This window comes from Psychrobacillus sp. FSL H8-0487, assembly GCF_038008385.1.
GTDB lineage: Bacteria > Bacillota > Bacilli > Bacillales_A > Planococcaceae > Psychrobacillus > Psychrobacillus psychrotolerans.
The window spans coordinates 3,085,344-3,143,014 of record NZ_JBBOZA010000001.1; the positions used below are offsets into that span (position 1 = coordinate 3,085,344).

A 57,671-nucleotide genomic window follows, 5' to 3' on the forward strand; every position below is an offset into this window, starting at 1 on the left:
TTCTCTTATTTCAATTATATTTGAAGTAAGGATAGAGGCGCAAAAACCATTAGTACACAATTAGAGGATAATGAGATCCTAGGACATTTGTGGAAAGGGGAATTTGCCGAAGTTGAAAGAATCTCATTTTTCTTGAAGCTGGTTCAGCTGTTGAACAAACACTGAATTGTCATATAGGAGACTATATGGAGGGCTATCTTACGCACAGAAATATTACTCTATTTCTACTGCAACAACGAGCCCTCGTTGTTGCTTTTTCGCGTTTACTTAACTTGACTACCAAACAAATCTCAAGTTAAGCCTCCGGTGGATGTCACAGACTTTGGAGTTAATTGCGCTAGCGCAATTCAAAATCTGGACACAATTACACCGAAGTGTAATTGATGAAGCCCTTCTCCCTGAATTTTTAATAATAAATTATAGGATGTGGAGAAGTTATGAATTTTGGACAAATATTAACGGCTATGGTTACTCCTTTTGATCATAATGAGGATATAGACTTTCCAGCTACAAGAAACTTAATAAATTACTTAATCTCCAATGGAACACAAGGTTTGGTTGTGTCTGGAACAACCGGAGAGTCTCCGACGTTAACTGATGAAGAAAAAGTACAGCTGTTTAAATTTACAGTTGAAGTTGTAAATGGTAGAGTGCCAGTTATTGCTGGAACCGGCTCATATAGCACAAAAGCTTCTATCAATTTAACAAAACAGGCTACTGATGCTGGTGTCGATGGTATTATGCTTGTTGTTCCTTATTATAACAAACCATCTCAAGAAGGCTTGTACCAACACTTCCAAACAATTGCTGCAACAACATCATTGCCGATTATGCTATACAATATTCCAGGTCGAAGCGTGGTCAACATGTCATTAGATACCATCATCCGACTTTCAGAGATTCCAAATATCGTTGCTATCAAAGAAGCTGGCGGCAATTTGGATACTATGTCTGAAATTATTAGTAATACTCGTGAGGACTTTTCGCTGTATAGTGGCGATGACGGTTTAACAATTCCGGTGCTATCAATTGGTGGAACGGGTGTTATTTCCGTAGCTTCGCATATTATAGGAAATGAAATGCAAGCAATGATCGCAAAGTTTAATAATGGCAATGTAAGAGAAGCTGCAATGGATCATCGCAGACTATTGCCTGTCATGAAAGCATTATTTGCAGCTCCAAATCCTACACCTGTTAAAACAGCATTGAATTTAAAAGGTGTTCCAGTGGGTGGAGTTCGCCTACCTATGGTTCCTTTAAATGCTGAGGAGCTTACTACTTTAAAGGAAGTATTAACTACACTACCAGAAGGCGTAAAGTCTTAAAAAGAGCGAATTCCAACTACTGGAATTCGCTCTTTTCCCTTTAATTCGTGGACATGAAAGATCATATACTCGCGGTCGATGGGTGAATACTCGCTATCGACCAATGCTTACTCGCGGAGAAGAATGGAATACTCGCGGAGAAGAATGGAATACTCGCGCTCCCTCTCTGATTACTCGCGGACTGCCATGATTTACTGCCGCAACAGGATATATTTCCACTTCTAATCATCCTTTCAGGATGTTGAGGAATGAAATGAATTGCACCATTTCTTATGACTAAACTAAAAAGACGAATTCCCATTACCAATGGAATTCGCTCTTTTTAATTTAACTTCTATATTTAACCGCTAAGCCTTTAAGGAATTTGCGCGCAAAATTGTCTCCGCATTCTTTATAATTACGATGACCTGGTTTTCGTAAAATAGCTCCAAGCTCACCTTTTGAAACTACAATACCACCATCATGCAACACATCTAGCATATCTTCTGTTGTTAATTGTAGAGCTACTTTAAGCTTTTTCAACAGCATATTATTCACGTGATCCTTCTGCTGTACAACTGGCTCCGTATCTGCTGGCTGTTCCGGTTTTGGATCCTGCTTGCCTCTTTTATGCGTGATTAGTCCATTCAAAAACGATTCTAACATTTTATTATTACACTTGATGTGGTTTTCATCCTCTACTACTTCTTCCTCTTCACTTTCCTCTTTTGCTTTGGTAAGAATTTTGAGAACTTCCTCTTTAGTTACTTCCACACCACCAAGTTTAAATACCTCTACCATATCCTTATTCTTTATATCAAGGGCATATCTCAATCTGATTAATATATCATTATTCTCCATTTATAAACCTCCCAATGTCCGCATAAGTAGATATCATACGGAACTAATCATTACTAGAATAGCACAATGTGAGCTAGTATAAAAAAAACTGGAAGAGAAATTTTTCATTTTCTCCACCAGTTCGATTTCATTTGCCTATGAATTGAAATCATATATTTGACCTTTTATCAAATAAGCTGTGCTTTCAGCGATATTCGTAATATGGTCTGCTGTTCTCTCTAAAAAGCGATTAACAAATAATAATTGTACAAGCTGACTTGTTTCTTCTGGATGTTCACTTAGATAAGCAGTAAGTTTTTTATATGTCTCTCTACTATATTGATCTACATTGTCCTCTAAATCTCCCACTTCTTTAGCAAGCAGGATATTTTCCTCTAAGAATGATTGTAATGCTTTTCGAAGCATTTCAATCGATATATCTTTCATCTTTTCTAGATGGGTAATATCTAGTAAAGATTCAGTATTGCCGATTTTAATCGTTGCTTTTGCAATATTTACAGCAAAATCTGCGACCCGTTCAATTTCAGATGAAATTTTAAGGACACCAATTATTTCACGCAAATCTCTGGAAACAGGTGATTCTTTCGCTATCATCCATATGGAGAACTGATTTACTTCTATTTCAAGATTATCAATCGCTGTATCTCCTTCAATTACTTTTAGAGCAATCTCCACATCCTGTGTTTTTAACGCCTTAAAAGATTTTTCTAGAGCGACAACTGAGAGTTCACCCATTTCGATAATCTTACTCTTTAGTTCTTCTAAATTATTTTCAAAGTTTACACGAATACCCATTGGTAACCTCCTATTATCCAAATCGACCTGTAACATAGTCTTCTGTTCTCTGATCCTGCGGGGTGGAGAAAATATTATCTGTATCATCGTATTCTACTACTTCTCCATTTAAGAAAAATGCGGTTTTATCGGAGATTCGAGCAGCCTGTTGCATGTTATGTGTCACAATAACAATTGTATAATCTTCTTTCATATTGGTGATTAGTTCTTCTATTTTTAGAGTAGAAATCGGGTCTAATGCGGAAGTAGGCTCGTCCATTAAAATAATATCAGGTTTCATCGCTATTGCACGAGCAATACATACACGTTGTTGCTGACCGCCTGACAATCCTAGGGCCGATGTTTTAAGACGATCTTTTACTTCATCCCAAATTGCTGCACTACGTAAACTTTCTTCTACAATTATATTTAATTCTTTTTTGTTTTTAATACCTTGCATTTTTGGTCCGTAAGCCACGTTGTCATAAATACTCATAGGAAATAGATTTGGTTTTTGAAATACCATTCCTACCTTCGTTCTGAGTTTGATAACATCATTAGATTTATAAATATCTTCATGATCAATGACAATTTCTCCTGTAATTTTCACACCATCGATTAAATCATTCATACGATTTAGTGTGCGTAAAAAAGTAGATTTCCCACAGCCAGATGGACCGATTAAAGCTGTAACCTCTTTTTCCTGAATAGCAAGATCGACTCCGAATAATGCTTGTTTCTCGCCATAAAATAAATTTAAATCTCTTACATTGATTATAGTTGCTTCTTTACTTTGCTCCATATGCTAAAATACCTTCCCTACGTAATTTATTTGGTCATTAGCTCTGCATGTTCAATTACTGTGGACTTAACATACTCTTATTTATTTGTAGCTCTGTTAAATTTTTTCGAAATATATGTTGCCGAAAGGTTAATTGCTAATATAATTACGATTAAAACTATACCTACAGCTGCAGCAAGTTCAATATCTCCAGATTCTTGTGTAACTAGATACGAATGAACAGTTAAGGTTCTAGCAGATGATAGAATGCTGTCTGGCATAGCTGCCACGGTTCCAGCAGTTAAGAAGATAGCAGCTGACTCACCAACAATTCTTCCGACTGAAAGGATAATACCAGATAGTATACCTGGCATTGAGCTTGGTAAAATTACTTTATACAGTGTTTGTAATTTTGTTGTCCCAAGCGCTAGTGAACCTTCTCGGTACGAACCTGGAACTGTTTTTAAAGCTTCTTCAGTTGTCCGTATAATTACAGGTAATACAATAATCGTTAGAGTTAATGAAGCTGCTAATATCGACATACCTAATTTTAATGTTGTAACAAAGAACACCGCTCCAAACAAACCGTAAATAATAGATGGTATTCCTGTTAAACTTTCCGTTGCAAATCGTATTAGTCTTACTAATCGGCCTTGTTTTGCATATTCCTGTAGATAAACGGCTGCCAATATTCCAATAGGTGTTGCGATGACTAACGAGATAAGGACTGTGTATATAGTCGTTACGATCATTGGCCAAATACCACCATCTCCATCTGGAGAATAATCACCAAAGATAAAGTCGAAGCTGATCAAACCAATTCCCTTATAAAAGATAAAACCTACAATCATAACAAGAACGGCAACTGATAAGAAAGCTGATAACCACAAAAGTCCTCGGAGTAAGTTATCTTTAAATTGTCTCATCTTAGTTGCCTCCTTTGGAACTTATTTTTGCTAAAACGAAATTTAGTATTAAGATAAACGAGAATAAAACAATTCCCGTAGCAAATAACATTTCTTGATGAGTTCCGAATGCATAACCCATTTCTAAAGCAATATTTGTCGTTAATGGACGCACACTATCTGTTAAGCTAGTTGGCACGATTAAGCTGTTCCCAGCTACTAAGATAACTGCCATTGTTTCTCCAATTGCACGACCAAGACCTAATACAATGGCAGTCATAATACCAGATTTTGCTGCTGGTACAATAACTTTAAAAATTGTCCCAATTTGCGATACCCCGAGAGCTAGTGATCCTTCACGATATGTTTGCGGCACTGCACGAATGGCAGTTTCAGCAACCGTTACAATGGTTGGTAACATCATGATTGCTAGCACTAGAATAACTGCGATTAGGCTTTGCCCTTTCACTAAACCGAAAGTATTTTGTAAAAATGGAACAATGATAGCAAGTCCAAACACACCATATAACACTGATGGAATACCTGCTAGTAATTGTACTGCTGGTGAAATAATCTTTGCTAATCGTTCTGAGGCAATTTCAGCTAAGAAAATAGCTGTAAATAGACCAATAGGAACTCCAATGATTAACGCTCCAATTGTCGCAAAAATAGATGCAACAATCATTGGGAATATACCGAATTTATCTTCACTCGGTACCCAATCACTACCAAATATAAAATCTATAAAGCTATAGCCCTCCGCTACAAATGGATGGGCACCTTTATAAAATACAAATCCAATGATTAACAATAAAGTGATTACGGAGAGAAGTGCACAAATTAAGAATAGTCTTTGCGACACCTTCTCTAACATATACTTTCTCTTGTTTGCTTTGCCGATTTCGACGGTCTGCTTGTTAGTTGTTGGGATAGACACTCTTATTCCTCCAAAAGTAAGTCAAAAGTTTATGTTGTTGTCTTCCTAATTCATCTATATCTACTTTATAGGGATAGCTCCTGCTTCTGCTGCAATGAGTTGTCCTTCTTCACTTAGTATAAAATCTATAAATTGCTGTCCTGCCTCAGTTAATTTTCCTTCTTTATAGACAAACAAGAATGGCCTAGACAAGCTGTATTTTTTTTGTAAAACATTTTCTGCTGTAGCTTCTACACCATTAATGTCAATTGTTGAAATGTTCTCATCAATATATTCAAAAGAGATAAAACCAACTGCATGTTTATTGTTAGCAACTGTTGTTTTAATATTTCCATTACCGCTTGCAATGATCGAGTTTCTGATTAACTCTCCAGAGCTATATTCTACTATTTCTTGAAAGGCATCCCGTGAACCTGATCCGTCCTCGCGAGAAACTACTACAATTTCTAAGTCATCTCCACCGAGTTCACTCCAGTTTGTTACTTCCCCAGTAAAAATCTGTTTAACCTGCTCCATCGTTAAATCTTTTACTTTATTACTTGGATGAGTTACTACTACAATTCCATCATAAGCAATAATTACTTCATTCAACCCACTTGCAACTTCTTCTTCTTTTAAATCACGCGAAGACATTCCTATCTCCGACACCCCACTAATAGCGTTTGTAATTCCCGCTGAGGAACCAATTTGATTTATCTCGATATTCGTGTTGTCTTTCTCTGTATATTTTGCTGCTAATTTTTCAGCTAGCGGTCCTACGGAAGTAGATCCGGAAATAGATACTGTTGCATTATTACCACTTGACTCTGTAGTATCCTTGTTATTGTTTGAACATGCTGTTAATACAGTAAGTATAGACAGCAGTAACAATCCTATTTTCACTTTATTCAAGCTAATCATTTCTTACCTCCAAGAAAATAAGTTATGTCTGTTCTATGACGTATTTTGTCTAATTATAGAATAAAGGCAAAGTGTAAATTTTTAATACTACAATTGTAAAGCTTTTGTAAATTTAATTAAAAACAAGTCAGTCTATTTTAAATATTTATAAAACTCACTTTAGAATTACTTAGGATGAGTCTAAATCAGTACTATATTACTTTCCATTTATTTCAAATTTATTCTATAGAGTACAATAATAAAATTGGAAATTACACTTTTAAATGTTTATACTTTACTTTCACCCATAGATTTTCGTTGCGTTGGGTGATAAATGGCTTATATGCTCTAGGTATGCAGTAACTTTGGCATCCTCTTCTCTGGAATATTCATAACCTAATCCTTCAGCTACAAATATAGCTGTGGTACGAAATAGAACTAACATTGCAAATAATGCTCTCCACATATCTTTATAACTTCCATCAGCATAAGTGGAGAGTAGTTCTTGCCAATTCTCTTCGGATAGGTACTTCTCCAAGTACTTACCAAATTTACCTATACTGACGGAGTAAGAGTGTTCAATACCAACCTTCCATTCGAGCATCTTTAACAGCATCGGTCTCATAATATTATTTAAATGCTCCGCTGCGTAAAGAATTTCACCTCTCCACAAGCCCTTCGCCACATATGTAGATACCCACCAAAACTCGTTACAGCAATCGGAGAAGAATTCTTCAGAAGGACGTTTTACCCAATAATCCTCGTCTGTTGGGGGCAGGAGTTCGGCAGAGTCGTTATCCTTGTCCATTAAAATAACCGTTAACTTATCCTCTTTGTAATATGTATCTTTTTCATCATTCGAAACTAGCGTAAGATCAATACGGTTTCCATCAGTAAACAACATTAGGTAGGAGAACCTACCACCTAAACCTGGCGGAAACATAGACATATTCTCGGGAGTTTGCATAATGATTCGTTCACCGAATACCTCTATCCAATGTGGATCTTCAATGAATGAATTCACATCAGTTACCACATAAACAATATCAAAATCCTGAAACAAGTCTTTTGGAGCATTGGGATTCGTCCTTGAACCATTTAGCCCTACTGCTCTAATCCTTTCATCATTTGCTGCGTAACCTAAAACTAATTCAAATATTTCATCTGAAGTTCTCATGTTTTTTCTCCTTTAGTAAAAGGTGCCTGTTTCCAAATACAAAATTGTATTAGAAACAGGCACCTTTTTATTTATTGTTGCTCCGCATATTTTTTGAAATTGTTTAAAATTGCCTGCCAACCTTCTTGTTGCATTTCAATTGGATTAGTTGTTTCAGTCTCAAAAACTTCTACCACTTTCGTTTCGTTTTGTTGAGGAATGAATGTAATTTCAACTTTTCTCCCATCCCCCAATGTATAAGAGATGAACTCATGAGAACGCACTTCATCATATAGGCCACCAAAATCAAAGCCAAAGCTTCCATCTTTTGCTTCCATTCTAGAAACAAATTTCCCCCCAGCTCTTAAATCATTTTCAGTGTATGGCGTATGCCATTCTTCCGAGGCATTATTCCAATTTGTTATATGAGCAGGTACTGTCCAATATTCCCATACTTGTTCCACAGGTGCATGTACAATTGCTTCTACTGTTATTAATGAGCGATTAGTATCCATTCTTCCAGCTCCCTTTTTAATACATTCTCTCTAAATTCGCTGAATCTATCCATTATTCCTTCTAAGTTTCCCCGAACTTAATTGGTTTAAAACAACTTAGCAGAGGCTACCATTAGAGGAATTACCTTATATAACACCATTCGCATCTTTTTAAAGTTTTATTGTTAAGTGATAATGATTTACACTACACTTTTAGATTTTTTGCTCATAATTTTTTATATTGCCAGATTGCATTTTATAGTTTCTTAAAACCATACCATTTGTTTTAGTCATTCCAAACGTATCATAATAAGGAACCAAGTCATCGTCACAACACAAATCAATCATATAAATGTCATTAAGTTCTTTAAGCATGCGATTTACTAATTCCTTGCCTATACCTCTCTTTTTGTATTCTGGTAAAACCTCCAGAAATGGAATATAGGCAGATAAAACCCCATCACTAATCGCAGTAATAAATCCAACTACTTGATTAGTACTTTCATCAATCGCCACAATTACTTTACTGCTTTTATTTAGCATTATTAAGTGGGTTTTAGGACTGGGCGGATTTGGCCAATCTACGAAAAAACCTTCTAACATATCGGTGGAAATATCACTGGTTGTATTTTTGTATTTCATAAATATCATCTCCTTAATGTTATTAACATACTAGAATAGATGATACTTATCAAAAGTAGAGTAACAATAATATGACCTCCCCGTCTATGTAATACTATTTGTTATAATTATACATATACACAAACAAATATTATAGACTCAACTTCATAAGAAAAACCGATCTACCACGCGGAAAGCGTCGACCTGCAACGGAAATATTCCCGGTGATTTTTATATACTTATCCTAAAACAAAAAAGACGTAGCCCCAGCTTTCCGGGTGAAGCAACGTCTTTTATCCTAATCAGTCATCTCTGTTCAATAAACGATTTCTATGTTTCTCTGCTTCATTTGCTTCCTTTTCCCGGGCTATCTGATCCTTCCGCAATTGTCCGTTTACGCGTGGGTCTTGTAATCGCATAGTACTCCATGCTGACGGCCCCATTTTTTTACTTACTTTCCGTATTTCATTTCCAAAAAACAACATGTCCATTCCTCCCCCCTATAAATTAATCAAAGAGGACGATATATAACTTTCCCCCTCTCTATAAAATATGCAACCAATTAAGGGACACGGAGGTTATGAGCACAGTGAAATATAATTTAGTTAGATTTTCTTTGTAGCCGAACAGTTTTAATAATTCAAGATTAAATTTATAACGTATCCTTTGTCACGAATGTTATTAACATAAAGTTTTAATAAAAAAACAACTACACTTTTGAGCAGTGTAGTTGTTTTTAAAGTGACATTGACTGACTGTGCCTTGCTAAATACTCTTCCTTCTCTTTATAATCTGGCATAATACTCCCCACACGTCGCCAAAATGATCGATCATGATTCATATGTGTAATATGACATAACTCATGAATTATTACATAATCGATTACTTCAATGGGAGCCATAGCAAGACGAAAATTAAAGGTAATCTTTTTACCTGAACTACAGCTACCCCATTTAACTTTAGATTCTACAATTTCAATAATTTTAGGTTTTACTTTCAGCTGTTTTTGATATATTTTTATACGTTCCTCGGTAATAGCCTTGCATCTAGTCATATAGAATTTCTTCAGATTTCTTTTAAGTACTTCTTCATTTAAATCACTACAATCTATTAATTCATGAAGAAATCTTTCTTCTCCCATGTATAAGAACTTGCCATTAGCATGATACTCTCTTGCCTGAGGTAATTCTCGAGCTTTTCTAATCTCCTCGAGTTTCTCTAGTATCCATGTGCCTTTACTTTCTATTGCTCCATTAATTACTTCTTTACTTGTGTCTTTTGGAGCTTTAACAGTAATGAAACCTGATGAATCTATATGAATAGATAGCTTCTTTCCATTTCCATACTGAACATTAAATTCAATTATCGTATTTTCAACTTTAACTTTCATAACTACCATTAACTTTGTACATTAATTTCCAACCTTTTTTTAATAATATTATTTATTTTTGTCAATTTTGTATTAGAATTTGGCAACTTATTTTCGTAGTCCAATTCAAAGTATAATTCTAAACCCTTAGAGAGCCTCGGAATCCCCTTGCGGCATAATAGGAATCTGCCCCATTATGGTACGTAAAGACAGTATCGTAGCGACTATCACAAAAGATAGCTCCTCCAAGTTTTCTTATATTGTCAGGAGTTTGCACCCAACTTGACGTTTTTAAATCGAAGTTTCCAAGATTCTGCAACTCCCGATATTGTTCCTCTGTTAAAAGTTCAATGCCCATCTCTGTTGCCATATCTATAGCGCAATTCTCTGGTTTATTTTTTTTCCTAGAATCCAATGCCTTACGGTCATAACAAATACTTCTGCGACCTTTAGGGCTTTCTGCTGAACAGTCCATGAAAATATATTCGTTATTCTCGTTATCATAGCCCACTACATCAGGTTCCCCTTCAGTTCTCTCCATTTCATAGAGCGTCCAGAGTTTATCATCATTCGCTTCTAGCTTTGATTGGACACTATTCCACTCAATCCCGTCATGACGGTTCATATTTTTCTCAAAACGGTTCTTCAATATGTCGAGTAATTCCTCACGTTGCTCGTGTGACAACTGCCTATTTTGTTTTGTCATATATATCTCCTCCTACTTTAACTCAAGTCTTATTTAATTTATCTTCACACAGTTTAAACTTCATTTCAAGCTCACGCTAAATGAAGGACACCTCATTTGAAGCAAGGAGATTTAGGTGTTCCCTTTGAAAACTTCATTAAATTCGATACTATATGAGTAGAGTCAAATAGTATTGGAGGAATTAGCATGAAACTTATTGTTTATTTAGCAGGTCAAATTCATGATGGTTGGAGAGAAGAAGTTGCACAAAAAGCAAACGCAAAAAATCTTCCTCTCGAATTTGTAGGGCCTCAAACAAACCATGATCGTTCAGACAATATCGGTGAAGAAATTCAAGGAAAACAGCCATCTAACCTTTATAAAGATGATGCTGCATCAGATATTAATAATTTTCGAACACAAGTCTTAATGCAAAAAGCGGATATCGTCATAGCTTTATTCGGGGAGAAATATAAACAATGGAATACTGCAATGGATGCTAGCACGGCTATTGCTATGAACAAGCCAACGATTATTATTAGACCTGAATCATTGACTCACCCACTAAAAGAGCTTTCAAACAAGGCGAATGTAACCGTAGAAACTGTTGATCAAGCGATAGATGTCATCCATTATATTTTTGATTGATATAAATACACATAAAAAACAGTGAGTACGAAATTCTACTCACTGTTTCTAATCATTCTACTGTTTTCTCCGTCTCTTCACTTTGTTCCTCGAATTTATCAAGCAAAGCACGCACTTCATCCGTTGACTTTGTATTCATCAATTGGTTTCTTAACTCCCCAGCTCCAGGGAATCCTTTGACATATATTTTGAAGAAGCGATGCAGTCCTGTGATTGATCGTGGTAATTCTTCTGCATATTGATCTTGTAAATCCAGTTGTAATCTTAGCAGATTCAGGTATTCAGTAGTGGAATGGTCCTTTGGTTCTTTTTCAAAAGCGAATGGATTTTTAAAAATACCTCGTCCAATCATCACTCCATCAATACCGTATTTTTCAGCAAGCTCCAAACCTTTTTTACGGTCAGGAATGTCCCCGTTAATTGTTAGTAGCGTATTTGGTGCTATAGAATCGCGTAATTTTTTTATTTCCGGAATGAGCTCCCAATGGGCATCTGCTTGGCTCATTTCCTTCCTTGTCCGTAGATGAATGGAAAGATTCGCAATGTCTTGTTTCAAAATATGTGTCAGCCAGTCATGCATCTCCTCTAGTTCCGTAAAACCAAGTCTTGTCTTCACACTGACTGGCAGTCCTCCTGCTTTTGCTGCTTGTATAAGTTCCGCTGCAACATCTGGACGAAGGATAAGTCCGCTTCCTTTTCCTCTAGTAGCCACATTCGGTACAGGGCATCCCATATTAATATCAATACCTTTAAATCCTAACTCTGCCATACCAATACTCATTTGACGAAAATACTCAGGATTATCTCCCCATATATGTGCCACCATTGGCTGTTCATCTTCAGTGAAAATTAAGCGACCACGGACACTTTTCATCCCTTCTGGATGACAATAGCTATCTGAGTTTGTAAACTCCGTAAAAAACACGTCTGGTCTACCAGCTTGACTTACAACTTGACGAAAAACAACATCCGTCACATCTTCCATTGGCGCAAGTACAAAAAATGGTCGTGGTAAATCTCGCCAAAAATTATCTATCATACTAAAATTCAAATCCTCTCACTATGGTGTTATCTGTTGGTTAAAATAATAAAGTCATTATTATAGTATAACCTAGCTTATATAATTTTTCTTCTACCATGTTTGATACTAAAAAATCTAAAACCAAACAGACGGTTGAGAAGTGCATTATCGCAATTCTCAACCGTCTGTTATTTTAATTATTATATTAATTGGATAATGCGATCTTTATATGAGCTAAGTGATGCTCTTCGTGCCAAGCCAGTTTTGCAACTTTTTTCGCCACTGTTATTTCGCCGTTTGTTTGATGAGTAAATACTCGTTTTAATTGGTCTTCAGTTAAATCCTGCCCTAAAGAAACAATACGCTCATTTATACCTTCTAGCATTTTGATAGAACTTTCTACAGGAAGTATTGTATCTGGTTGTATTGCCCACTTCTCCTCACTAAATCCTGGTACTACTGGATTCTCATCAGTTAAAGCTAGCTTCAAACGTTGGTACATGTTCAACTGTGAATCTGCAATGTGGTGAACAAGCTGACGAACTGTCCATGCACCTTCACGATACGTTTTGTTTAACTCTTCATCACTTAATGTGTCAACCGTTTCTCTAAGTCGCACCGTATACGTTCTAATTTCCTTTAACCATTCTTGAATATTTTCTAATGTTACTTTTTCAGGAACTTGTAATTCTCCAATTGGGTATCTAACATCCACTTTTCAAACCCCTTTTCCCTAATCTTTATTTTTGATATTAACACTTAATATATCAATCGGCTCAGATGTTGTAAAGACTAGTTAACTAAGGACTATCCACAATCTCAGCCAAAGTGAGTGAATCTCCCTGCTTAGATTTTACTCTCTTTTATTTATATACTAAATCCCTCTAAAATTTCTAACATTCCACTCCTGCAATCCCAAAACCACCTGGTCCAGCATGGGTAGAAATCATTGCACCTGCTTGCATCCATGTGATTTTCTCGAAACCTGCTTCCTTCGCGATTTCATCCATTCGTCTTTTAATACTCTCATCAAGTCCAATAGAGTAGATTAAATACAGCTGCTTTCTATCAATATCGTATTGGTTTAAGTAGTCTCGCATGAGCTTTTCCGCAACTATGCTCATACTTCCACGATATTTTCTAGTTGAAACAAGCTTTCCTTCTACTAATTCGATGCAGGGCTTTATTTTTAATAGTACTCCTCCAATATAAGCAACGTTACTTACCCTTCCACCAGACCTTAGAAAATCTAAACTGCCGGGAAGGAAAGCCAGTCTTGTTTTAGGAACTACAGATTCTATTTTTTCCATTAAGTGAACATGGCTAATGGAAGGTTCTTCCTCAAGCAAAGTTACAGCATACATCACGATTGCAGCTAATCCACCTGTTACATTTAGCGCATCAATTAGAAGAAGATCTTCAAAATCTTCCGCTGCGATTAATGCACTTTGAAAGGAAGCAGATGCTTTGGACGTATATCCAATATGAATAATGATGCTATCAGGAAAATCTTTTCTAATTTTCGTAAACAATTCATGGTACTCATGTATATTCGTTGCTGTTGTAGATGGTATTTTTTTCGTGCGACTATGATAATCAAAAACATCCTCTACCGGTAACTCACCATCTAAGTAATCCTTCCCATCCATGATGACATGCATCGGCACTACTTGGATTTGATGTTTCTCAACCAGGTCTTTCGGTAAATCAGCGCCACTCTCTGTCGAAAAAATAATCCTACTCATTGAACATTCCTTTCAACTAACGCAACCATTCCTGCGTAATTAGTTATTTTATTTATCCTTAATATACACTAGACCGGGATATTATTCAGTTTAATAATCAGAAAATTTACATAAGAAGTGGATTATCAATACTACCTAGGAGAAAAATCTAATTGATTTACTTGAATGTTACGAAGGTAGACATATAAAGTTATGAATTCTTCCGCCAACTAATTCTAATACTTACTCACCAACATTCATGACGAATTAAAGATAGGTGGAATGAAAAAGCAGACGGATTTGAAATGCATTCCTGCCCTTCTAAACCATCCACTTATTTAAAGAAACTTGCATGTTAATTTGCCTCTTACGTTCAATAAATTTTAACCAAAAACACCTATAATCCTTATTGGAACAACGTAAAAAAGAACGGACTCTACTATTAGAATCCGCCCAACAGTTCCAACCATTTCATAGGCTTGCTCCAATTTAGTGAGATCAGGACTTTTTACAACAATGAACGGATTAAACAAAAATTGGCGAGCATGAGCCGGTAAAAAACCGAACTCATACCAGCCAATTAGCTGCATTATTAAATGCTACCTTTTTAGGTATTACTCTTACCGCTTTGTTCCTTTTATACTAACTCCAACCACGAGACGACTTCACATTGTCATGATGCTGAGCGTGGAGTAAAAGTTCAGTTTTCGTCAAGCAGGTTAATCCAAATGTTGCCGCCGCTTACAGTAATATAGTAGTTTTGCTCACTACCGTCAGCATTTTCAAAGCGGATGAACGTATTGCCATCATGCTTTGCCGTAAGCACGACATGGTTCCCATCTTTAATCTCGACAACGACAACAGACTCATCCTCCATCGAGTATGCCCAATTTCCATCGTCAAGGAATATATCCTTGGACTTGTCTACTCCAGTGATGCTAACAAACGTAATAAGAACTGCAGCTATGACAGTAAGCGCTGCGATGCGGTGCTTTTTCTTATCTAGCAAAATAAAAACGAAGAAAATGGCCAGAGCAAGGCAGAAAATAGAGCTGAGTAAATGATTCGGGAAATTTGCCATTGCAGTTCTGAAATAACGGACGCTAGCGGCGGAAAGATAACCTGTTGCCACGGATAGAACTAGGACACTGAGCCAGTTTTTCTTTTTGAGTTGGAATGCTATCACAGCACCAGGCAGGGTCAGAATTGTGATTTTAAACCAGTATTCATAATAATGGAATATCTCCCAACCATATTCGTAAAACGGTACCTCAATCAAAAAAATAAGAGGCTGGCTGACAAGGAAGAACACGAAACATTTAAGCGAAGCTTCCCACCACTTTTGGCAATTAACAATAATGAAAATGGCAAAAAGAAACCAACAGTCAACATAAATAGCTATGTCCTGAAATGAGGTACCTTTCAAAAAAGACACCTGATTGATAAGGGCAGTATATACGGCTGTAATAATAGCCAAAAGAATAACTCTTGGCCAGGTCATATTAAATTCACCGAAGTATTTTTTAATTTTTTCCATGCTTTCTCCTCTAAGTAAAACCTTATTTGACAGTAATCCCAACAAGCTTGTGTTTTTCCATGATTTATTTAACTAGATAAGTTCTAATTTGTCTAGTTTTTCTTTCATTCGGACACCCCATTAAACGTGGTATTCCACAGCTCTTTCAGGAATTCTTGGTTATCGTATTGCATACGCAACAATCTTTTTCGATTTTAGTCTAGTAATTGGTAATGCTTATATGCAATATATAGTTATAGCTAAGTTAGGAAAATTTAAAATTTCGATTCTATCTCTTTTATATTTCAACGTAAACTTAATTTCATTGGATTGTTGGCTTATTTATTTGAATATAATAAGAAAACCAAAATAATTAGGGAGCTGGTATAGTGAGCGAAATAGATAAACGAAACAGATTAAGTGAGGAACCATTTACTTATCAAATAACGAAAAATGGAACGGTAACAATCAATTACAAAGGTAAACAGATTAAAGTTGTAAAGGATAAGGAGGCTGAGCGTCTTATAGCAAGAATTAAAGCAGTTGAAAATAATATGTTAGAAGTACAATTATTGTTAGCGAAAATTACAGGTAACTTTAAACGTGGAAACGAGAAAATGGGTAAGAATAAGAGAAAATAAATTAGTCTTAATTTTAGGTAGGTCGGACTAAATACGAAAATATAAAACGTTAAAAAATCTCAATTTAATGTGTTAGATCAGCGTTGCACCCGGTGTAAAAACAATCGAGATAATTAACTGCAATTCAAAAACCGCAAACAAACTGCTTTGCCAAAACCCATTCAATCGTGGATTTTGATACAGCAATATTTTTATTGATTAAACTAGCTCAAATTTATTCAACAATCGATTTTATCTCCCTGTTATTATTAAATTAAATCAAGAGATTATCATCTATAATAACAAGCAGATGGTTTAGATGTGCGATACCAGCACTTCTATACCATCTGCTTTTAATTTCACTATTAAACCAGTTCCAACAAAGATAAGATGTTTCCCTACTCCTCAAGCTATCTTTCATATGCATAAACAATCGAATCAAAACACCTTCCTATTTTTTAATCCTTCTCCTATTAAAAATTCCAACCAAACACATGACTTGTCAACTATTGATTAATCAACTATAATGACCATAGATTTATATTTCAATAAAAAAAGGGTGGAAAATATGATACAACAAAAAACTGCTTTAGAACAATTAATGGAGGAGCGTAAATCTGTGCGTAAGTATGAGTCGGGCGTTACGATTCCTCGCGAAACAATCGAGCATATTTTACAGCAAGCTACATCAGCTCCATCATCAAGTAACTTACAGCCTTGGCGCTTCCTAGTTATTGATGATCAAGAACAAAAGAAAGAATTACGTATTGCTGGTTTTAATCAGGCACAAATTGAAACATCTTCAGCGATTATTGCTGTATTAGGTGATAATGAAATGCATAAAAACGCTAAACAAATTAATGATTTAAATGTTGAGCTAGGCTATATGCCACGCGATATTGCTGATATGATGATCGCCAACTCGGAATCCACGTATAGCGATTTATCGAATGAACAACGGACAAACATTGCACATTTAGATGCTGGTTTAATTACTATGCAAATCGTACTTTTATCGAAGGATATGGGTTACGACACTGTAATTATGGGTGGCTTCGATAAAGCAGCATTCGCTCAAAAATACGAGCTACCTGCAAATGAGATACCAATGGTGTTAATCGCTATCGGTAAAGCGGCTATGCCAGCACGTAACTCATCACGTTTACCGTTTGAACAAATTATTCGCTTTTCTAGCTAAATAAGGCATTTCAGCTCTTAATTCATGTAAATTTGATTTTGTTATCCTTTCTAACAAACGAAAATGCTATTATATAGGTTTAGACATAGCGTCCCTCTGTTCAATGTCACATAGAGCATCTGGCGTACATTATGAAACACCTAAAAATCTTCTATAATAAATGCCGAATTTGAACTCAATTTTTAATGCGTGCAAAACGAAAAGCAATCAATGTGAGGAGGAATAGTATGGAAGTTTGTTTGGATGATAAAAAACAAATGATTATGATGTTGAAAAGATTAGACCGGCATGTAACCCAAGTTTTTGAAAAAAGAACAGAAGTTAGTTTGACTAGATATGAAATTTTAGCTTCTCTAATTAAAAAGGGTAGTGTTTCACAAAAAGTACTTCAACAATCCTTAGCTATCGATCAATCGGCAATTACGCGACACTTAAAGTTGCTTGAAGAACAGCAATATGTCGAACGCAAACGTAATGAAAAAAACAATCGTGAAGTACTTGTAACGATTTCTGATAAAGGACGAGAATTATTAGAGGGTTGTACAATGTTTAAAGATCAATTTATGAATGATCTCTACGATGATTTTTCAGATAGTGATTTACAGCAACTCAAGCAATTTCTCACGCGCTTAAATCACAATGTAGAGAAGCTTTAAGTTTTGCTCATTAATGCGAAAATCTATTGTTTTAAAACAAATTAAGCATAGTAGTAGAAACCATGGCTATGGTCTTTACTACTACGCTTTTTTTATCTTTTATCCCATTCGTATTTCTTACAATGTCCGTTGGTGCTGGTGAGATTAATTATATAAGTTCGGTTCCTATTCTTGGGGAATCGAGCCTATTTTTATTTTTTATCTTCAACTAAACTCATCTTCCCTTAAGGCATCCTTTGTTAATTATTTTTTAAAAAGGGTTAATAACTAGCAATCTATAATATAATAGTTTTAATAATTAAATTATTGAAATAATTATATGATAGAAGGAGAGTCATTCATGTCACAAAATATAAGTCCTAATTATTATAAAGAATTAATTGATTTACAAGATGTCGAAGGGGTGGAAGCTCAGTTTAAAAGTTTACTTGCTGTTCCGATTGAATCCATTTCTGATTTAGAAAAGTGGTTAGAAGACGAAAAGGATTTACTGTTTATAATCGATGAGGCGATGACAGGTCACCAAGTCGACTTCTACCGAAACACAGAAGATGCGGACATCAAGTCAACTTATCTTCACGATCAGCAAGCCATTCAACCACTTTTAATGAAATACGTAGCAAAGTTAAATGATAAATGCTGTGATTCTACTTATTTTACTCAATTAGATGATAACCGTTACGGCTTGATGCGACGTGTTCGTGAGTCGAAGGTTAAACTTTTCAGAGAAGAGAATATTCCACTACTTGTAAAGGAACAAGAGCTTTGTACTAAGTACGATGAAATTATGGGTAGCTTAACAGTTGAATGGGAGGGAGAGGAAAAGCCTTTTCCATTTATCGAATCCCTTCTAGATCATCTAGACAGAGCCGTGCGAAAAAAAGCTTATCACACAATGATGTCAGCCCATCGTCAAATTAAGCCCGATATGGATGCCATCATGGACGAGCTTATTCAACTGCGCCATCAAATAGCTTTAAATGCAGGATTTGAAAATTACCGTGATTATATGTTTATAGAGAAAAATCGTGAATATAGCATCCAGGATTGTTATGACTTTCATGAAAATGTAGCAAAATATATTATTCCCGCTTGGAATCGACTCTCAAATGTTTTTAAAACAAAGCTTGGTGTCGATAAGTATCGCCCTTGGGATAACACGGCTAAATTCATGAAAAACCCACCATACTCTGAGGTGTCTACTTTGATGGATGGCGTTTCTGAAATGTTAGGCAAAACTGATCCATTTTTTGCAGACCGTTTCGATTACATGAGAGCGAATGGGTTACTAGACCTCGATGACCGAAAAGGTAAAGTCCCAGGTGGTTTCTGTACTTCTTTACCTGTATCAGGGGATACTTTTGTTTTTGCGAACTTTAGTCCTTCCTTTTTCTCTCTTATCGCATTAATTCATGAAATGGGCCATGCAGTGAATGGATATTTTCAGTTATCCGAACACGGCCCCATTGAAGACTACAAAGGACGAAGTGAAGTTGCTGAGCTTTATTCTCATGGGATGGAATTACTCTTATTGGATAAGCTTGACCGTTTCTATCCAGAAGAGGAGGATTTTAAGAACGCACAGCGTGAAGAGCTGAGACGAGCATTTTCGATGTTAATCGGACCATTAGCAGGAGATCTCTTCCAGCATTGGATGTATACAAATCCTAAACACACTTCCAAAGAGCGAGATGAAAAGTACTTTGAAATCTCAAAACTTTATGGCTTAAACCCTGTTGATACTTCTGGCCTGGAGGAAGAAATTGGGATGAGCTGGGCTGGTACCCTTCATTATTTCCAAGTTCCTTTCTATCTTATTGAATACTCCATCTCGATGCTTGGTGCACTACAAATACTGCAGAATTATCAGAACAACCCAGAGAAAGCAGTTGAATCCTTTAAAAAAGGTGCAAGTGCAGACTACAATCAATCCATCGCAACTATTTATAAAGAAACTGGGGTAAATTTTGACTTTTCAGAGCCAGCCGTTAAACAAATGGGTGAATTCTTAGAAAAAGTAGTTCAAGACATTCATTAATAAAGTGTGAGTATGGGGACAGATAATTGTAGAGGTCAGTTGGAATTTTTCCACACAAAAGTTACAAATAGTGATGTCTATCCCCTTTGATTAATAGTCAAGGTTGTATTCATGGACTTACCTTCTAAAAATTATTTTATCTTTTTTAAAACAACAAGAGAAAAGAACGAATTCCATACAACGGAAATTCGTTCTTCTTTCATTATACTAACTCCAACCAAGCGACTGCTTCACAATGTTTGGAGTGCATGTGGCAACAGGTGCTGGTGGGTTTAATTATTTTGGCTCAGTTCCTAGTTTAATAAAGTCGAGCCAATTTTTATTAATTTATTTTCAACAACCTTTTTTCTTTGGTCGTCGGATCCAGCATGACACATCTAATAATTACTTGTACAACAAAAATAGATCTTTCGTATTTCCGTATTTTCATTCACTAAAAAGGAGCTATTTTTAGCGCTTCCATTGTAAATTTTATTTTACTTTTGAAAAAGAGCTAACTGGAGTTTGTGGAGCGGTGTATTGATTATGTAGCATCTAAAACCTTTTAATATTAAAAGGTTTTAGAACTAGGCTCGGTTCCTAAGCGAACTCTTCTCTGTTTGCACGCTCTACAGGTAATCCGCTATTTTAGTAACTATTTTCCCATCGATTTCATGAATATAAGAGTTTAAAACCTCAATTTGCTCTTCTAATTTTTCCTTGTGCTGAACTAATATAGCTTGCGTATTAATCTCTTCCTGTTCTAAATTCAGAGTTGAAATATTTTCTCGTATATCCTCAATCGACATGCCCAGATTTCGAAAACATTTGATTAATTTTAGGAGTTCAATATCTTGATCATCAAATATTCGATGATTTTGTGTATTTCTTTTTATTGATGGAATTAAATCTATTTTTTCATAGTATCGAATTGAGCTTGCTGGAATTTCAACTAAGAGACTAGCTTGTTGAATTGTATACACGAGGCATCCTCCTTGACTTAAAGTATGGTTTAACCTTTAAGGTTGATAGTATCAAATCAAAAGGAGAATGTATAATGAAAAAGATTTTAGTAGTAGTAACAAATATTTCTAAATATCCAAATTTAGAACGCGCAACAGGATTATGGTTAGGGGAAGCTGTTCACTTTGCAGCTGAAATGGAAAAGGAAGGCTATCAAATTGATTATGTAAGCCCTAAAGGTGGTCACACGCCACTTGACCCACACAGCCTACAAGCTGAACAAATGACGGAATTGGATTGGCAATATTATTCAAATGATGATTTCTTAAACAAGCTAAGTACTACTTTATCGGCTGACGCTATTAACCCAAATGATTATGATGCTATCTATTATGCAGGTGGTCACGGTGTTATGTGGGATTTCCCAGAAGATGAAAACCTACAAAGCATTGCCAGTACCATTTACGATAACGGTGGCGTTGTTTCTGCTGTTTGTCACGGAGTTGTTGGATTATTAAATATTAAAAATGGTGACGGTGAATATTTAATTAAAAATACTAAAGTGACTGGTTTTACTAACACAGAAGAAATTGCTGTTGGACTAGATAAAGTCGTTCCATTTTTAACTGAAGATGAACTTGTTCGTAAAGGGGCAAATTACGTAAAAGATGCTGATTGGTCGATATTCACTGTAACTGATAAACGTATCGTTACAGGACAAAATCCCGCATCCGGTGGCGCAGTTGCCAAAGAAGTAATTAAATTATTAAAATCACTTTAATCATACTTAAGTAAAATTACGTTATAATAACTTCTTACAGAGCTAATACAAGTTCGCTGAATCTTTAAATTAATGGAGCAAAAGCAGATGTTTTAAAGGTGAGATACGTTCACTTCTAATTTAGTTTCTTTAGTTAGAAAAGAAAAGCAATATGTAGAACATAAGCGTAATGAAAAAAATCTTGATCAGATACAAAGATAACCTCAAAAAAGCTGTGCTAAAACCCCCTACAGCGTGGATTTTTGACACAGCTTTTTTGATTATATTTTCTATACTAACTCTAACCAAGCGACCGCTTCACAATGCGTCGATTGCGGGAACATATCCACGGGTTGAACCTCTTTTGTTTTATAACCGCCGTCTTCTAATATTCTCAAATCACGAGCAAGCGTTGCGGGGTTACAAGATACATAAACAACACGCTTTGGACGCTGCTCTATAATTGTCGTTAATAGTGCTTCGTCACAACCTTTTCTCGGTGGATCCACTACTAAGACATCTGCATGCTTGCCTTCTTTGTACCAATTAGGAATAACTTCCTCTGCAGGTCCAGCCTCAAAGTATGTGTTAGTAAAACCATTCAGCTCTGCATTTCGTTTTGCGTCTTCAATTGCCTGTGGGACGATCTCTACTCCAAGTACTTGTTTGGCTTTTTGCGCTAAAAATAATGAAATTGTACCAATTCCACAATATGCGTCAATTACTGTTTCTTCCCCTGTTAGCTGTGCATAATCCAGTGCTTGCTTGTATAGGACCTCCGTTTGTACAGGATTTACTTGGTAAAATGAGCGCGCTGAAATTTCAAAGCGAACATCCCCGATTAAGTCTTCAATAACGGCTTTGCCCCAAATAACGTTTGTTTCATTTCCAAAAATCACATTTGTGTTCTGGTTATTCACATTATGAACAATTGATTTCACATTTGGTTCTACTTCACGGATGAATTGAATAATTTCCTCTTGCTTCGCTAATTTTGCATGCTTCGTTACAAGTACAACCATCACTTCTCCAGTTGCCCGTCCCTTACGGACGACTAAGTGGCGTAGCTGACCTTTTTTCGTTTCTTCATTGTATGGAACTAAATCCAGTTTCAATGCATTTTCTTTTACTGCTCTTAGTAATCTATCTGCCTCATCTGATTGTATTAAACAAGTATTCGTATCTGCTATTCGATGAGATTTCGCTTGATAGAAGCCTGCAATAACTTGACCATTTTCTAAATCAAATGGTATTTGAGATTTGTTGCGATATTCCCAAGGCTTGTCCATACCTTTTACAGGAAGAACTGGTGCATCTATTTTCCCTATGCGTTTCATGACATTGCGAACCATACTTTCCTTCCATGCAAGCTGTCCTTCATATGTCATATGCTGAAGCTGACAGCCTCCACATTCATAAAATACTGGACACGGTGCTTCTACACGAAATGGAGATGGCTCTACGATATTTTTTAACTTGGCAAAGCCATAGTTTTTTAATGTTTTAAGCACGTGGACTTCCACAGTTTCATGCGGCAAGCCTCCTGCTATAAATAGAGGATATCCGTCGACCTTTGCCACACCCGCTCCGTCATGTGTTAAATCTTCAATATAGACTGTTAACTGATCATTTTTTTGTAATGGTGTATTCAATGTTAATCTCCGTTCTAGTTATGATTGATTCATTATACCAAAAAGAATGCGTACAAGTCTGCTGACTCATACGCATTATCAATTATTTTTCAATTCTTCTATACAAAATCACCAGTTATGTGAACCTTCTATATATAACAGAATTTTTAGAAATGTTATACTAGTTATAGCTTTATTTATTTAAAAAGCCTATCTTCCGCAAACACTGGCCTGAATGTTGTAAAAAATAAGTTAAAAATAAATAAAATTAGATAATGAATGGAGGTAATAAGATGGAATTACTTATGGAAATTATAGGTAATGTACTGCCCGTTGTAATAGTTGGAGGCATTGCGATCTTTATTATTAAAAAGCTTGAGCATAAACAAAAGCAAGGTAAGACTGGCAGAAAAAATTCAAACGACCAACAAGATTTACTGGACAGTTTGATACCTCTAGGAATGCTATTTGGATGTGTAGTTGGGGTTATATTTAATATACTTTTCTCATTTTCATTATTATCCACTTTATCTTTTGGCTCTGGGGCAGGCCTGCTACTTGGCTATTTTGCATATGAAATTTATAGCAGGACAGAGGTAAATTAATCAGAAAAACCTAACTAGAACTTTAGCTTAGTATAAGATTAGGATTCATTACTTCGATGTTTTCTATAGTCGTCATGAATGACTGGAACAAATCCGTTTTGTTCCAGTTTTAAATAGCGCTCCTCTAGATGGGTTATTACTTTTTGTCCCTTTTCTTTAGAAAATACACCATACTCAACATATTTGTTAATAATTTCTTTCTTTTGGTTAAGCGCATCTTGTTGTAAAGACTTCATCTCTTCTTGTTGTTTCGCCGTTAACTTTATATCTACTGGCATTTCTGCATTTGTTTCTAATGAAAACCCCATTATTCCCAAACACATTAAAATCGCTGTTATAACAGTAACCCAACGTTTTTTCATAGACAAATCTCCTTCCTTCAATTTGTTTTATCATGTGCCACTAGGCAGCAATTATCCTTTTTTGAAAAACTGTATAAAATGCTATAAGTAGAATAAAAATAAAAAAGAACCTCATTTTGAGGTCCAATATTACTTTGTTTCTACTGCCAATATTTTAACGAGTCCAGCTAATTGCTCCCATGAATGAATTTCATAGGTTGGTTCTATATTAGTTTGATTCTGTTTTCTATTTGGATTGAACCAACATGTATCAATCCCAAAATTATTTCCGCCTTGAATGTCGGAAGAAAGTGAATCCCCAACCATTAATACGCGAGATGGATCTGAAATTTGAAGCTTCTCTAATGCATATGCAAAAATTTCTTTTTGAGGTTTTTGGAATCCTGTTTCTTCCGAGGTTATGATGGCTTCAAAAATATTCTTTAAAGAAGATCCATTTACTCGTGCATGCTGTGCATCTTTAAATCCATTAGTAAGAAGAGCGATTCGGAAATCTTTCATGCTTGCTAACATTTCTTCTACTCCCTCAATCAGATGAACTTCTTTCCCTAAATTTTCTATGTATTTCTGCCCGCATATAATCGGATCTATGTCTAAGGAATGTTCAGTAAATAATCGTTTAAAACGTTCGACTTTTAGCTCTGTTAAGGTGATACGACCATATTCTAGGTCTTCCCATAAGCTTTTACTTATAGCCTTGTAGGTATCTAGATAATCACTTAAACCATTTGGTAATCCATACTCTTCAAACAAAAAACGAAATGCATTATGTTCAGTCATTCCAAAGTCAAGTAAAGTGTCATCTAAATCAAATAGTAGTACATCATATTTCATCAAAAATACCCCTTTCCTGTCCCTCCAATTGTAGCAGAATAGATATTAGACTAAAATATCCTTTAGTGTTTTCTTAGAAGATATTCTTTCCAGGTCCAATAAATATTTTAATGGGCTATCTTATTAACTTTTAGGGCTTTCTTGCATGTAATAGTGCTATTTATGGACTATATTTCATCTATTTTGGCCATATAAATTTTTTAGGTCCATCTGACTGAAAACATAATAATGTCCCCGATCAAGTCGACCGAGGACATTCGTTTATTCGTCCTTCACTGCCCCGTCTTTAGAAGCTGCCCAAAAGGCTATGATAATGGAGCCGATTAATACGATGAATGGTGCATAAAATATCATAAACTCTGTCATAGTTTGCTCCTTCCTTATGCGTGATTATCTTCTTTTTTTCCACGTACATAATCTTTATTGAACAAAAACAATCTCAGTAGTAAATATAGCGATGGTATTAGTAAAGCAAGCCCAGCTATAAAAGCGACTATTAAAGCAAGAGCCATTGCTTCATTAGTAAAGCTGTCATAGATTGTTAAATGTGGATACAGCAAATATGGGAGATGCGCAAATCCGTATGCGAAGAATGCTATAAGAAACTGGCCTCCTAATAACACAAAAGCCAATCCGTAACTTCTTTTCGACCATAATAACCACACTGTACCGATGAAAAGTAATAGTGATAATGCAAATGCCCACCAAATATTAAGCATGTTTTCGTAATGATCCGGATTATGTGAACGAAGCTCTACCATAATTCCACCCGCTGTTATTATCGTCGGCAGTGCCCAAATAAGTGCATACTTTCGCATCAGCCTTGTCGCATCTATGTCTCCTGCTTTATTGGCATACCAGGTCAAAAACACGGATGAAATATACAATACTGAAGAAAGACTTAATACAACAATCGACCATGTGAGTGGGCTTGTAAATAATGCCTCGTAATCGAGAGTAGGTGAATCATTGATCATATGAACAAAGCCGCCTTCTGATATTGTTAATACAATAGACAAAGCTGCCGGGATAAAAAGACCAGCAAGACCATACATAAATGAGTATCCCTTGTGCCCTCTAGAACCATATGTTTCAAAAGCATAATAAGAGCCGCGAATCGCAAGTAATATTAGAGCTATACTTGCAGGAACTAGTAAGGTCGTACCATAATAAAATGCAGTTTTCGGGAAAAATCCGATAATCCCTACAAAGAAAAACACTAAAAATACATTCGTTACCTCCCAAACTGGCGACAAATAACGCTGTATAATATTCGTTAATATCCTCTGCCTTCCTGTGAGTAAACTATACGCGTTAAAAAAACCTGCACCAAAGTCAATAGATGCAACGACTAAATATCCGAAAAGAAACGTCCACAACACAAAAATTCCGATGATCTCTAATGTCATAACATATCACCGCCCTTTTCAGCATGTCTGTCTTCTATTTCTTGCTCGACTGGATTCTTTCTGAACATACGACTTAAAACTACGATACTTCCGACTCCAAGTACTAGGTAAAGACCAGCAAATAAAATCAGCATGATATCGACATGTGGACTGGTCGTTGCAGCATCTTCCACCCGCATAATACCTCTTAGTATCCATGGCTGCCTTCCTACTTCCGCAAGCCACCAACCAGCTTCAATAGCGAGTATAGACGCTGGTCCTCCCAAAACTATGAGCCAACGGTACCATCTAGAATTGACAAAGGACCATTTCAGGATTTTACCAAGCCAGTATAGTCCCGAAAGTGCTACCATCGACATACCAATCGTCACCATAATATCAAACAAGTAGTGAATATATAACGGCGGCGTTTCATCCTCTGGGAACTGATCTAAACCAATCACTTCTGCAGTCGGATTGAAATGGGCGAGAATACTCAAAGCAAAGGGTATTTCTATTGCATACTTCACTTCTCCATCATCTAATATTCCATAGAGAATTAGTGGCGCACTTTCTTCCGTTTCAAAATGCCATTCAGCTGCAGCTAGTTTTTCAGGCTGATACTCCGCTAAATACTTTCCTGAGAAATCTCCAATAATAGCAGTAGCAATTGAAAATACTAACCCTACTTTCATCGTTAAGAATAATGCTTTTTTATGGTATATATGATTAGAGCCTTTCAATAAACGAAAAGCTGCAATCGCCGCTAACACAAATGCAGAGGTCATATACGCCGTTACCACTACATGAGCAACCTTTGTTGGCATAGCAGGGTTGAACATGGCTAGCAGCGGGCTAATATTCACTAATTCCCCGTTAACTATATCGAATCCTTGAGGGGCATTCATAAATGCATTTACCATGGTTATAAAAACTGCGGAAAATGAAGCGCCAATGGCAACTGGAATAAGTAACAGGAGATGCTTCTTTTGGTTCTCAAATCGATCCCAAGTATATAAGTAAATACCAAGGAAAATAGCTTCAAAAAAGAAAGCAAAAGTCTCCATGAATAGAGGAAGAGCTATAATATTCCCCGCAAGTTCCATAAAGTTCGGCCACAGTAATGACAACTGCATACCAATTGCGGTCCCTGTAACAACTCCTACCGCTACAGTAATGACGAATCCTCTCGCCCACCTACGTGCTAACAATATGTAATGCTCATCATTCTTTTTAATACCTACCCACTGGGCAATCATAATCATTAAAGGTACACCAACACCAATAGTTGCGTAAATAATATGAAACGATAAGGTCAATTCGGTTAAAACGCGACTAAAAAATACCGATTCTTCATTCATCAGCCTTCCCCCATTCTAGTTCCCAAATATTCTCCCCGCTATTGATAGCATCATGATTCCTGCCACAACAAAAGCAAGCCACATTAAATACTTCTCTTGTTTCTTATACATGTGCTCCACCCCTTTACCATCATATTACCCAAAAACAAAAATATTGAACTTTATCTATCGGTGTTTTCTAAAACAATATAAAAAAGCTCAGCATTTAATAAAATGCTGAGCTTTTACTTAAGGTCTATCCTCGTCACGTATTTCATCAATCGGTACGAAAACCTCTATATGTCTGTGTAAATTTTGGAATGTTGCAGGTATAACTCCGCCGTATTCTCCGTCTAAATTTAAAAGAACCATATCGTCAGAAGTTACTTTAATATGTTTTGCTTTTTTAAAAATAACATGGGGATCCGTTAAATGTTCCCCCCGTAAAGCTAAAGATGCCACACGGATAAACTCTGCTATGTTCAACTTTTTCAATATTAACAAAGAAAACAATCCATCATTAATACTTGAACTTGGAGCAAGCTTTTCAAATCCACCGACCGAGTTCGTTAAACCAACTAGGAACATCATTGCCTCGTCTTCAAATACTTCCCCGTCATATTCAATTCTAACTCTTGTTGATTTAATCGACGGAAGCATTTCAATCCCTTTTAAATAATAAGCAAGCTGCCCAAGCATTGTTTTCAGTTTACTTGGTACATCATACGTAAGCTCGGTAATTCGACCACCACCAGCAATATTGATAAAATAGCGATCATTAACTAATCCCACGTCAACTGGAATAGAATCACCTTTAACAATAATCTCTACAGCTTTTTTTATGTCTCTTGGAATATGAACTGCTCTTGCAAAGTCATTCGTCGTCCCCATTGGAATCAGCCCAATTTTAGGTCGCTTTTCGAATTCACTTACCCCTGCAACAACCTCATTTAGCGTACCATCTCCGCCAGATGCAATGATAATATCAAAGCCATTTTCCACTGCTTTCCTCGCTGCCTCTGTAGCATCACCTTCACGCGTAGTGGCGTGACACGATGTCTCATACCCAGCAATCTCTAACGTTTCCAATACTTCTGCTAAGTTCTTTTTAAATAGTTCTCTTCCAGAAGTTGGATTATAGATAATTCGTGCACGTTTCATACTTATTTCCTTTCTGTTTCACAATCTTGTTATTATAAAGACTATGTTTCATCAAAAAAAGTTTCATTCCACTATTAAAAGAGTCGACTGTTGCCGACTCCTTTAATAATTTGATCAGCCTAATTATTTTTGTAGTGCTGGTAACCAAGCATTACGAATTGCTTCATATACTGCTAGGTGAAATTCTTGATTGTTTACAAATTCATTAGACATTTGTGCGTAAAATTCTTTTTGAGTTTCCTCAAATGATGGGTCTTCTTTGGCTGGGAATTTAGCTCTGCCATCCATTACGAATTGCTGAACACTCTCTGCACGGGGACCCCATTTAGAAATCACTTCACCATCTTTGCTTATCAACAAATAAACGGGAATTGAACGACCACCATTTGTTAAATACTGGTCAATTAAATCCAAGTTTTCATCGCGATAAACAGCACGTACTTCTACATTTGCTGCTTCTGCAATTTTACGCAATATCGCATTGTTCATCATTGCATCGCCACACCAGTCTTCTGTAATTACTAATATATGTGGCGCTCTATCCTTTAGTACTTGAATGAATTCATCATCCGCTGGCACATCAAATTTTTCATAGATGCTGAAAGATTCTTCTTTTTTCGTAGTCATATCATCCATATATTGAGCTAGTGGTTTTGCATTTTCAAAATACTGTTGTTCTGTAGTCAAGTGAGTAGCCCCCTTTTTTCTAAGTATACTTCGTTTTTAAATGTTATTCAAACAAGCTAGACTCATGAATATATAAACTATATTATTGTTCGAAGTTTACACCCTGTAAATACAGCTTTATCTGTTCCCCTTCACCGTTAACCCCAAGCGTGCCTTCTTCTGTAAAGCGTGGTCGCACAAGTCTTTCACTCATGTTGCTCATTGTCTTCTATTTTTACCATAGTGGTTTCCTTTACGTTTATCGAATTATAGTCTTCAAATACAGCGTCTCTGAAAATGGAGGTGCTTTAATTTCATGTAATTTTCCGCTCTCTAAATCAATATAACCCAAGTGTACATTTTCATCCTCATTACTTAGTTGAGCAAATATCTTTATATGTTAGTGTCACAAACTGTGCCATTCGTTTTCAAAAAAAAAAGACTGTCATCAAAGACAGCCAATTTCTATACCATTGATTTTTTCTTCGATTCAAATAAAATGACATCATTCACTTTTTTATGTAGCTTACCTTCTTTGTAGAAAATGGCACTTCCATCAGGGAGAGCATAAATCCTACGATCGGAGGAAAGAGTAGACAATTCGTCATCAGATGCTTAGTTATAATGCACCTCCACACTAAAGTCCACTAAACCTAACCTTTTATGACTAAGGACTCCGGATAGTCATCGTCTTTAGTTAAAAGACAATCCTTACAAAATGCTAAAGCCCCTGCACTATAACCGATTAATAACCCAGGAAAATTTTCAATACTTCTAGCAAGTTCTTTTTCTTCAATCAGCTGAAGTAATTTTTCTGGTCTCCCGCCTATTAAATACAGAACATCGCTATCATTTATCAAATCTTCCATTTCATTTTTGGATAGGTCCTCATGTAATAATCTAAGTGTAGTGTTTGTATAGGTAGAAAAAGCCTGTTTTAGATTTACCATCCAGCTGTCATAATTAGAAACTTCTGTCGCAAAAGGAACTACTAAAACTTTTGCATTTGGTTTAATCTTTTTCGTCAATTCTTCAAATATATCATCTAGCTCACCCTTTAAAACATGACCCCCACCAATAAAACATAGCTCCACCTTGATTCACCTCTTTATATGTTAAATAAATATTCATTTATCATAGCACCAGTTTTCTTGGAAATAAATACAATTTTATTCATAAATTTCTGTACTAGTGAGTCTGATCAACTGCTATACGAGAGCGTTTCGAATCGTTACGAGAGACACCTCGAAATATCCAATATCCACACTACAAGATCGATCAACTGCTATCCGAGAGAACTTTGCATCCATATAAGAGACGAGTTAAATATTCCCACAAAAAAGGATACCCACTTAAAGTGGGTATCCTTGAGTATTAGCGTTTAGTAATTTCTTCGTTCAAGATTTTGTTAACAAGAGGCGGGTTTGCTTGGCCTTTTGTTGCTTTCATGATTTGTCCAACTAAGAAGCCGATTGCGCGGTCTTTTCCGTTTTTAAAATCTTCAATAGATTGTGGGTTAGCATCCAGTGTTGCTGTAACGATTTCACGAAGTGCGCCTTCGTCCGAAATTTGTACTAAGCCTTTAGCTTTTACTACTTCCGCAGCGTCTCCGCCATTATCAGCAAGCTCTTTGAATACTTTTTTCGCAATTTTTGAAGAAATGGTGCCATCAGAGATTAGTTTGATCATTCCAGAAAGATTAGCAGGAGTAAGCTCTATATCCTTCAACTCTTTTTGGTCTGCATTTAGGTAAGCAGAAACCTCACCCATCATCCAGTTAGCAGCCAGTTTTACGTCTGCACCATCAGCAATGGTTGCTTCAAAGAAGTTAGCCATATCTTTAGACAATGTTAATACATGTGCATCATATGGAGATAATCCAAGCTCTTGGATATAACGTTGTTTACGCGCATCAGGTAGTTCAGGGATTTCTGAACGTACACGTTCTAACCATGCATCATCAATTACAAGATCCACTAAATCTGGCTCTGGGAAATAACGATAGTCATCCGTACCTTCTTTAACACGCATAAGAATCGTTTTACCAGTTTTCTCATCATAGCGACGAGTTTCTTGTTCAATAATTCCACCAGTAGATAATACTTCTGCTTGACGAATCTCTTCGTGCTCTAATCCTCTACGTACAAAGTTGAAAGAGTTTAAGTTCTTCAACTCTGTTTTAGTCCCAAATTCCTCTTGACCATATGGACGAATAGAAATATTGGCATCACAGCGTAAAGATCCTTCTTCCATTTTACAGTCAGAAACGTCTGTATATTGGATAATTGATTTAACTTTTTCTAAGTAAGCATATGCTTCCTCAGGAGTACGAATATCTGGCTCTGAAACGATTTCTACTAGTGGAGTTCCTTGACGGTTAAAGTCTACTAGTGAATATCCATCTGCATGTGAAAGCTTCCCAGCATCTTCTTCCATATGTAGACGAGTAATCCCGATACGTTTTTTCTCACCATTGACTTCAATTTCAACCCAACCATTTTTACCGATTGGTTTATCAAATTGTGAAATTTGATATGCTTTCGGATTATCTGGATAGAAATAGTTTTTGCGATCAAACTTTGTATTTTGTTCAATTTCCATATTTAATGCGAGTGCTGCACGCATCGCAAAATCGACTACATTTTTATTCAATACTGGTAAAACACCAGGGTATCCTAGGTCTACTACTGTTGTATTAGTGTTTGGTTCAGCACCAAAATGATTAGGTGCGGATGAGAAGATTTTCGACTCTGTTTTTAACTCAACGTGTACTTCTAAACCAATAACTGTTTCAAAGTTCATGTTATTTTCCCTCCCATATTTGAGGAGTTTGTTTATGGAAATCAGTAGACTGCTCGTAAACATGTGCTACACGATAAATCGTGGACTCATCAAAATAATTTCCGATAATTTGCAATCCTAGCGGCATTCCATCTTCAAATCCACAAGGGATAGAAATTGCTGGCAAACCTGCAAGGTTAATTGGGATTGTTAATATATCATTGGCATACATCGTCAATGGATCTTCTACGTTTTCTCCAATTTTGAATGCTGGAGTTGGTGCAGTTGGTCCTACGATTACATCATAGTCAGCTAAAACTTTATCGAAATCTTGTTTGATAAGCGTACGAACTTGCTGCGCTTTTTTATAGTAAGCATCATATGTTCCAGCACTTAACGAGTAAGTCCCAAGCATAATACGACGTTTAACTTCGTCCCCAAATCCTTGCGCACGTGTTTCTTTATAAAGGTCCAATAAGTTTTCTACGTTTTCAGCACGGAAGCCATAACGAATTCCATCAAAACGAGAAAGGTTAGAAGAAGCCTCTGAAGAAGAAAGAATATAATATGTCGCTAAAGCATATTTAGAATGTGGCAATGAAACCTCTTCCCAAGTAGCTCCTTTTGCTTCTAATACTTTCAATGCATCCATAATAGACCCACGAACCGCTTCACTTACACCTTCTCCTAAATACTCTTTAGGCACGGCAATACGAAGACCTTTAATATCTCCAGTAAGAGCAGCTGCAAAGTTTGGAACCTCAACATCTGCCGAAGTAGAGTCATGTGCATCAACTCCAGAAATTGCTTCTAAAAGTAGTGCATTGTCTTCTACATTACGAGTGATTGGACCAATTTGATCTAAAGAAGATGCAAACGCTACTAATCCAAAACGGGACACACGTCCGTATGTAGGTTTCATCCCAACAACACCACAATAGGATGCCGGTTGACGAATAGATCCACCTGTATCTGAGCCTAAGGAGAATGGTACTTCACCAGCTGCTACAGCTGCTGCAGATGCACCTGAAGATCCACCAGGAACACGATCTAATGACCATGGATTTTTTGTTGTTTTATATGCTGAGTTTTCATTGGAAGATCCCATTGCAAACTCATCCATATTCAGTTTACCAATTGTAATCATTCCAGCCTCGCGCAACTTTTTCACAACAGTTGCATCATAGATAGGATTGAATCCTTGTAAAATTTTACTTGCACAAGTCGTTTCTAATCCTTCAGTTACGATATTATCCTTCACTCCGATCGGTAACCCAAATAATGGTCCACGTTCTTCAAAAGGAACTTTTTCTAATTCTGTAGCTGTTTCTAATGCTTTTTCTTTGTTCAAAGCTAAGAAGGCTTCTACCTCGCCATCTAGTTTTTCCACACGTCCAAAAGCTTCGTTAGTCAAATCTACTAAAGAAACTTCTTTACTATGTACAAGTGCTTGTAGTTCTTTCGCTGAGTGATTAAATAACGTCATGATTTTCCCTCCTTACATCTATTAGTCCATTATTGATGGTACTTTTACTTGTCCTGCTTCTTGTTCTTTAACATTTAACATCATCGTATCACGGTCTAATCCTTTTGTAGCTACATCTTCGCGTAACACGTTTACTAAAGGTAGGACATGTGTAGTAGGTTCTACATTTGTTGTATCTAATTCTTTTAATTGCTCAGCAAATTCCGTGATTGCTCCTAGTTGTAGCGCAAACTTTTCTGCCTCTTCTTCTGTAATTGCAAGTCTTGCAAGATGCGCAACATGCTTAACTTCTTCTTTTGTTAATTCCGCCATTTATAACACCTCCGAATTCAATAACCATACGAAATATCATATCATTTTTCACTCTACTTGAACAGAGTGTAGCCTATTGCGTGTAAATATGGACATAAGCTTCTTCATCGCCAGTTTTTTTAACAAGTAATGCTTCTGCACCATCCAAGGAATTAACCTGTAATTCTACATTCATCGATGGATTAAAATGATCCTTTACAAGTCCAGCCAAATACTGTGTAAAGCCAATTATCTCTGCCGTTCCATAAAACTGAATAGGAATGGTGATCGTCCATTTTTGAAGCTGTTTGTCTTTGAAATAACCAGTCCCAATAATGCTTGTATAGTTAGGGAAATATGTCTCTACATCCATTTTGAAGTTCCGGAAAATTGTATCTAAATCTCGGTACTTTTCTTCTGATTCAGCAGTTGGGAATAAAATATATTCCTCATCATTTCCCTTCCAATCAGACACATTTTTGCCCGCTGGCGCAGTGCTATAGGAGAAGTATGTTCCTGGAACAACTGCATTTCGGCTATTTTGCTTAAACAAACCTACTACAATTGGAATATCTGCAAGACCATCTATCTTACGTAAACGGGTAACTACTTCTTCCGCAATTCTTCTTCCATTCTCTTCAATCTGAGCCTGGCTCAGCTTTTCTTCATAAGTAGCACCGTATTTTTCCTTCGTGTAATAATACGTGGAATTTAACGCCAATCCAATAGATATCCCAGATAGACTAACTTTATTATCTACTTTTTCCAAATAGTTTTGTTCCACAATATGCGTGATATAGACTGGTGCTTTTTGGGCTTTTTCTTCTCCAGTTAAACCTTTATCATCCGGGTTTAATCCACCTTCTGCTTGGTTGCTTCTTGCAAGCCATTTCTTCAGTGTTGTCGTATCTAGGTACTGTCCCTCCTGGAACAAATACTTATCAGGCGAGAATTCATTTTGTGAAATACGTAGAAGTCCAGTTTCCACTTCCTTCATATCGTACTTAGTAGACAAATTAGATAATACTAATCCTTTACTTGCACTTTCCTCATAAGGTAATAATGTTCTGTAGTATGTTTCATCTAGCTGCAAACTCGGAATTATTACTGTCTTGGTCTCTTCTTCTTCTGTATTTTGTATAACTTTTGTTTCGTCATCTAAAGAAGGAGCACACCCAGAAACCGTTAGTAATAAAGCCAGCGTCAACATGCCTATATGTTTTTTGGTCATGTTCGCCACTCCCTTTACTCCGCTATGGAGTCCAATAATTTTTGTTCATCCCAAACCTCAATACCTAGGCTTGTTGCTTTTTCCAGTTTTGATCCTGCTTCTTCTCCGGCAATGACCAAATCTGTTTTCTTGCTGACACTTCCAGCAACCTTACCACCTAATGACTCTATTTTTTCTTTAGCTTCAGTACGTGATAGTTGCATCAGTTTTCCTGTTAAAACAACTGTTTTACCAGCAAATGGACTATTCTCCATTACATCTGCATCAATAATTCTACCAGTATACTGTAGGGTCAATCCAGCTTCTTTTAAGCGTTCAATCAATAACTGGACCTCTTCCTGCTCAAAATAAGTCACTAATGAATCAGCCATTTTTTCACCAATTTCAAAAATAGCTATAAGCTCTTCCCTTGTTGCTTTCATCAGTGCCTCAAAACTATGAAAATTAGCCGAAAGTATTTTGGCAGCTTTTTCTCCAATATGACGAATACCAAGTCCAAATAGCACTCGTTCCATTGAGTTTGCTTTAGATACTTCTAATGCTTCCACTAAATTGGTTGCTGACTTGAGCCCCATGCGCTCAAGCTTCACTAAGTCATCTACTGTCAATTTATATAAATCTGAAATATCCTTGATCAGTTGTTCTCTAAAAAGCTGTTCTACCACTTTTTCACCAAGTCCATCAATATTCATCGCATTGCGTGAAGCAAAGTGGTAAATACCTTCTTGGATCTGAGCTGGGCATTGCGGATTTACACAACGAAGTGCTACTTCTTCTTCGATTCTCACTAATTCACTTTCACATACCGGGCAATGAGTTGGCATTTTATATGGTTCCTCTGTGCCTTTTCTCTCTTCCGTTATAACAGACACTACTTCTGGAATAATGTCTCCCGCTTTACGGATAATGACATGATCCCCAATTCGAATATCTTTTTCACGGATTAAATCTTCATTATGAAGTGTAGCACGTTGTACAGTAGAACCTGCTACTTGTGCTGGTACTAAAATTGCAGTTGGAGTGACAACACCTGTGCGACCAACAGTTAAATCGATATCAATAATTTGCGTGACTACTTCCTCGGCAGGAAATTTATAAGCAATTGCAAATCGTGGACTCTTTGCTGTAAATCCTAGCTCTTCTTGTTGGGCATAGTCATTAACTTTTATAACAATTCCATCAATTTCATATGGAATGTCATGCCTTTTTTCTGTCCACTCTTCTATAAAGCTGAGCACTTCTTCGATAGAAGTGCACTTCTTCGTTTCCTTATTAGTCGGTAATCCCTGTGTATTCATAAAACCTAGTGCATCCAAATGATTGTCTATATTCTGGTCCTCACCATCTCCGCCCATTCCATAGACGAACATCGATAAATTACGGCTAGCAGTTATTTTCGGGTCAAGCTGACGTAAAGAACCTGCTGCTGCATTCCGTGGGTTGGCAAATAAGACTTCTGCTTGTGCTGTGCGATCTTCGTTCAACTTTGCAAAGGAAGACTTTGGCATATACGCTTCGCCTCTTGCCTCCAAGGTTACTGAATCTTTTAGGCGCATTGGAATCGAACGAATGGTTTTAATATTACTGGTAATATCTTCACCAATCGTCCCATCTCCCCGAGTAGCCCCTCTTTTCAAAAGACCGTCCTCATATAATAGGGAAATTGCCAGTCCATCGATTTTCAGTTCACATATATACGTTGGTGTTTCATCGATAATACCTTGAATACGTTTATCAAAATCACGCAAATCCCCTTCATTGAATGCATTAGATAGACTAAGCATTGGATTTGCATGAGTTACCTTTTTAAAGCCTTCACTTACGATGGAACCAACTCGCTGAGTAGGAGAATCTGGTAATATCAAATCTGGATTTTGTTCCTCCAAAGCTATTAGTTCATGCAAGTATTGATCGTATACGGCATCCGGAACAATAGGATCATCTAATACATAATAGGCATGTCCATAATCATTTAACAGCTTGTGTAACTCTTGTACTCGTTGTTCTAACTGATCCATCCAGGGTTCCTCCTGTTGTAGTTATACTTTTTCGATAGGGGCAAACTTAGCAAGCAGACGCTTAATGCCCGTAGGACTTGGAAATGCAATATCTAGCTCGGTATTCTCACCATCGCCACGAACACTGACAACCATACCTTCGCCCCATTTTTTATGAGTCGCTTTATCTCCAACTTGCCAGCCCATTTTATCCCCACCAGACTCGTTATATGCCGGACGAGTAACTACTGCTTTACGAGTGTTAGCCATAGCTTTTGCATTTCTTTCTGGATTTTTGCCGGTGTCTTTAGTCCATCCAACGACCTCAATAATATCATCTGAAATCTCTTTGATAAAACGAGATGGGCTATTAAAACTGCCACGACCAAAAATAGTTCGAGACTGGGCACAGGTTATCACAAGTCTTTCTTCTGCACGAGTGATTCCTACATAAGCCAAGCGCCGTTCCTCTTCCATTTCATCATCATCACCAAGAGAACGTGAATGTGGGAATATATTTTCTTCCATCCCTATGATAAATACTACTGGAAATTCCAAGCCTTTTGCGGCATGCATCGTCATTAATATAATATTCCCTTTTGATATATCTTCCTCTTCATCCAACTTATCTATATCTGAGATAAGTGCCAGGTCGGTTAAAAAGGCAACTAATGACTTATCTTCACTCTGTTTCTCAAATGCTTTCGTTACTGATAAAAACTCTTCAATATTTTCTAATCGACTTTCCGATTCAATTGTCTTTTCATTTTTAAGCATCGTACGATACCCTGTTTTATCAAGCACTTGCTCCACTATTTCTGTGACAGACAAAAACTCCTGCATTTGGGTTAAGTTATTGATCAGCCCTTGGAATTGAATAACAGAGTTTACAGCCCGAGCAGGTATCCCCATAAAGTCGACTTCGTTTAATGCATCTAAAATCGAACGATCTTGGTCTATTGCATAGAGAGCCATACGTTCAAAAGAAGTCGCTCCAATATTTCGTTTCGGCTCATTAATAATTCGAGCAAGTGATAAATCATCATCGTTATTTGCTATTAGACGCAGGTAGGCAAGTAAGTCTTTAATCTCTTTACGATCATAGAACTTTGTACCGCCCACAATTGTATAGGCCATATTCGATTTTACAAGTACTTCCTCCATCACACGTGACTGGGCATTCGTCCGATATAAAACGGCAAAATCATTTAATGTACGATTCTCTAATTCCATTAAATCTTGAATTTTTTGAACGACATATTGTGCTTCCTGCTGTTCATTCATCGCACGGAATAACTCGATTTTTTCCCCATCTAGATTCTCTGTTCGTAAAACCTTCGGGTATCTACTCGTGTTATTACCAATGACGTCATTTGCTGCCTGTAAGATTCGTTGAGAAGAACGATAATTTTGTTCTAGCATGATGGCTTTTGCATTAGGATAATCTTTTTCAAACGATAGGATATTCTGAATATCTGCTCCACGCCAACGATAAATCGATTGATCCGAGTCACCAACAACACAAATATTTTTGAACTTTTTAGCAAGCATTTGTACTAACTCATACTGCGCTTTGTTTGTATCTTGATATTCATCTACATGGATATACTGGAATTTGTTTTGATAAAACTCCAGGACATCAGGAACTCGTTTAAACAGCGTTGATGTTAGCATGATTAAATCATCAAAATCGAGTGATTGGTTCTTTCTCAATTTTTTTTGATAGCTTTGATACACATTTGCTACTGTCTTTTCAAACGGATTCATCTCATTCATCTGTGCACGATACATATCCGAATCGATGCATATATTTTTGGCTCCACTAATCGCATTTAACATCGAACGAGGATCATATTGTTTTGAATCAATATTTTGTTCTTTTAAAACATTTTTAATAACTGTCAACTGATCACTTGTATCTAAAATAGAAAAGTTTTTTGTATATCCTATTCGGTCAATATCTCTTCTTAAAATACGTACACACATGGAGTGAAATGTAGATACCCACATTCTTTCTCCAGTCCCCGGTCCTAATAAGCCATCTATACGCTCTCGCATCTCTCTTGCTGCTTTATTGGTAAAGGTGATGGCTAGTATTTTCGATGGGTATACTTCCTTTTCTACGATTAAATAAGCAATTCGGTGGGTTAGTACACGTGTTTTCCCTGAACCTGCACCTGCCATAATAAGAAGTGGACCTTCTGTTGTCTTCACGGCTTCTTCTTGTTCTTTATTCATACCATTCAATAAGTTTTTCGCGATGATTTCCATAGTGCACTTCCTTTCAAGAACATTTGTTCTCTAATCATATCGTAAATCTATTGTTTACTCAATGTCTTTACTGCTTCTACTGTTTTTAAAGCCTCTGCCAAATTGTCATATATATAATTACCAACAATTATTGTATCTGCATAGGTAGCCATTTGTCTTGCTTGCTCCTCGGTTTGAATACCTCCACCATAAAACAGTTGAGTGTTTTTTAAACGTTTACTCACTTTTTTCACAGTTTGTACATCACCATACATTCCGCTATACTCCATGTAGAAAACCGGAAATCTAAACAAATGCTCGACCATTTCCGCATATGCTATAATGTCCTCTTCACTTAACGGATGCAAGGCATTCGTCAATTTTGCAGCTTTACAATCAGGGTTTAAAATACAATACCCTTCTGGAATAATTTCATCCCAATTCATAACCTCTCCAAATTCCTTCGTAGCTGCGTGATGTAAATCCTTCACCCACTTCGTTTCGGAGCTATTTAATACACTAGGTATAAAATAATAATCAAATCCAGGAGTTATAGCTTCAATCGTAGATACTTCTAACGCCACAGGAACTGCATACCTTCTAACCCGCATTAGCAAATCAATCACATTATCGAGTGTCACATTGTCAGAGCCCCCGATAATAATTGCATCTGTGCCGGATTCACATATTAGTTCAAGAGCATCTGCTGCTATATTTTTTGCTGGATCTAACTTGAATATATGTCGCCAATCTTTATATTCCAATTTTTTCACCTACATCTAATTAGTTAACATTCATCCCATTATAACAAAAAAACTGAACAGACATCGCTGTTCAGTACATGTTCTTACATATTTTGAAAACTTATATTTTTTAATCTACTCTTTAATGGTTGGCGTCGAATTTTCATCTGGATATAAGCGCCCTAACATTTCATCATAAGTACCGTTGCCGTAGTCGTAGGCACGTCTTACACGTGAAATGGTAGCAGTACTTGCCCCAGTTTCTTTTTTAATAGATTCATATGTTTTCTTCAAACGTAATAGATGTGCAACCTCGAAACGTTGTGCTAAGGATTGAATTTCGCTTATTGTACAAAGATCGTCAAAAAACTTATAACATTCTTCCATGTTCTTTAACTCTAATACTGCCTTAAATAGTTGTTCTGTTTGATTGCCTTTAATTTTTTCAATTTGCATTGCAGTCATCCTCCTTCTTGTTTATATTGGGTCTTCTATGGTTAAGGTAAATAAGTGACCATTTCTTCTAAACCAGGGTTTGTCGGTATAAAACTGATCCATGTTTGACCAGGTACTAGTTTAGCAGGAACTCCATTTTCCATCGGCATCAGAATTCCATCGATATTCTCCCATTCGATTTCTTTCATAATACCTGCTTGAAAAATATAGGCTCTTCCTCCATCATTTAAAGATAACTGACGGCGACCTGAACTATCAATAATTTTGTGCGGAATTTCCATGCATATTATATTGGCAATTTTAACAGCTTTGTCTGTCTCTTTATCTATTGTCAAAGCTCCAGCGGTCTCACGCTCATATAAACCTTCTTCAGAAATATACGTATATTCGTTTTCAAAAGTGGAGCCTGCACCGTAATGTATAGAAAAATTAGATACTGGATTCCCAATCTTTATCCCTTCAAAAGAGTCGAAGAAAGAAAACCTTGGTATTTTAGTAATCTCCATCGAAGCCTTTACTTTTTCTGCACCTGCTAATACTTTATCTTTTGATATATACGAATTATGCGGTGCTTTTCGCTCCCTCGATCGTTCGAATAATATACCGTCGTATTGCATTCCGTTTATGTTATCAACTACTCTAGAACTTAGCATACTTTGAGCATCAGGACTATATCCATGTGCAACATAAAATGCATCTAGCCCTCTAGCAATGTCAACAAAGTAGTCTCTAGCACTTCTAACTGGACCCATTTTTTCTGGAATCTCACTTTGATAAACTGCTAAAAATCTTGTTACATTACCTTCTGCTAACATTTCGTAAATAATATCTGCTTTTGCAATTCCTGACTGTGGACGTGCAAGCGGATGATTGTTTATAGTGACTAGAATAGGTCTTTGTGTCAATTCTTTCTCTGATCCAACACCTGTGAAAGGTGCTGTGAACGGCAATACTACTTCCTCTTCTGTCTCTACAACTTCTTCCCCGACTTCCTCTATTGTATCGTCTACTGGATTTACCTCTTCTGTTCCTTTCTCTTTATCGGAACAAGCTACAAGAAGTACACTAGCTAACATTAAAATTCCCCACTGTTTGAACACAACTTACGTCCCCCTACCTCATTAATGCTGGAAACAATACTTGTTTTTTCATCACATCGAAAATTCCTTTTTGCGTTATCCTTACATACGGTAAGTGTGTTGCTTGAAGGAATAACAATGTGTAAATAGCATCCCCATGCTTAAATCCTCTAGCTGCTAGTTCTCTTTTTAAAACTAGTTCCTCTTCTATTAAATCTTCTACTGGCTTATTAGATAATACTCCACCTATCGGGAGTTGGACAGAACAAATGATTTGTTCTTCCTCCACAATAACAATTCCACCATTCATTTTTTTTACTTCCCGGAAAGCTTGTTGCATACTTTCTTTGTTCTTCCCGATCAATAAAATATCACCCGTATTAGAGTATGAAGAGGCGAAGCCCATTAGTGAAGTTGCAAAGCCTTTAATAAGTGTTGAAACTTTCCACTTTCCTTTGCGATCTATTAACAAAAGAAAACTTTCATCATGATTTTTGGATAATTCCATTTCAGTTGTATCATGGCTAATGGAATAGGGTTTGGTAATTACATCATTTACCATTTCTATCCCAAATGGCATAGAGAACTGAAAATCAGCTTCCGAAACGTCAAATGACAAGTTCAGATCTGGTATAGATGACCAATTGATTGGATCAAGTGCCCTCGTTTTTTGTTGTTCTTTTTTTAGCCAAATTCCTTTGGAAAGTACACTTAAAGGTACTGGACTGTGTTCATCCTTTAAGAAATTGAGATCTGCATAGCGCCCTGTTGCAATCACCCCATGTAGATTAGACATATTATAATACTTTGCCACATTAAAGGATGCCATCAAATAGGCGTCAATCGGTTTTACACCTGCATCTAGTGCAACTTGAATACATTTATCCATAACTCCATCTATATGAAAAGAAGGTGTTGCTCCATCTGTAGTCATCATTAAGTGATCAAAAATTTGAAGATCCTTTTCCAAAATATCCTTTAATAGTTGTGGAAGATCAGGACGTATGGACGAATGACGGAGAGTTACTGCATATCCCTGTAGAATTCGTCGTTCCACTTCTTCAATGGTCATTGCTTCATGATCTCCGTCTGCTCCTAGCAAACGCATTCTTGCAAGCGTGCGCTCGGAAGCTCCAGGAAAATGGCCTTCAATTTTCATACCGTTTGTCTTAGCCTGTTGCATCCAATAGAGCATTTGATCATCTCCAGAAAGCAAACGAGGCCATCCAGTCAGTTCACCACCCATAATGACATCCGAACGCTCAATCCATTCTCCAATCGTCTTAGAGGTAAATAATTCTTCTTCATTCTTTAACTCGGTTTGCGAATCAAAACGCGCCCACCAATAGAAGGAAAATGGCAGTTCTTTCAGTTCGTCCATTAATGAAAACGCTTTCTTATTTTCAAGCATCAAGAACAATGTTAAGTTATCCGCTATAAACGTAGTCGTTCCCAATTGCGCTGCATAATCTGCAAATGTTTGTGGATTATAAAGTTGGAATGGATGTACGTGAGGCTCAATATAGCCAGGTACTATTTTTTGACCAGTTGCATCATATACCTCAGTTTGGTCGGAAACTAGTGGCATTTCAGAACCCGTATAAACAATTCGATCTTTCACTATCCATATGTTTCCTGTGATCCACTTTTTTAAATGACTATGCAAAAAAGTTGCATTAGTAATTACTATATCAGGAGACTTTGTTCCATTGACCACATCAATCTGATGCCTTATTTCTTCAATTTTCCAAATGGGATATTGCATTGCATCCATTCTCCTTTCTTTTTGTTTACTCATAAAAATAATATTAGCATAGTACTTTAGTAAAGCAAAGTACTGAATTCTATTTTTGGTAATTCTTACAGGAAAGTTAGGAAATAGGAACCTAAAACCAATATAGAAAAACAGGCAAAGAAAAACATCAGGTTTTTCTTTGCCTGTTCAGCAATTATTGAAATGTACGCCAACCAATATCTTTTCGATAGAAGAGACCATCCCATTCTAACTTAGTGAGACTTGAATAAACTTTTTGTTGCGCTTTCTTTATAGAAGACTCCCTTGCTGCTACAAGTATGACACGTCCGCCATTAGCGATAAAATCTTTATCATCTGCTTTTGTACCAGCATGAAAAACGAATAATCCAGTGTCTGTTAATGTCCCTAGATTTGGCAGTTTGGCTCCTTTTTTCACGTCAGTAGGGTAACCCTCTGATGCAATTACAACTCCAAGCATCCCCTCGTCCGACCATGATAATTCAAACGGATTTTCATTCATCAAAGCTATCATAAACTCTCCAAAATCACTTGTCATTCGGGGTAATACCACTTGTGTCTCTGGGTCTCCAAAACGGGCATTGAACTCGATCACTTTTGGTCCTTCGCTTGTTAAAATAAGACCAGCATATAGAATACCTGTAAATGGAATTCCTTCTGCTGTCATCGCTTTAACGGTAGGAACTACTACAGTTTCATAAGCTATATCAACTATGTCCGAGGAGATTTGCGGAACTGGAGAATAAGCACCCATTCCTCCCGTGTTAGGCCCTTTATCTCCATCATAAGCTCGCTTGTGATCCTGTGCGATAACCATTGGATGAATTTGGCCTTTATGTACAAATGACATAAAGGAGAATTCTTCCCCGTCCAAATACTCCTCAATGACCACACGTGATGAGGATTCTCCGTATAATTGGTTGCCGATCATGTCTTCCACCGCTTTGTTCGCTTCATCCACAGTCATAGCAACAACTACGCCTTTTCCTGCAGCAAGCCCATCTGCTTTCACAACGATTGGAGCACCTAACTTCTCAATATATTCCTTTGCTTTATCTACTTCTGTAAAAGTTTCATATGCAGCAGTAGGAATATTATATTTATCCATAATTTCTTTTGCAAATGCCTTACTACCCTCAATTTGAGCCGCAGCTTTTGTTGGGCCAAATATACGTAAACCTTCTGCTTCAAAATAATCTACAATACCCGCTGCCAGTGGTTGCTCCGGTCCAACGAATGTTAAGTCAATTTTGTTCTCTTTTGCGAAGGTTGCTAGCTCTTCAAAGGCCAACGCATCAATAGACACAATCTGAATACCACCTGACATACCGTCATTACCTGGAGCTACAAATACATTTTCAACTGAAGGTGAATCTATGAATTGTTGGGCGATTGCATGCTCACGACCCCCACTACCAATTACAAGAATATTCATCTAGCAACTCCTCCTTAGTGTTTGAAATGACGTACGCCAGTGAATACCATCGCAATCCCATACTCATTTGCTTTGTCGATTGAATCTTGGTCTTTCACTGATCCACCTGTTTGAATAATAGCAGTAATTCCTGCTTTAGCTGCCACTTCCACCGTATCATTCATTGGGAAGAATGCATCTGAGGCAAGACCTGCTCCTTTTGCTCGTTCTCCAGCTTGCTCTAAAGCAATTTTAGCTGAGCCTACGCGGTTCATCTGTCCTGCGCCGACACCAATAGTCATATCTTCTGTAGCTACTACAATTGCATTAGATTTTACATGTTTCACTACGCTCCAACCAAGTTCTAATGCTTTCCATTCTTCTGCGGTCGGCTCTCGGTCTGTAACGACTTTCACATCTGCCTCTTTTAATCCGTATGTGTCAGGGGACTGCACTAATAATCCACCTTCTACAGATACAGTATTCCATGCATCTTTTTTCGTTTGTTCGTAAGAAATTGTGAGCAAGCGAATGTTCTTCTTCGCCGTTAACATTGCAATTGCATCATCAGAGAATGAAGGAGCAATAACAATTTCTAAGAAAATGCCAGCCAATACTTTAGCGGTTGCTGTGTCTACTTCACGGTTTAAGGCAACGATGCCTCCGAAAATAGATGTTGAATCCGCTTCATAGGCTTTATTGAATGCATCTGAGATTGTTTCGCCGGTACCAACACCACATGGGTTCATATGTTTTACCGCTACTGCAGCTGGAAGCTTAAATTCTTTTACTATTTGAATCGCAGCATTGGCATCTTGGATATTATTATAGGATAGTTCTTTCCCATGTAATTGAGTAGCAGAAGCTACAGAAAAATCAGATCCAAGTGGTCGTTTGTAAAACGCTGCTTGTTGATGCGGATTTTCACCGTAGCGTAATGATTGCTTACGTTCATATGTAAGTGTTAATAGTTCTGGGAATTCTTCTCCAGTTAAGTCAGTCATATAGCCAGCAATCAACGCATCATAAGCAGCGGTGTGGCGAAATACTTTTGCAGCCAGTTTACGACGCGTTTCTAGTGTCGTCTCACCAGTTTCTTTTAACTGAGCAAGTACTTCCTCATAGTCAGATGCATCCGTTACAACTGTTACATACTGATGATTTTTCGCTGCAGAGCGAAGCATTGATGGACCACCGATATCAATATTTTCGATAGCATCTTCAAACGTCACATCTTGCTTAGAAATTGTTTCACGGAAAGGATATAAATTAACACAAACTACTTGAATAGGAGTTATTTGATGCTCTTCTAATTGTGCTTGATGAGAAGCGTCGTCATGCTTTGCCAACAAAGCCCCATGTATCATTGGGTTCAATGTTTTTACTCGACCATCCAAAATTTCTGGAAAGTTTGTCACTTGGTCTACTGATGTAATTGCCACACCATTTTGTTCTAAAAATGCTTTGGTTCCACCAGTTGATAAAATTTCATAGCCAAGTAGTTCCAACTCTTTTGCAAACTCGAGAATTCCTGATTTATCTGAAAGACTAATTAACGCACGTTTTGACACCATAATTCCTCCTTAAATTGGTAGTTCTAGTTGTGTTCCTATTATTATCAATTTTGATACTTCGAATTTGAGCTTCATCGCATCCGCAGCTACACTAAATTATTTGGATATATTTCCCGTTCCACGAGTAAACCTCGTTACATCGCGGGTAAACAACTCTGGAGCGCGGGTATTTGATAAAGTTTCGCGAGTAAAACTATAGTGAGCGCGAGTAACATTCTTTTAAGCGTGGGTAAACTCACAAAGCTACCGACTAAACAGTTGCTGCAATGCCTTCGGATACAAAGCATGCTCTACTGCATGAATACGCTCTTCGGTTTGTACTCTATTGCCTTCTACTACTTCTACTGCTTGCTGAGCTATGATTGTTCCAGTATCCATTCCTGCGTCCACATAGTGAACCGTTACGCCAGTCACCTTCACGCCGTGATCCATTGCCTGTCCGATAGCGTCTTTCCCAGGAAAGGCAGGTAATAGCGAAGGATGAATGTTAATAATTCGATTGGGAAATGCTGCTAATAATACATCTCCGATCAGTCGCATATATCCAGCGAGCACAATCCACTCTACATCTAACTCTCGTAGTTTTTCTAAAATCAGTTGCTCATACACTGCTTTGGAAGGAAAACCGGCAGGCTTAATAGCAAGTACTTCAATACCCGCTTTCTCGGCACGCTCCACTATTAAAGCTCCTGGCTTATCTGTCACTACTAGAACAGCTTCACCAGGTAGTTTTCCTTCCTGCACTGCATCGTTGATAGCTTGAAAGTTCGTACCGCTCCCTGATGCAAATACAGCAAATTTTGTCATTCCGGTCATTACACTAAACTCCCGTCATGTGCTCCGTTGAAAATAACACCTTCACCTTTCACTACACGGCCAATCGTATATGCTTTTTCTCCGTGGGCTTCCGCAATTGCAATTGCTTTTTGCGCCTCTTCACCTGATAGTGCAAGTACAAAGCCTATCCCCATATTAAACACATTGTATAAATCACGGTCTTCTAACTTACCTTTTTCTTTTAACAAATCAAATACAGAAAGCACTTCCCATGAACCAAGTTCAACTTCCACAGCTAACCCTTCAGGCATCATACGCGGTAGATTTTCATAAAAACCTCCACCCGTCACATGTGCCATCCCGTGGATAGAAAGCTCGTTATGCATTTCCATTACTGGCTTCGCATAGATTTTCGTTGGTGTTAAAAGGGCTTTACCAATTTTGCCTAACGTTTCATATCCTTCTACAACATCCTTTGGAGAATAGCCATGCTCTTCAAAAACAATTTTACGTACTAGTGAATATCCGTTTGAGTGAACACCGCTAGAAGCGATACCTACTAGTACATCACCTTCTGTAATATTCTCCCCTGTAACGATTTTTGATTTTTCGCATGCTCCAACCGCAAATCCAGCAAGATCATATTCGTCTTCCTCATAAAGACCAGGCATTTCGGCTGTCTCTCCCCCGATTAATGCTGCTCCAGACTGTACACAGCCATCAGCCACACCTTTAACGATTTGTTCAATTCGTTCAGGAACTGCTTTACCTACTGCTACGTAATCTAAGAAAAAAAGAGGCTCCGCACCTTGTGCAACGATATCATTCACACACATTGCTACACAGTCTACGCCGATTGTATCGTGTGAATCTGTCATAAACGCAAGCTTTAGCTTTGTTCCAACACCATCTGTTCCAGATATCAAAACAGGTTCCTTATAATTCAATGAAGACAAATCAAACATTCCACCGAAACCACCGAAAGTACCCATGATACCTTTTCTAGCTGTGCGCTCGACATGTGATTTCATTCTTTGCACGGCTTCATACCCAGCTTCAATATTCACGCCTGCTTTTTCATATGCTTTTGACATGTAAAATCCTCCTATCGAACAAGCTCTTTTTCATGTGGTAATTTCGTATCCGCATAGATACTAGTTGGATATTCTCCAGTGAAACATGCTAAACAATGCCCACAATTTTTTTCCCCATCTGATCTGCCAATTGCCTCTACCATTCCTTCAACCGATAAGAATGTTAACGAGTCTGCTCCAATCAGTTCACGCATTTCATCAATTGTATTATTAGCAGCAATAAGCTCTGAATCCGAGCTTATATCAATCCCATAAAAACATGGATTTTTTAATGGTGGGGAACTTATAACGACATGAACCTCTGTCGCTCCAGCATCCTTCAACATTTTCACAATACGACGTGAAGTTGTCCCACGAACAATTGAATCATCTACCATGACTACTCGTTTTCCTTTTACAACCTGACGTACTGGTGAAAGTTTCATCTTCACCCCACGCTCCCGTAAGTCCTGTGAAGGTTGGATAAACGTTCTACCCACATAACGATTCTTTATAAGACCTAACTCATAAGGAATACCTGTAGCTTCTGAAAAACCAATAGCAGCAGAAATACTGGAGTCAGGTACGCCTGTTACAACATCTGCATCAATTGTCAATTCTTTCGCAAGTTGCTTACCAAGACGTTTTCTAGCCATATGAATATTAATACCATCAATATCTGAATCTGGACGAGAGAAGTAGACATATTCCATCGTACAAATAGCACGGTCTTTTTTCTCTACATAACGCTCTGAACGGCAACCTTCATCATTTATTATTAATAACTCCCCTGGGTCAATCGAACGAACTAGCTCCGCACCTATCAAATCGAAGGCACTTGTCTCAGAAGCTACTACATAGGCACCATCTAACATTCCTAAAGAAAGAGGACGCATGCCCTGTGGGTCCTGCGCTACATACATCGCGTGTTCCGTCATAATGACAACGGCGAAAGCTCCGTCCAATAAACGTAAAGCTTGTTTGGCACGATCCTCGAAAGAAGCAAGATTACTCTTCTTCAACAAATGGGCAAGTACCTCCGTATCCGAAGTCGTTTGGAAAATACTACCTTGCTGTTCTAAATTACGTTTTAAACGTGTAGCATTTACAATATTCCCATTATGAGCAATCGCAAGGCCACCAGTAGTTGAGTTGAACAACAAAGGTTGGACATTTTCAATTCCTGAGCCGCCGGAAGTAGCATAACGCACATGCCCAACTGCAGCATGACCTTCCAATTTCTCTAACTTGCCATTATTAAATACATCGTTTACTAAACCTTCGCCTTTTACTGCGCGTAGCCTAGTACCATCTGTCACAATAATTCCAGCACCTTCTTGCCCTCTATGCTGAAGTGCATGTAATCCGTAATAACTCATGGCTGCAGGATTTGGATGACCCCAAATACCGAAAACACCACATTCTTCGTTTAAGCCTCTGAGTTCAGTAAGCATGGTATTGCTCCTTTCCAAGCGGAACGGAATTCATCAACAGAACCGCTAATCCAAGTAGTTCCATCTTCATGTGAGATTACTAAATTATTAGACTCGGTTACTCTACCAATCTGTACTGCATCTGCTACGATTTCTTCAAATTTACTAGCATGTTCAGCTTTTACCGTGACGATAAAGCGTGATTGAGATTCACTAAATAATGCACTTGTAGCTGATCCAGTAATAGTTACTTCAACTCCAAGACCATTTGCACCGAAAGCTTTTTCAGCTAAAGCTACTGCAAAACCACCTTCAGAGATATCATGCGCAGATTGTACAACACCAGATTTAATAGCTGTTAAAAGAGCTTTTTGACGAGTCACTTCTACTTCAAGGTCGATAGATGGAGCTAGCCCAAAAATACGTTTTTCCACTAATTTTTGTAGTTCCGATCCACCAAACTCTGTTTTAGTTTCCCCAATTACATATACAACATCTCCAGCTTGTTTCACTGATTGAGTTGTTACATGTGCAAGATCATCTACAAGTCCGACCATCCCAATTGTTGGTGTAGGGTAAACCGCAGTTCCACTACGTTCGTTATATAACGAAACGTTCCCACCAATAACAGGTGATTCTAATGCAATACAAGCCTCTGAAATACCGTCTGCAGATTTCTCAATCTGCCAGAAGATTTCTGGGTTTTCTGGGTTACCAAAGTTCAAACAGTCTGTAATAGCAAGTGGCGTTGCACCTGAACAAACAACATTACGAGCTGCTTCAGCTACTGCAATCTTCCCACCATTTACTGGGTCAAGATAGATATAACGAGAATTACAATCCGTTGTCATAGCAAGTCCTTTATTCGTCCCCCGAACTCGAACTACTGCAGCATCTGAACCAGGGGTTACTACTGTACTTGTGCGTACTTGGTAGTCGTACTGATCATAAACCCATTCTTTAGAAGCAATTGTTGGTTGTTGAAGTAGATTTAGTAAAGTCTCTTTGTAGTCCGAAATTACAGGCTCTACATTTTCCATTGCTTGAAATTCCGTATAGTATGCAGGTACCGACGATGGTTTATAGTAAACTGGTGCTTCTTCTGCAAGTGCATCTGCAGGTACATCCGCTACTACATCTCCGTTATGAATTAATCGAAGCATTTTATCGCCTGTCACCTTACCAACCGCTACACAATCTAAGTCGTACTTTTCAAAGATTTTAACAATCTCCTCTTCACGACCTTTTTTTACAACGATTAACATGCGTTCTTGTGATTCTGAAAGCATCATTTCGTATGCTGTCATCCCCGTTTCACGCTGAGGTACAAAGTCTAAATTCATCTCTATACCGAAGCCAGCTTTTGAAGCCATCTCCGCAGATGATGAAGTTAACCCTGCTGCTCCCATATCTTGGATACCAATTAACGCATCTGACTTAATCACTTCTAAACAAGCTTCTAATAGAAGTTTCTCCATAAAAGGATCTCCAACTTGAACTGCAGGGCGCTTTTCTTCAGAAGCTTCAGTTAATTCTTCCGATGCGAATGTTGCTCCGTGAATGCCGTCACGTCCAGTTTTAGCTCCAGCATACATGACTGTGTTACCTTCACCTGCTGCAATTCCTTTTTGAATATCCTCATGATTGATCAGTCCTACACACATAGCGTTAACTAGTGGATTTCCTTCGTAACAGTCGTCAAATTGAATCTCTCCGCCAACTGTTGGAATTCCGATACAGTTACCATAACCCGCAATACCAGCTACTACTTCTTCAAATAAATATTTCACACGTGGAGTCTTCAGTTCTCCAAATCGAAGTGAGTTCAGCAATGCAATTGGACGAGCTCCCATCGAGAAAACATCACGGATAATACCGCCTACGCCTGTTGCAGCTCCTTGATAAGGTTCAATTGCAGATGGATGGTTGTGGGACTCCATTTTAAATACAACTGCTTGACCATCGCCAATATCAACAATTCCAGCACCTTCACCCGGTCCTTGTAAAACATGCTTCCCTTTTGTAGGAAACTTACTTAATACCGGTTTAGAGTTTTTATACGAACAATGTTCTGACCACATAACTGAAAATAATCCGGTTTCTGTATAATTCGGTAAACGACCAAGAATTTTCTCCACCATTTCAAATTCTGAATCAGACATTCCCATTTGAGCATATATCTTTTGTTCTTTAATTTGCATTGGATTTGGTTCAAGCATGACTGACATGAGTTTCCCTCCACTGTTTCACTATTGATTTGAATAACGCTAGTCCATCTGAGCCACCTATAAGATCATGTACTGCACGCTCTGGATGTGGCATCATACCAAGGACATTCCCTTTTTCATTTACAATACCTGCAATGTCCTCAATGCTTCCATTAGGTCCTTCAGAAGCGTATTTAAAAACAATTTGGTTATTCTCTTTTAATCTAGTAAGTGTTTCATCGTCACAATAATAATTTCCTTCGCCATGGGCAATTGGAATTTGGATTATTTCGTCTTTTTCATAGCCAGTTGTAAACTGTGTAGCGTTATTTACTACTTTTAACTCTACGGTACGGCACATGAATTTTAAGTTTTTGTTACGCAGAAGTGCTCCAGGTAACAACCCAGCTTCCGTTAATACTTGGAACCCGTTACAAATACCTAGAATTGGTTTACCTGCCTCAGCTGCCTTCACCACTTCAGACATTACATTCGATTGGTTGGCCATAGCTCCACAACGTAAGTAATCCCCATAGGAGAACCCTCCTGGCAATAAAATACCATCAAATTCGCTCAAATCCTTTGCATCATGCCAAACGTACTCTACTTCTTCTCCAAGTTCATCTTTGATCGCATGATACATATCTAAATCACAGTTCGATCCAGGAAATACGATTACTGCAAACTTCATTTGCTTACAGCCTCCTCAACTTCAAAACGATAGTCTTCAATCACTGTATTTGCTAGAAGCTTTTCACACATTTCCTTTACTACTGTATCTATATCACGAGTTCCATCTTCAATCTGAAGTTCTAAAAACTTCCCAATACGAACATCCTTTACTTCGCTGTATTCCATTGAATGAAGAGCTCCCATCACTGCAGAACCTTGTGGATCTAAAACACTTTCACGTAACGTTACATACACTTTAACTTTTTTCATTTTGATAATCCTCCTAGGCGGGAAAGTATTATTTCATAAACTTCTGTTAAGCTTCCTAAATTACGTCTAAACACATCTTTGTCTAGTTTGTTATTTGTTTTGTCATCCCACAATCTACAAGTGTCGGGAGAAATTTCATCAGCAAGTAAGATTTCTCCATTTGCCGTTTTTCCAAACTCCAATTTAAAATCGATTAGGGTAACACCTATTTCTTTGAAAATGGGCTGAAGCACTTGATTGATTTCCAGTGCTTTAGTTTGAAGGGTATCTATTTCCTCCGGTGTAGCAAGTGAAAGTAATTCTATATGAGCATTTGTGAGTAGTGGATCTCCTAGTTCATCGTCTTTGTAGTAAAATTCAACGATTGTATGCTTTAAAGGTGTACCCTCTTTAATTCCTAATCTCTTTGATAGACTTCCAGCTGCAATATTACGGACTACTACTTCAAGTGGAATGATATCCACTTTGCGAACAAGCTGCTCATTGTCTGAGATTTGCTCTACAAAGTGGGATTCAATTCCTTTACTTTTTAACTGTTCAAAAAGGATCGTTGTGATTTTATTGTTTAAAATGCCTTTTCCATCAATATCTTCTTTTTTCTCACCGTTAAATGCTGTAGCACTGTCCTTATATGACACAAACAATATATTTTCATCATCTGTTTCAAATAATTGTTTTGCTTTACCTTCGTATAGTAGGCGACCCTTTTCCACTTTCAATTCCCCCTAATCAATTTAAAGCTTAGTTAAGTCCTAAACGTTCAAAAATCATATCTACATGTTGAATGTGATAGTTATAGTCAAAGCAATCATCTAGCTCTTCTTTTGATAATAGAGAAGTAACTTGTTCATCTGCATCTACAAAAGTGCGGAATGCAGTTTGAGACTCCCATGCTTGCATAGCAAGTGGTTGAACAGTATCATATGCTGTTTCACGAGCTAACCCTTTATCTATTAATGCTAGTAATACACGTTGGGAGTAGATTAATCCTAAAGTGGAATCCATATTACGTTTCATGTTCTCTGGGAATACTGTTAAGTTTTTCACGATATTACCAAAGCGGTTTAGCATATAGTTCAAGGCAATTGTTGCATCTGGTAAAATTACACGTTCTGCAGATGAATGAGAGATATCTCTTTCATGCCATAATGCAACATTTTCATATGCTGTCATCATATATCCTCGGATAAGTCTTGATAGCCCAACCATGTTCTCAGAACCGATAGGATTCCGTTTATGTGGCATTGCAGAAGATCCTTTTTGACCTTTAGAGAAGAACTCCTCTACTTCGCGAGTTTCTGATTTTTGTAGACCACGAATTTCTGTAGCAAATTTTTCGATAGAAGTAGCAACTAATGCGATAACACTTAAGTATTGTGCATGACGGTCACGTTGTAGTGTTTGTGTAGAAATTGGTGATGCAGCTAAACCTAACTTTTCACATACATATTGTTCAACAAATGGATCAATATTCGCATACGTTCCAACAGCACCTGACATTTTACCGGTTTCAATTACTTTTGCAGCAGCCTCAAAGCGCTCTAGGTTACGTTTCATTTCTTCTGTCCAAAGTGCTAACTTTAAACCAAAAGTAGTTGGCTCTGCATGAACACCATGTGTACGCCCCATCATTACTGTGTATTTATGTTCTTTTGCTTTGTTTTCTAAGATTTCGATGAAGTTTTCAATATCTTTTCGCAAAACAACATTTGCTTGCTTAATGATATAAGAAAGAGCTGTATCTACTACATCTGTTGAAGTTAGACCGTAATGAACCCATTTACGCTCTTCTCCTAAAGTTTCTGATACGGCGCGAGTGAACGCCACTACGTCATGTCTTGTTTCTTTTTCGATTTCTAATATACGTTCTACATCGAAGGAGGCATTTTTACGAAGGAGAACTGTATCTTCTTTTGGAATATCTCCAATCTCTGCCCAAGCCTCACAAGCTAGAATTTCTACCTCTAACCATGCATTGTATTTATTTTGTTCTGTCCATATTGCTCCCATTTCTGGGCGTGTGTAGCGTTCTATCATTTAACTTCCTCCTAATTTATAACCAAATTTTAGATTGTTCTATTTCGTTTAAAGTGTCTTCAATATTAGTCGATAGGATGGTGACATGTCCCATCTTTCTATTCTCTTTCGCTTCGCTTTTGCCGTATAAATGAACCGACCAGTTAGGATACTTAGAAAGATTGTTTGTAACAGGTATTACATGCTGACCTAATATATTCACCATAACTGTTGATGTCCAAAGTTTTGGCTTTCTAAGTGACCATCCGCAGATAGCTCTTACATGTTGATGAAACTGAGAAATATTACATGTTTCAATTGAGTAGTGGCCAGAATTATGTGGTCTTGGTGCCAATTCATTTATTATGATTTCATTGTTCTCTAAAACAAACATTTCAACCGCAAGCGTACCAATTAAGTTTAAATGGTTGGCAATTTTCTCAGCGGCCTCTATTGCTTTTGTAGTAAGTGTTTCATCGATTCTTGCTGGCACAATCGTTTCATGCAATATATGATTTACATGAATATTTTCACCAATCGGCAAACAATACGTTTCTCCACTTCCATTACGCTGTACAATGACGGATATCTCTTTTGTAAAGGGAACAAAGGATTCAGCGATACAGGCGGAGTGAGCAAACAAAGATTTGGCTAAGGATAATTGCTCTTTTGTTTGAATTATTTGCTGCCCTTTGCCATCATATCCTCCGCGAGAGGTCTTAACTACACAAGGGAAGCCCACTCTATCAATTCTTTGCTCTAACTCTTCATACGTTCTAGCTTCGACAAATTTCGCAATAGCTACACCAGCCGACTGAATTTCTATTTTTTCTAGAATACGATCCTGCGTAATTCTCACCAGTTCCGCTCCTTGGGGAACATACGCAATTTCTGATAGTCTCTTCAACCCTGTATAATCAATATTTTCAAACTCATAAGTTATAACATCACTTACTTCTGCTAACTCCTCTAACGCCGTTTCATCATCATACGGGGCAACAATTTGTATATCGGAAACCTGCCCGCAAGGAGAATCCATCGTAGGGTCTAAAACCGCCACCTTAAATCCTGCTTCCCTAGCAGCTAGTGCCATCATACGACCAAGTTGGCCTCCACCAATAATTCCTATCGTCTGTCCTGGATAGATTACTTTTGTCATTGAAGTTCACCATTACTTTCAAGAACTTTGTTTCTCGTATCTTCTCTTCGCTTTTCAAGACGTTCTGCTAACTCATCATCTGAGATAGAAAGGATTTGAGCGGCAAGCAATCCAGCATTTGTAGCTCCTGCTTTACCTATTGCAACAGTTGCCACCGGTACTCCACCAGGCATTTGAACAATCGATAATAATGAATCTAATCCGTTTAGTGCTTTAGATTGAACGGGCACCCCGATTACCGGAAGTGTTGTCTTAGCCGCAACCATACCTGGTAAATGCGCTGCACCTCCAGCTCCTGCAATAATCACCTGTATTCCACGTGATCTCGCTTCCTCTGCATATTCAAACATTAAATCTGGAGTACGATGTGCCGATACTACGCGTTTTTCAAACGGTATATGCAGTTCCTCAAGAATTTCGCAGCTATATTTCATCGTCTCCCAATCGCTTGAGCTACCCATAATCACACCAATTTTTGTATTCATTGTTATCGTCCCTTCTGTCTGATTCACCTCGGCATCGAAACTAAAACTCTGAAGATTATATCGAGCATAATAGATTAACCTAAGGCTTATATGTTGTAAGCATAAAAAATTCCCCAAATAAACTACTCTCTCTATGAAAGAAAAGCAGTTTACTTAGGGAACATAATTGCCCAGTTTGTGTCAGGGAAAACATAAACAAACACACCCTTTTGCATTATCCATAAGTCGCTTTCCCTCATAGTCCAGTCATTACGGTGACTTGGTAGAGACGCTAAAGCCAATCCTTTAGCATATATGGGGATATAATCGTCTATTTCTATTCATATTTTAACAACTTATACGAAGAACGTCAACGCTTAAATACGAACGATTAATTTTCAGATAACTTTATTGTTCGGTTTTAGGAGTAATTACAACAATTATGTTTCTTTAATTCCTTTTAACATAATTAATTGTCTTACTGGAACTGGTGGACCACCTTCAACCTCTGCAAAAATTGGCTCTTCTCTCCGTCCAGCAATTTGATAACCATCTTCAGTCATTCTGTCTATACACTCTGAAATAGTTTCATTCTCTTCCACTTCAAACCATTTTGTTTCTTTCTTCATTTAAATAGTTTTCCCTTCT

The 57,671-nt window shown here is 37.4% G+C and carries 59 protein-coding genes and 2 riboswitches (1 of these 61 only partly in view); of the genes, 8 read left to right on the forward strand and 51 right to left on the reverse strand.

Going from position 1 to position 57,671, the window contains the following annotated elements:
- Positions 1 to 24 precede the first annotated feature (24 nt).
- Positions 25 to 204, forward strand: a riboswitch (Lysine riboswitch).
- A gap of 233 nt (positions 205 to 437) precedes the next feature.
- Positions 438 to 1,325 carry a 4-hydroxy-tetrahydrodipicolinate synthase gene (gene dapA / locus MHI47_RS15825; RefSeq protein WP_093538088.1) on the forward strand — a complete coding sequence of 296 codons (888 nt, stop codon included), beginning with the start codon at positions 438 to 440 and terminating at the stop codon, positions 1,323 to 1,325.
- Between the two features lie 327 nt (positions 1,326 to 1,652).
- Here the strand turns inward: dapA and MHI47_RS15830 are convergent, their stop codons facing one another.
- From MHI47_RS15830 to MHI47_RS15885, 12 genes are all read right to left on the reverse strand, one after another.
- Positions 1,653 to 2,165 carry a YehS family protein gene (locus MHI47_RS15830; RefSeq protein WP_093538087.1) on the reverse strand — a complete coding sequence of 171 codons (513 nt, stop codon included), beginning with the start codon at positions 2,163 to 2,165 and terminating at the stop codon, positions 1,653 to 1,655.
- 135 nt (positions 2,166 to 2,300) lie between these two features.
- Positions 2,301 to 2,960: a phosphate signaling complex protein PhoU gene (gene phoU / locus MHI47_RS15835; protein ID WP_340763452.1), complete on the reverse strand. Its 660-nt coding sequence runs from the start codon at positions 2,958 to 2,960 to the stop codon at positions 2,301 to 2,303.
- A 13-nt stretch (positions 2,961 to 2,973) separates the two neighbouring features.
- On the reverse strand, positions 2,974 to 3,741 hold the full coding sequence (gene pstB / locus MHI47_RS15840; protein ID WP_340770194.1) for a phosphate ABC transporter ATP-binding protein PstB: 768 nt from the start codon (positions 3,739 to 3,741) through the stop codon (positions 2,974 to 2,976).
- Between the two features lie 77 nt (positions 3,742 to 3,818).
- Positions 3,819 to 4,646: a phosphate ABC transporter permease PstA gene (gene pstA, locus MHI47_RS15845; RefSeq protein ID WP_093538084.1), complete on the reverse strand. Its 828-nt coding sequence runs from the start codon at positions 4,644 to 4,646 to the stop codon at positions 3,819 to 3,821.
- A 1-nt stretch (position 4,647) separates the two neighbouring features.
- Entirely contained in the window at positions 4,648 to 5,562 is a 915-nt protein-coding gene (pstC, locus tag MHI47_RS15850) for a phosphate ABC transporter permease subunit PstC (RefSeq protein WP_245762741.1), read from the reverse strand.
- A 60-nt stretch (positions 5,563 to 5,622) separates the two neighbouring features.
- Positions 5,623 to 6,462 carry a phosphate ABC transporter substrate-binding protein gene (locus MHI47_RS15855; RefSeq protein WP_340831447.1) on the reverse strand — a complete coding sequence of 280 codons (840 nt, stop codon included), beginning with the start codon at positions 6,460 to 6,462 and terminating at the stop codon, positions 5,623 to 5,625.
- A 280-nt stretch (positions 6,463 to 6,742) separates the two neighbouring features.
- Entirely contained in the window at positions 6,743 to 7,618 is an 876-nt protein-coding gene (locus tag MHI47_RS15860) for an aminoglycoside 6-adenylyltransferase (protein WP_340831448.1), read from the reverse strand.
- A gap of 71 nt (positions 7,619 to 7,689) precedes the next feature.
- Complete coding sequence (locus MHI47_RS15865) at positions 7,690 to 8,112, reverse strand: SRPBCC family protein (RefSeq protein WP_340831449.1); 423 nt, start codon at positions 8,110 to 8,112, stop codon at positions 7,690 to 7,692.
- A 192-nt stretch (positions 8,113 to 8,304) separates the two neighbouring features.
- Positions 8,305 to 8,733, reverse strand: coding sequence for a GNAT family N-acetyltransferase (locus MHI47_RS15870; RefSeq protein WP_093538081.1), 429 nt, complete (start codon positions 8,731 to 8,733; stop codon positions 8,305 to 8,307).
- Positions 8,734 to 9,014: 281 nt separating this feature from the next.
- Positions 9,015 to 9,203, reverse strand: a complete 189-nt coding sequence (locus tag MHI47_RS15875) for a hypothetical protein (RefSeq protein ID WP_093538080.1) — start codon at positions 9,201 to 9,203, stop codon at positions 9,015 to 9,017.
- A 245-nt stretch (positions 9,204 to 9,448) separates the two neighbouring features.
- Positions 9,449 to 10,102: a M48 family metallopeptidase gene (locus MHI47_RS15880; protein WP_093538194.1), complete on the reverse strand. Its 654-nt coding sequence runs from the start codon at positions 10,100 to 10,102 to the stop codon at positions 9,449 to 9,451.
- Between the two features lie 118 nt (positions 10,103 to 10,220).
- Positions 10,221 to 10,787 (reverse strand): DUF4256 domain-containing protein, encoded by a 567-nt coding sequence (locus MHI47_RS15885; protein WP_340831450.1) that lies wholly within the window; start codon positions 10,785 to 10,787, stop codon positions 10,221 to 10,223.
- A 186-nt stretch (positions 10,788 to 10,973) separates the two neighbouring features.
- On the opposite strand from MHI47_RS15885, the gene MHI47_RS15890 reads away from it, so the two are divergent.
- Positions 10,974 to 11,414 carry a YtoQ family protein gene (locus MHI47_RS15890; RefSeq protein WP_340831451.1) on the forward strand — a complete coding sequence of 147 codons (441 nt, stop codon included), beginning with the start codon at positions 10,974 to 10,976 and terminating at the stop codon, positions 11,412 to 11,414.
- Between the two features lie 52 nt (positions 11,415 to 11,466).
- On the opposite strand, the gene MHI47_RS15895 is transcribed toward MHI47_RS15890, so the two are convergent.
- From MHI47_RS15895 to MHI47_RS15915, 5 genes are all read right to left on the reverse strand, one after another.
- A complete protein-coding gene (locus tag MHI47_RS15895; RefSeq protein ID WP_340763464.1) occupies positions 11,467 to 12,453 on the reverse strand; it encodes a tRNA dihydrouridine synthase in 987 nt (328 codons plus the stop codon).
- A 187-nt stretch (positions 12,454 to 12,640) separates the two neighbouring features.
- Positions 12,641 to 13,150: a YfiT family bacillithiol transferase gene (locus MHI47_RS15900; RefSeq protein WP_093538076.1), complete on the reverse strand. Its 510-nt coding sequence runs from the start codon at positions 13,148 to 13,150 to the stop codon at positions 12,641 to 12,643.
- Positions 13,151 to 13,328: 178 nt separating this feature from the next.
- Positions 13,329 to 14,180 (reverse strand): DegV family protein, encoded by an 852-nt coding sequence (locus MHI47_RS15905; protein ID WP_340831452.1) that lies wholly within the window; start codon positions 14,178 to 14,180, stop codon positions 13,329 to 13,331.
- A 362-nt stretch (positions 14,181 to 14,542) separates the two neighbouring features.
- Positions 14,543 to 14,749: a hypothetical protein gene (locus MHI47_RS15910; RefSeq protein WP_093538074.1), complete on the reverse strand. Its 207-nt coding sequence runs from the start codon at positions 14,747 to 14,749 to the stop codon at positions 14,543 to 14,545.
- A 110-nt stretch (positions 14,750 to 14,859) separates the two neighbouring features.
- Positions 14,860 to 15,696 carry a hypothetical protein gene (locus MHI47_RS15915; protein ID WP_093538073.1) on the reverse strand — a complete coding sequence of 279 codons (837 nt, stop codon included), beginning with the start codon at positions 15,694 to 15,696 and terminating at the stop codon, positions 14,860 to 14,862.
- Positions 15,697 to 16,064: 368 nt separating this feature from the next.
- Here MHI47_RS15915 and MHI47_RS15920 point away from each other — a divergent pair, with 368 nt between their 5' ends.
- The 4 genes from MHI47_RS15920 (at position 16,065) to MHI47_RS15935 (ending at position 20,187) form a co-directional block, all read left to right on the forward strand.
- The gene (locus MHI47_RS15920) at positions 16,065 to 16,316 is read left to right on the forward strand and encodes a hypothetical protein (RefSeq protein ID WP_093538072.1); all 252 of its coding nucleotides are present in this window, start codon (positions 16,065 to 16,067) and stop codon (positions 16,314 to 16,316) included.
- Between the two features lie 547 nt (positions 16,317 to 16,863).
- Entirely contained in the window at positions 16,864 to 17,493 is a 630-nt protein-coding gene (locus tag MHI47_RS15925) for a nitroreductase family protein (protein WP_340763470.1), read from the forward strand.
- Between the two features lie 227 nt (positions 17,494 to 17,720).
- Positions 17,721 to 18,149 (forward strand): MarR family winged helix-turn-helix transcriptional regulator, encoded by a 429-nt coding sequence (locus MHI47_RS15930; RefSeq protein ID WP_093538070.1) that lies wholly within the window; start codon positions 17,721 to 17,723, stop codon positions 18,147 to 18,149.
- A gap of 340 nt (positions 18,150 to 18,489) precedes the next feature.
- Entirely contained in the window at positions 18,490 to 20,187 is a 1,698-nt protein-coding gene (locus MHI47_RS15935; protein ID WP_340831453.1) for a M3 family oligoendopeptidase, read from the forward strand.
- Between the two features lie 608 nt (positions 20,188 to 20,795).
- Here MHI47_RS15935 and MHI47_RS15940 read toward each other — a convergent pair.
- A complete protein-coding gene (locus MHI47_RS15940) occupies positions 20,796 to 21,149 on the reverse strand; it encodes a MerR family transcriptional regulator (RefSeq protein WP_340831454.1) in 354 nt (117 codons plus the stop codon).
- 74 nt (positions 21,150 to 21,223) lie between these two features.
- Here MHI47_RS15940 and MHI47_RS15945 point away from each other — a divergent pair, with 74 nt between their 5' ends.
- Positions 21,224 to 21,910: a type 1 glutamine amidotransferase domain-containing protein gene (locus tag MHI47_RS15945; protein WP_340831455.1), complete on the forward strand. Its 687-nt coding sequence runs from the start codon at positions 21,224 to 21,226 to the stop codon at positions 21,908 to 21,910.
- A gap of 269 nt (positions 21,911 to 22,179) precedes the next feature.
- On the opposite strand, the gene rlmD is transcribed toward MHI47_RS15945, so the two are convergent.
- A complete protein-coding gene (rlmD, locus tag MHI47_RS15950; protein ID WP_340831457.1) occupies positions 22,180 to 23,541 on the reverse strand; it encodes a 23S rRNA (uracil(1939)-C(5))-methyltransferase RlmD in 1,362 nt (453 codons plus the stop codon).
- A gap of 284 nt (positions 23,542 to 23,825) precedes the next feature.
- Here rlmD and MHI47_RS15955 point away from each other — a divergent pair, with 284 nt between their 5' ends.
- A complete protein-coding gene (locus tag MHI47_RS15955) occupies positions 23,826 to 24,125 on the forward strand; it encodes a hypothetical protein (RefSeq protein WP_093538191.1) in 300 nt (99 codons plus the stop codon).
- A 38-nt stretch (positions 24,126 to 24,163) separates the two neighbouring features.
- Here MHI47_RS15955 and MHI47_RS15960 read toward each other — a convergent pair whose 3' ends face one another.
- The 32 genes from MHI47_RS15960 to MHI47_RS16110 all read right to left on the reverse strand — a co-directional run.
- Positions 24,164 to 24,487, reverse strand: coding sequence for a YckD family protein (locus MHI47_RS15960; RefSeq protein WP_340831459.1), 324 nt, complete (start codon positions 24,485 to 24,487; stop codon positions 24,164 to 24,166).
- A 129-nt stretch (positions 24,488 to 24,616) separates the two neighbouring features.
- A complete protein-coding gene (locus tag MHI47_RS15965) occupies positions 24,617 to 25,321 on the reverse strand; it encodes a YjjG family noncanonical pyrimidine nucleotidase (RefSeq protein ID WP_093538058.1) in 705 nt (234 codons plus the stop codon).
- Between the two features lie 261 nt (positions 25,322 to 25,582).
- The gene (gene cydS, locus MHI47_RS20225; RefSeq protein ID WP_407691719.1) at positions 25,583 to 25,687 is read right to left on the reverse strand and encodes a cytochrome bd oxidase small subunit CydS; all 105 of its coding nucleotides are present in this window, start codon (positions 25,685 to 25,687) and stop codon (positions 25,583 to 25,585) included.
- Between the two features lie 14 nt (positions 25,688 to 25,701).
- Complete coding sequence (locus MHI47_RS15970) at positions 25,702 to 26,730, reverse strand: cytochrome d ubiquinol oxidase subunit II (protein WP_093538057.1); 1,029 nt, start codon at positions 26,728 to 26,730, stop codon at positions 25,702 to 25,704.
- Positions 26,727 to 28,073 (reverse strand): cytochrome ubiquinol oxidase subunit I, encoded by a 1,347-nt coding sequence (locus tag MHI47_RS15975; RefSeq protein WP_093538056.1) that lies wholly within the window; start codon positions 28,071 to 28,073, stop codon positions 26,727 to 26,729. The genes MHI47_RS15970 and MHI47_RS15975 overlap by 4 nt, the downstream gene beginning before the upstream one ends.
- Positions 28,074 to 28,298: 225 nt before the next feature.
- Positions 28,299 to 29,210 (reverse strand): diacylglycerol kinase, encoded by a 912-nt coding sequence (locus MHI47_RS15980; RefSeq protein ID WP_340770229.1) that lies wholly within the window; start codon positions 29,208 to 29,210, stop codon positions 28,299 to 28,301.
- Positions 29,211 to 29,333: 123 nt separating this feature from the next.
- Complete coding sequence (locus MHI47_RS15985) at positions 29,334 to 29,897, reverse strand: thioredoxin family protein (protein ID WP_093538054.1); 564 nt, start codon at positions 29,895 to 29,897, stop codon at positions 29,334 to 29,336.
- Between the two features lie 632 nt (positions 29,898 to 30,529).
- Positions 30,530 to 30,970 carry a Type 1 glutamine amidotransferase-like domain-containing protein gene (locus MHI47_RS15990; RefSeq protein WP_340831460.1) on the reverse strand — a complete coding sequence of 147 codons (441 nt, stop codon included), beginning with the start codon at positions 30,968 to 30,970 and terminating at the stop codon, positions 30,530 to 30,532.
- A 280-nt stretch (positions 30,971 to 31,250) separates the two neighbouring features.
- Positions 31,251 to 32,678 carry an Asp-tRNA(Asn)/Glu-tRNA(Gln) amidotransferase subunit GatB gene (gene gatB / locus MHI47_RS15995; protein ID WP_340763481.1) on the reverse strand — a complete coding sequence of 476 codons (1,428 nt, stop codon included), beginning with the start codon at positions 32,676 to 32,678 and terminating at the stop codon, positions 31,251 to 31,253.
- Position 32,679: 1 nt separating this feature from the next.
- Complete coding sequence (gene gatA / locus MHI47_RS16000; protein WP_093538051.1) at positions 32,680 to 34,143, reverse strand: Asp-tRNA(Asn)/Glu-tRNA(Gln) amidotransferase subunit GatA; 1,464 nt, start codon at positions 34,141 to 34,143, stop codon at positions 32,680 to 32,682.
- A 21-nt stretch (positions 34,144 to 34,164) separates the two neighbouring features.
- Complete coding sequence (gatC, locus tag MHI47_RS16005) at positions 34,165 to 34,455, reverse strand: Asp-tRNA(Asn)/Glu-tRNA(Gln) amidotransferase subunit GatC (RefSeq protein WP_093538050.1); 291 nt, start codon at positions 34,453 to 34,455, stop codon at positions 34,165 to 34,167.
- Between the two features lie 73 nt (positions 34,456 to 34,528).
- Positions 34,529 to 35,665, reverse strand: a complete 1,137-nt coding sequence (locus MHI47_RS16010) for a CamS family sex pheromone protein (RefSeq protein WP_245762738.1) — start codon at positions 35,663 to 35,665, stop codon at positions 34,529 to 34,531.
- A 14-nt stretch (positions 35,666 to 35,679) separates the two neighbouring features.
- Entirely contained in the window at positions 35,680 to 37,683 is a 2,004-nt protein-coding gene (gene ligA, locus MHI47_RS16015) for an NAD-dependent DNA ligase LigA (RefSeq protein WP_093538049.1), read from the reverse strand.
- A gap of 21 nt (positions 37,684 to 37,704) precedes the next feature.
- Complete coding sequence (gene pcrA, locus MHI47_RS16020; protein ID WP_093538048.1) at positions 37,705 to 39,933, reverse strand: DNA helicase PcrA; 2,229 nt, start codon at positions 39,931 to 39,933, stop codon at positions 37,705 to 37,707.
- 47 nt (positions 39,934 to 39,980) lie between these two features.
- Complete coding sequence (locus MHI47_RS16025; protein ID WP_093538047.1) at positions 39,981 to 40,676, reverse strand: heptaprenylglyceryl phosphate synthase; 696 nt, start codon at positions 40,674 to 40,676, stop codon at positions 39,981 to 39,983.
- 114 nt (positions 40,677 to 40,790) lie between these two features.
- Entirely contained in the window at positions 40,791 to 41,111 is a 321-nt protein-coding gene (locus MHI47_RS16030; protein WP_093538046.1) for a YerC/YecD family TrpR-related protein, read from the reverse strand.
- Positions 41,112 to 41,152: 41 nt separating this feature from the next.
- Positions 41,153 to 42,211: a DUF3048 domain-containing protein gene (locus tag MHI47_RS16035; protein ID WP_245762737.1), complete on the reverse strand. Its 1,059-nt coding sequence runs from the start codon at positions 42,209 to 42,211 to the stop codon at positions 41,153 to 41,155.
- Positions 42,212 to 42,224: 13 nt separating this feature from the next.
- The gene (locus MHI47_RS16040; protein ID WP_093538045.1) at positions 42,225 to 43,955 is read right to left on the reverse strand and encodes an adenine deaminase C-terminal domain-containing protein; all 1,731 of its coding nucleotides are present in this window, start codon (positions 43,953 to 43,955) and stop codon (positions 42,225 to 42,227) included.
- Between the two features lie 184 nt (positions 43,956 to 44,139).
- Positions 44,140 to 45,399, reverse strand: coding sequence for a phosphoribosylamine--glycine ligase (gene purD / locus MHI47_RS16045; RefSeq protein WP_093538044.1), 1,260 nt, complete (start codon positions 45,397 to 45,399; stop codon positions 44,140 to 44,142).
- A gap of 14 nt (positions 45,400 to 45,413) precedes the next feature.
- Positions 45,414 to 46,949 (reverse strand): bifunctional phosphoribosylaminoimidazolecarboxamide formyltransferase/IMP cyclohydrolase, encoded by a 1,536-nt coding sequence (purH, locus tag MHI47_RS16050; RefSeq protein WP_340832082.1) that lies wholly within the window; start codon positions 46,947 to 46,949, stop codon positions 45,414 to 45,416.
- Positions 46,950 to 47,195: 246 nt separating this feature from the next.
- Positions 47,196 to 47,768 (reverse strand): phosphoribosylglycinamide formyltransferase, encoded by a 573-nt coding sequence (purN, locus tag MHI47_RS16055; protein WP_340831463.1) that lies wholly within the window; start codon positions 47,766 to 47,768, stop codon positions 47,196 to 47,198.
- Positions 47,768 to 48,823 (reverse strand): phosphoribosylformylglycinamidine cyclo-ligase, encoded by a 1,056-nt coding sequence (gene purM, locus MHI47_RS16060; protein WP_340831464.1) that lies wholly within the window; start codon positions 48,821 to 48,823, stop codon positions 47,768 to 47,770. Before purM ends, purN begins: the two co-directional genes overlap by 1 nt.
- Before the next feature lie 11 nt (positions 48,824 to 48,834).
- On the reverse strand, positions 48,835 to 50,256 hold the full coding sequence (gene purF, locus MHI47_RS16065) for an amidophosphoribosyltransferase (RefSeq protein ID WP_340831466.1): 1,422 nt from the start codon (positions 50,254 to 50,256) through the stop codon (positions 48,835 to 48,837).
- Positions 50,232 to 52,463: a phosphoribosylformylglycinamidine synthase subunit PurL gene (purL, locus tag MHI47_RS16070; protein ID WP_340831467.1), complete on the reverse strand. Its 2,232-nt coding sequence runs from the start codon at positions 52,461 to 52,463 to the stop codon at positions 50,232 to 50,234. Before purL ends, purF begins: the two co-directional genes overlap by 25 nt.
- On the reverse strand, positions 52,447 to 53,133 hold the full coding sequence (gene purQ, locus MHI47_RS16075) for a phosphoribosylformylglycinamidine synthase subunit PurQ (RefSeq protein WP_093538039.1): 687 nt from the start codon (positions 53,131 to 53,133) through the stop codon (positions 52,447 to 52,449). The genes purL and purQ overlap by 17 nt, the downstream gene beginning before the upstream one ends.
- Positions 53,130 to 53,384 (reverse strand): phosphoribosylformylglycinamidine synthase subunit PurS, encoded by a 255-nt coding sequence (gene purS, locus MHI47_RS16080; protein ID WP_340831469.1) that lies wholly within the window; start codon positions 53,382 to 53,384, stop codon positions 53,130 to 53,132. Before purS ends, purQ begins: the two co-directional genes overlap by 4 nt.
- On the reverse strand, positions 53,381 to 54,097 hold the full coding sequence (purC, locus tag MHI47_RS16085) for a phosphoribosylaminoimidazolesuccinocarboxamide synthase (protein ID WP_340831471.1): 717 nt from the start codon (positions 54,095 to 54,097) through the stop codon (positions 53,381 to 53,383). Before purC ends, purS begins: the two co-directional genes overlap by 4 nt.
- 28 nt (positions 54,098 to 54,125) lie before the next feature.
- The gene (gene purB / locus MHI47_RS16090; RefSeq protein ID WP_211895466.1) at positions 54,126 to 55,421 is read right to left on the reverse strand and encodes an adenylosuccinate lyase; all 1,296 of its coding nucleotides are present in this window, start codon (positions 55,419 to 55,421) and stop codon (positions 54,126 to 54,128) included.
- 16 nt (positions 55,422 to 55,437) lie between these two features.
- Positions 55,438 to 56,559 carry a 5-(carboxyamino)imidazole ribonucleotide synthase gene (purK, locus tag MHI47_RS16095; RefSeq protein ID WP_340831473.1) on the reverse strand — a complete coding sequence of 374 codons (1,122 nt, stop codon included), beginning with the start codon at positions 56,557 to 56,559 and terminating at the stop codon, positions 55,438 to 55,440.
- On the reverse strand, positions 56,556 to 57,044 hold the full coding sequence (gene purE, locus MHI47_RS16100; protein ID WP_093538034.1) for a 5-(carboxyamino)imidazole ribonucleotide mutase: 489 nt from the start codon (positions 57,042 to 57,044) through the stop codon (positions 56,556 to 56,558). Before purE ends, purK begins: the two co-directional genes overlap by 4 nt.
- 218 nt (positions 57,045 to 57,262) lie before the next feature.
- Positions 57,263 to 57,362: riboswitch (purine riboswitch) on the reverse strand.
- A gap of 101 nt (positions 57,363 to 57,463) precedes the next feature.
- A complete protein-coding gene (locus tag MHI47_RS16105; protein WP_093538033.1) occupies positions 57,464 to 57,652 on the reverse strand; it encodes an NETI motif-containing protein in 189 nt (62 codons plus the stop codon).
- Positions 57,649 to 57,671, reverse strand: partial view of a DUF2179 domain-containing protein gene (locus MHI47_RS16110; protein WP_093538032.1) — the 3' portion only. 520 nt of this gene lie beyond the right edge of the window; the window shows 23 of its 543 coding nt (coding positions 521–543); its start codon lies beyond the right edge, outside the window; it ends in the stop codon at positions 57,649 to 57,651. The genes MHI47_RS16105 and MHI47_RS16110 overlap by 4 nt, the downstream gene beginning before the upstream one ends.

Excerpts from the sequence above, each read along its gene's own strand:
- MHI47_RS16030 (WP_093538046.1), bottom strand. The coding sequence starts at position 41,111 with ATGCAAATTGAAAAAATTAAAGGCAATCAAACAGAACAACTATTTAAG.
- purB (WP_211895466.1), bottom strand. The coding sequence starts at position 55,421 with ATGATAGAACGCTACACACGCCCAGAAATGGGAGCAATATGGACAGAA.
- MHI47_RS15875 (WP_093538080.1), bottom strand. The coding sequence starts at position 9,203 with ATGGACATGTTGTTTTTTGGAAATGAAATACGGAAAGTAAGTAAAAAA.
- phoU (WP_340763452.1), bottom strand. The coding sequence starts at position 2,960 with ATGGGTATTCGTGTAAACTTTGAAAATAATTTAGAAGAACTAAAGAGT.
- MHI47_RS15895 (WP_340763464.1), bottom strand. The coding sequence starts at position 12,453 with ATGATAGATAATTTTTGGCGAGATTTACCACGACCATTTTTTGTACTT.
- MHI47_RS15870 (WP_093538081.1), bottom strand. The coding sequence starts at position 8,733 with ATGAAATACAAAAATACAACCAGTGATATTTCCACCGATATGTTAGAA.
- purL (WP_340831467.1), bottom strand. The coding sequence starts at position 52,463 with ATGTCAGTCATGCTTGAACCAAATCCAATGCAAATTAAAGAACAAAAG.
- MHI47_RS15905 (WP_340831452.1), bottom strand. The coding sequence starts at position 14,180 with ATGAGTAGGATTATTTTTTCGACAGAGAGTGGCGCTGATTTACCGAAA.
- MHI47_RS15860 (WP_340831448.1), bottom strand. The coding sequence starts at position 7,618 with ATGAGAACTTCAGATGAAATATTTGAATTAGTTTTAGGTTACGCAGCA.
- MHI47_RS15980 (WP_340770229.1), bottom strand. The coding sequence starts at position 29,210 with ATGAAACGTGCACGAATTATCTATAATCCAACTTCTGGAAGAGAACTA.
- purS (WP_340831469.1), bottom strand. The coding sequence starts at position 53,384 with ATGAAAAAAGTTAAAGTGTATGTAACGTTACGTGAAAGTGTTTTAGAT.
- gatB (WP_340763481.1), bottom strand. The coding sequence starts at position 32,678 with ATGAACTTTGAAACAGTTATTGGTTTAGAAGTACACGTTGAGTTAAAA.
- MHI47_RS15830 (WP_093538087.1), bottom strand. The coding sequence starts at position 2,165 with ATGGAGAATAATGATATATTAATCAGATTGAGATATGCCCTTGATATA.
- MHI47_RS15855 (WP_340831447.1), bottom strand. The coding sequence starts at position 6,462 with ATGATTAGCTTGAATAAAGTGAAAATAGGATTGTTACTGCTGTCTATA.
- purD (WP_093538044.1), bottom strand. The coding sequence starts at position 45,399 with ATGAATATTCTTGTAATTGGTAGTGGGGGTCGTGAGCATGCAATCGCC.
- purF (WP_340831466.1), bottom strand. The coding sequence starts at position 50,256 with ATGCTTACTGAACTCAGAGGCTTAAACGAAGAATGTGGTGTTTTCGGT.
- MHI47_RS15890 (WP_340831451.1), top strand. The coding sequence starts at position 10,974 with ATGAAACTTATTGTTTATTTAGCAGGTCAAATTCATGATGGTTGGAGA.
- MHI47_RS15965 (WP_093538058.1), bottom strand. The coding sequence starts at position 25,321 with ATGAAATATGATGTACTACTATTTGATTTAGATGACACTTTACTTGAC.
- pstB (WP_340770194.1), bottom strand. The coding sequence starts at position 3,741 with ATGGAGCAAAGTAAAGAAGCAACTATAATCAATGTAAGAGATTTAAAT.
- MHI47_RS15960 (WP_340831459.1), bottom strand. The coding sequence starts at position 24,487 with ATGAAAAAACGTTGGGTTACTGTTATAACAGCGATTTTAATGTGTTTG.
- MHI47_RS15930 (WP_093538070.1), top strand. The coding sequence starts at position 17,721 with ATGGAAGTTTGTTTGGATGATAAAAAACAAATGATTATGATGTTGAAA.
- MHI47_RS15935 (WP_340831453.1), top strand. The coding sequence starts at position 18,490 with ATGTCACAAAATATAAGTCCTAATTATTATAAAGAATTAATTGATTTA.
- MHI47_RS15945 (WP_340831455.1), top strand. The coding sequence starts at position 21,224 with ATGAAAAAGATTTTAGTAGTAGTAACAAATATTTCTAAATATCCAAAT.
- MHI47_RS15970 (WP_093538057.1), bottom strand. The coding sequence starts at position 26,730 with ATGACATTAGAGATCATCGGAATTTTTGTGTTGTGGACGTTTCTTTTC.
- MHI47_RS15915 (WP_093538073.1), bottom strand. The coding sequence starts at position 15,696 with ATGGAAAAAATTAAAAAATACTTCGGTGAATTTAATATGACCTGGCCA.
- purN (WP_340831463.1), bottom strand. The coding sequence starts at position 47,768 with ATGACCGGAATGACAAAATTTGCTGTATTTGCATCAGGGAGCGGTACG.
- MHI47_RS15880 (WP_093538194.1), bottom strand. The coding sequence starts at position 10,102 with ATGAAAGTTAAAGTTGAAAATACGATAATTGAATTTAATGTTCAGTAT.
- MHI47_RS16105 (WP_093538033.1), bottom strand. The coding sequence starts at position 57,652 with ATGAAGAAAGAAACAAAATGGTTTGAAGTGGAAGAGAATGAAACTATT.
- gatA (WP_093538051.1), bottom strand. The coding sequence starts at position 34,143 with ATGACGTTATTTAATCACTCAGCGAAAGAACTACAAGCACTTGTACAT.
- dapA (WP_093538088.1), top strand. The coding sequence starts at position 438 with ATGAATTTTGGACAAATATTAACGGCTATGGTTACTCCTTTTGATCAT.
- gatC (WP_093538050.1), bottom strand. The coding sequence starts at position 34,455 with ATGGCGGAATTAACAAAAGAAGAAGTTAAGCATGTTGCGCATCTTGCA.
- purM (WP_340831464.1), bottom strand. The coding sequence starts at position 48,823 with ATGTCAAAAGCATATGAAAAAGCAGGCGTGAATATTGAAGCTGGGTAT.
- purK (WP_340831473.1), bottom strand. The coding sequence starts at position 56,559 with ATGACAAAAGTAATCTATCCAGGACAGACGATAGGAATTATTGGTGGA.
- MHI47_RS15925 (WP_340763470.1), top strand. The coding sequence starts at position 16,864 with ATGATACAACAAAAAACTGCTTTAGAACAATTAATGGAGGAGCGTAAA.
- pstA (WP_093538084.1), bottom strand. The coding sequence starts at position 4,646 with ATGAGACAATTTAAAGATAACTTACTCCGAGGACTTTTGTGGTTATCA.
- MHI47_RS15865 (WP_340831449.1), bottom strand. The coding sequence starts at position 8,112 with ATGGATACTAATCGCTCATTAATAACAGTAGAAGCAATTGTACATGCA.
- purQ (WP_093538039.1), bottom strand. The coding sequence starts at position 53,133 with ATGAAGTTTGCAGTAATCGTATTTCCTGGATCGAACTGTGATTTAGAT.
- MHI47_RS15955 (WP_093538191.1), top strand. The coding sequence starts at position 23,826 with ATGGAAATTATAGGTAATGTACTGCCCGTTGTAATAGTTGGAGGCATT.
- MHI47_RS15885 (WP_340831450.1), bottom strand. The coding sequence starts at position 10,787 with ATGACAAAACAAAATAGGCAGTTGTCACACGAGCAACGTGAGGAATTA.
- MHI47_RS15910 (WP_093538074.1), bottom strand. The coding sequence starts at position 14,749 with ATGCAGCTAATTGGCTGGTATGAGTTCGGTTTTTTACCGGCTCATGCT.
- cydS (WP_407691719.1), bottom strand. The coding sequence starts at position 25,687 with ATGACAGAGTTTATGATATTTTATGCACCATTCATCGTATTAATCGGC.
- ligA (WP_093538049.1), bottom strand. The coding sequence starts at position 37,683 with ATGGATCAGTTAGAACAACGAGTACAAGAGTTACACAAGCTGTTAAAT.
- pcrA (WP_093538048.1), bottom strand. The coding sequence starts at position 39,933 with ATGGAAATCATCGCGAAAAACTTATTGAATGGTATGAATAAAGAACAA.
- MHI47_RS16010 (WP_245762738.1), bottom strand. The coding sequence starts at position 35,665 with ATGACCAAAAAACATATAGGCATGTTGACGCTGGCTTTATTACTAACG.
- MHI47_RS16040 (WP_093538045.1), bottom strand. The coding sequence starts at position 43,955 with ATGCAATATCCCATTTGGAAAATTGAAGAAATAAGGCATCAGATTGAT.
- purE (WP_093538034.1), bottom strand. The coding sequence starts at position 57,044 with ATGAATACAAAAATTGGTGTGATTATGGGTAGCTCAAGCGATTGGGAG.